Origin of the sequence: uncultured Parasphingorhabdus sp. (assembly GCF_963975735.1) — a bacterium.
Lineage (GTDB): Bacteria > Pseudomonadota > Alphaproteobacteria > Sphingomonadales > Sphingomonadaceae > Parasphingorhabdus.
In genome coordinates this window covers 169,943-227,613 of record NZ_CAXBIA010000003.1, presented here as the reverse complement: position 1 = coordinate 227,613, position 57,671 = coordinate 169,943, and the positions used below count along the sequence as shown (strand labels likewise).

General features: G+C 56.6%; 48 protein-coding genes and 1 riboswitch (1 of these 49 cut by a window edge). Of the genes, 17 read left to right on the top strand and 31 right to left on the bottom strand.

Translation table 11 applies throughout. The features are described from left to right. Positions 1–41: 41 nt before the first annotated feature. The gene (locus tag AACZ86_RS06945) at positions 42–206 is read left to right on the top strand and encodes a DUF1328 domain-containing protein (protein WP_339690713.1); all 165 of its coding nucleotides are present in this window, start codon (positions 42–44) and stop codon (positions 204–206) included. Positions 207–284: 78 nt separating this feature from the next. Then, a complete protein-coding gene (locus AACZ86_RS06940; protein WP_339690711.1) occupies positions 285–2,204 on the top strand; it encodes an AsmA family protein in 1,920 nt (639 codons plus the stop codon). 44 nt (positions 2,205–2,248) lie between these two features. Here AACZ86_RS06940 and putA read toward each other — a convergent pair whose 3' ends face one another. Continuing rightward, entirely contained in the window at positions 2,249–5,728 is a 3,480-nt protein-coding gene (putA, locus tag AACZ86_RS06935; RefSeq protein ID WP_339690710.1) for a bifunctional proline dehydrogenase/L-glutamate gamma-semialdehyde dehydrogenase PutA, read from the bottom strand. 303 nt (positions 5,729–6,031) lie between these two features. Between putA and AACZ86_RS06930 the strand changes: the two genes are divergently transcribed. Then, complete coding sequence (locus tag AACZ86_RS06930) at positions 6,032–7,156, top strand: TIGR03032 family protein (RefSeq protein WP_339690708.1); 1,125 nt, start codon at positions 6,032–6,034, stop codon at positions 7,154–7,156. A gap of 57 nt (positions 7,157–7,213) precedes the next feature. On the opposite strand, the gene AACZ86_RS06925 is transcribed toward AACZ86_RS06930, so the two are convergent. Then, entirely contained in the window at positions 7,214–7,561 is a 348-nt protein-coding gene (locus tag AACZ86_RS06925; RefSeq protein WP_339690705.1) for a hypothetical protein, read from the bottom strand. A 220-nt stretch (positions 7,562–7,781) separates the two neighbouring features. After that, positions 7,782–7,994, top strand: a riboswitch (cobalamin riboswitch). A 78-nt stretch (positions 7,995–8,072) separates the two neighbouring features. Between AACZ86_RS06925 and AACZ86_RS06920 the strand changes: the two genes are divergently transcribed. Then, entirely contained in the window at positions 8,073–9,965 is a 1,893-nt protein-coding gene (locus tag AACZ86_RS06920) for a TonB-dependent receptor (RefSeq protein ID WP_339690703.1), read from the top strand. Positions 9,966–9,994: 29 nt separating this feature from the next. Next, positions 9,995–10,540: a hypothetical protein gene (locus AACZ86_RS06915; protein ID WP_339690701.1), complete on the top strand. Its 546-nt coding sequence runs from the start codon at positions 9,995–9,997 to the stop codon at positions 10,538–10,540. A gap of 5 nt (positions 10,541–10,545) precedes the next feature. On the opposite strand, the gene AACZ86_RS06910 is transcribed toward AACZ86_RS06915, so the two are convergent. From AACZ86_RS06910 to AACZ86_RS06890, 5 genes are all read right to left on the bottom strand, one after another. Beyond that, complete coding sequence (locus AACZ86_RS06910) at positions 10,546–11,274, bottom strand: sulfotransferase (protein ID WP_339690699.1); 729 nt, start codon at positions 11,272–11,274, stop codon at positions 10,546–10,548. 215 nt (positions 11,275–11,489) lie between these two features. Beyond that, on the bottom strand, positions 11,490–12,404 hold the full coding sequence (locus AACZ86_RS06905) for an aminotransferase class IV (RefSeq protein ID WP_339690697.1): 915 nt from the start codon (positions 12,402–12,404) through the stop codon (positions 11,490–11,492). Between the two features lie 437 nt (positions 12,405–12,841). Continuing rightward, positions 12,842–14,254, bottom strand: a complete 1,413-nt coding sequence (lpdA, locus tag AACZ86_RS06900) for a dihydrolipoyl dehydrogenase (RefSeq protein WP_339690694.1) — start codon at positions 14,252–14,254, stop codon at positions 12,842–12,844. 21 nt (positions 14,255–14,275) lie between these two features. Beyond that, complete coding sequence (locus AACZ86_RS06895; protein WP_339690692.1) at positions 14,276–14,650, bottom strand: hotdog domain-containing protein; 375 nt, start codon at positions 14,648–14,650, stop codon at positions 14,276–14,278. Next, the gene (locus tag AACZ86_RS06890; RefSeq protein WP_339690689.1) at positions 14,647–15,948 is read right to left on the bottom strand and encodes a pyruvate dehydrogenase complex dihydrolipoamide acetyltransferase; all 1,302 of its coding nucleotides are present in this window, start codon (positions 15,946–15,948) and stop codon (positions 14,647–14,649) included. The genes AACZ86_RS06895 and AACZ86_RS06890 overlap by 4 nt, the downstream gene beginning before the upstream one ends. 136 nt (positions 15,949–16,084) lie before the next feature. Here AACZ86_RS06890 and AACZ86_RS06885 point away from each other — a divergent pair, with 136 nt between their 5' ends. Continuing rightward, entirely contained in the window at positions 16,085–16,540 is a 456-nt protein-coding gene (locus AACZ86_RS06885; RefSeq protein WP_339690687.1) for a universal stress protein, read from the top strand. Here AACZ86_RS06885 and AACZ86_RS06880 read toward each other — a convergent pair. The 16 genes from AACZ86_RS06880 to pgi form a co-directional block, all read right to left on the bottom strand. Next, a complete protein-coding gene (locus AACZ86_RS06880) occupies positions 16,537–17,067 on the bottom strand; it encodes a peroxiredoxin-like family protein (protein ID WP_339690684.1) in 531 nt (176 codons plus the stop codon). The two genes, AACZ86_RS06885 and AACZ86_RS06880, sit on opposite strands and share 4 nt — an antisense overlap. A 73-nt stretch (positions 17,068–17,140) precedes the next feature. Next, entirely contained in the window at positions 17,141–19,435 is a 2,295-nt protein-coding gene (gene rnr, locus AACZ86_RS06875) for a ribonuclease R (protein WP_339690681.1), read from the bottom strand. Next, a complete protein-coding gene (gene proS / locus AACZ86_RS06870) occupies positions 19,435–20,970 on the bottom strand; it encodes a proline--tRNA ligase (RefSeq protein WP_339690797.1) in 1,536 nt (511 codons plus the stop codon). Before proS ends, rnr begins: the two co-directional genes overlap by 1 nt. A 33-nt stretch (positions 20,971–21,003) precedes the next feature. Next, positions 21,004–21,621: a polyhydroxyalkanoate synthesis repressor PhaR gene (phaR, locus tag AACZ86_RS06865; RefSeq protein ID WP_339690679.1), complete on the bottom strand. Its 618-nt coding sequence runs from the start codon at positions 21,619–21,621 to the stop codon at positions 21,004–21,006. A gap of 179 nt (positions 21,622–21,800) precedes the next feature. Next, positions 21,801–22,856, bottom strand: coding sequence for an alanine racemase (gene alr / locus AACZ86_RS06860; protein ID WP_339690677.1), 1,056 nt, complete (start codon positions 22,854–22,856; stop codon positions 21,801–21,803). Between the two features lie 19 nt (positions 22,857–22,875). Next, on the bottom strand, positions 22,876–24,513 hold the full coding sequence (locus tag AACZ86_RS06855) for an MFS transporter (RefSeq protein WP_339690675.1): 1,638 nt from the start codon (positions 24,511–24,513) through the stop codon (positions 22,876–22,878). Between the two features lie 27 nt (positions 24,514–24,540). Then, a complete protein-coding gene (locus AACZ86_RS06850) occupies positions 24,541–26,511 on the bottom strand; it encodes an acetyl/propionyl/methylcrotonyl-CoA carboxylase subunit alpha (RefSeq protein WP_339690674.1) in 1,971 nt (656 codons plus the stop codon). Positions 26,512–26,514: 3 nt separating this feature from the next. After that, the gene (gene bioB, locus AACZ86_RS06845; protein ID WP_339690673.1) at positions 26,515–27,540 is read right to left on the bottom strand and encodes a biotin synthase BioB; all 1,026 of its coding nucleotides are present in this window, start codon (positions 27,538–27,540) and stop codon (positions 26,515–26,517) included. Next, the gene (gene scpA / locus AACZ86_RS06840; RefSeq protein WP_339690672.1) at positions 27,537–29,672 is read right to left on the bottom strand and encodes a methylmalonyl-CoA mutase; all 2,136 of its coding nucleotides are present in this window, start codon (positions 29,670–29,672) and stop codon (positions 27,537–27,539) included. The genes bioB and scpA overlap by 4 nt, the downstream gene beginning before the upstream one ends. A gap of 54 nt (positions 29,673–29,726) precedes the next feature. Next, positions 29,727–30,509, bottom strand: coding sequence for an enoyl-CoA hydratase-related protein (locus tag AACZ86_RS06835; RefSeq protein WP_339690671.1), 783 nt, complete (start codon positions 30,507–30,509; stop codon positions 29,727–29,729). An 88-nt stretch (positions 30,510–30,597) separates the two neighbouring features. Next, positions 30,598–31,032 carry a methylmalonyl-CoA epimerase gene (mce, locus tag AACZ86_RS06830; protein ID WP_339690670.1) on the bottom strand — a complete coding sequence of 145 codons (435 nt, stop codon included), beginning with the start codon at positions 31,030–31,032 and terminating at the stop codon, positions 30,598–30,600. Positions 31,033–31,158: 126 nt separating this feature from the next. Then, positions 31,159–32,103 (bottom strand): DUF808 domain-containing protein, encoded by a 945-nt coding sequence (locus AACZ86_RS06825; RefSeq protein ID WP_339690668.1) that lies wholly within the window; start codon positions 32,101–32,103, stop codon positions 31,159–31,161. Between the two features lie 46 nt (positions 32,104–32,149). Continuing rightward, the gene (locus AACZ86_RS06820) at positions 32,150–32,590 is read right to left on the bottom strand and encodes a hypothetical protein (RefSeq protein WP_123906332.1); all 441 of its coding nucleotides are present in this window, start codon (positions 32,588–32,590) and stop codon (positions 32,150–32,152) included. Positions 32,591–32,605: 15 nt separating this feature from the next. Further along, entirely contained in the window at positions 32,606–34,132 is a 1,527-nt protein-coding gene (locus AACZ86_RS06815) for an acyl-CoA carboxylase subunit beta (RefSeq protein ID WP_339690666.1), read from the bottom strand. A gap of 128 nt (positions 34,133–34,260) precedes the next feature. Continuing rightward, positions 34,261–35,610 carry a glutathione-disulfide reductase gene (gene gor / locus AACZ86_RS06810; RefSeq protein WP_339690663.1) on the bottom strand — a complete coding sequence of 450 codons (1,350 nt, stop codon included), beginning with the start codon at positions 35,608–35,610 and terminating at the stop codon, positions 34,261–34,263. A 10-nt stretch (positions 35,611–35,620) separates the two neighbouring features. Then, positions 35,621–37,126, bottom strand: coding sequence for a glucose-6-phosphate isomerase (pgi, locus tag AACZ86_RS06805; protein WP_339690662.1), 1,506 nt, complete (start codon positions 37,124–37,126; stop codon positions 35,621–35,623). 152 nt (positions 37,127–37,278) lie between these two features. Between pgi and lepB the strand changes: the two genes are divergently transcribed. The 4 genes from lepB to AACZ86_RS06785 all read left to right on the top strand — a co-directional run bounded on the left by lepB (position 37,279) and on the right by AACZ86_RS06785 (position 40,150). After that, entirely contained in the window at positions 37,279–38,082 is an 804-nt protein-coding gene (gene lepB / locus AACZ86_RS06800; RefSeq protein ID WP_339690660.1) for a signal peptidase I, read from the top strand. After that, positions 38,079–38,747, top strand: coding sequence for a ribonuclease III (gene rnc / locus AACZ86_RS06795; protein WP_339690659.1), 669 nt, complete (start codon positions 38,079–38,081; stop codon positions 38,745–38,747). Before lepB ends, rnc begins: the two co-directional genes overlap by 4 nt. Beyond that, positions 38,744–39,637, top strand: coding sequence for a GTPase Era (era, locus tag AACZ86_RS06790; protein WP_339690657.1), 894 nt, complete (start codon positions 38,744–38,746; stop codon positions 39,635–39,637). Before rnc ends, era begins: the two co-directional genes overlap by 4 nt. A gap of 264 nt (positions 39,638–39,901) precedes the next feature. Further along, positions 39,902–40,150, top strand: a complete 249-nt coding sequence (locus tag AACZ86_RS06785) for a DUF465 domain-containing protein (RefSeq protein WP_339690655.1) — start codon at positions 39,902–39,904, stop codon at positions 40,148–40,150. Between the two features lie 101 nt (positions 40,151–40,251). Here AACZ86_RS06785 and topA read toward each other — a convergent pair whose 3' ends face one another. From topA to plsY, 3 genes are all read right to left on the bottom strand, one after another. After that, positions 40,252–42,846, bottom strand: a complete 2,595-nt coding sequence (topA, locus tag AACZ86_RS06780; RefSeq protein ID WP_339690653.1) for a type I DNA topoisomerase — start codon at positions 42,844–42,846, stop codon at positions 40,252–40,254. Between the two features lie 123 nt (positions 42,847–42,969). Next, entirely contained in the window at positions 42,970–44,088 is a 1,119-nt protein-coding gene (dprA, locus tag AACZ86_RS06775; RefSeq protein ID WP_339690651.1) for a DNA-processing protein DprA, read from the bottom strand. A gap of 18 nt (positions 44,089–44,106) precedes the next feature. Further along, positions 44,107–44,700, bottom strand: coding sequence for a glycerol-3-phosphate 1-O-acyltransferase PlsY (plsY, locus tag AACZ86_RS06770; protein WP_339690649.1), 594 nt, complete (start codon positions 44,698–44,700; stop codon positions 44,107–44,109). 153 nt (positions 44,701–44,853) lie between these two features. Here plsY and murI point away from each other — a divergent pair, with 153 nt between their 5' ends. Both murI and hemA read left to right on the top strand, forming a co-directional pair. Next, on the top strand, positions 44,854–45,666 hold the full coding sequence (gene murI, locus AACZ86_RS06765) for a glutamate racemase (protein WP_339690647.1): 813 nt from the start codon (positions 44,854–44,856) through the stop codon (positions 45,664–45,666). Positions 45,667–45,783: 117 nt separating this feature from the next. After that, positions 45,784–47,004, top strand: a complete 1,221-nt coding sequence (hemA, locus tag AACZ86_RS06760) for a 5-aminolevulinate synthase (protein ID WP_339690646.1) — start codon at positions 45,784–45,786, stop codon at positions 47,002–47,004. Between the two features lie 342 nt (positions 47,005–47,346). On the opposite strand, the gene AACZ86_RS06755 is transcribed toward hemA, so the two are convergent. Next, positions 47,347–48,330, bottom strand: a complete 984-nt coding sequence (locus AACZ86_RS06755; RefSeq protein WP_339690643.1) for a threonine/serine dehydratase — start codon at positions 48,328–48,330, stop codon at positions 47,347–47,349. A gap of 53 nt (positions 48,331–48,383) precedes the next feature. On the opposite strand from AACZ86_RS06755, the gene AACZ86_RS06750 reads away from it, so the two are divergent. From AACZ86_RS06750 to AACZ86_RS06730, 5 genes are all read left to right on the top strand, one after another. Further along, positions 48,384–49,601 carry a saccharopine dehydrogenase family protein gene (locus AACZ86_RS06750; protein ID WP_339690642.1) on the top strand — a complete coding sequence of 406 codons (1,218 nt, stop codon included), beginning with the start codon at positions 48,384–48,386 and terminating at the stop codon, positions 49,599–49,601. A gap of 1 nt (position 49,602) precedes the next feature. Next, positions 49,603–50,772: a carboxynorspermidine decarboxylase gene (locus AACZ86_RS06745; protein ID WP_339690640.1), complete on the top strand. Its 1,170-nt coding sequence runs from the start codon at positions 49,603–49,605 to the stop codon at positions 50,770–50,772. A gap of 147 nt (positions 50,773–50,919) precedes the next feature. Then, positions 50,920–52,119: a type III PLP-dependent enzyme gene (locus tag AACZ86_RS06740; RefSeq protein ID WP_339690638.1), complete on the top strand. Its 1,200-nt coding sequence runs from the start codon at positions 50,920–50,922 to the stop codon at positions 52,117–52,119. Positions 52,120–52,195: 76 nt separating this feature from the next. Next, positions 52,196–52,627 (top strand): MAPEG family protein, encoded by a 432-nt coding sequence (locus tag AACZ86_RS06735; protein WP_339690636.1) that lies wholly within the window; start codon positions 52,196–52,198, stop codon positions 52,625–52,627. A gap of 30 nt (positions 52,628–52,657) precedes the next feature. Next, positions 52,658–53,089, top strand: a complete 432-nt coding sequence (locus AACZ86_RS06730) for an MAPEG family protein (protein ID WP_339690634.1) — start codon at positions 52,658–52,660, stop codon at positions 53,087–53,089. A gap of 42 nt (positions 53,090–53,131) precedes the next feature. Here AACZ86_RS06730 and AACZ86_RS06725 read toward each other — a convergent pair whose 3' ends face one another. The 4 genes in view from AACZ86_RS06725 to ilvD are tightly spaced (at most 29 nt apart) and all read right to left on the bottom strand, a layout consistent with a single transcriptional unit that may run on beyond the window. Beyond that, the gene (locus tag AACZ86_RS06725; RefSeq protein ID WP_339690632.1) at positions 53,132–54,340 is read right to left on the bottom strand and encodes a class I SAM-dependent RNA methyltransferase; all 1,209 of its coding nucleotides are present in this window, start codon (positions 54,338–54,340) and stop codon (positions 53,132–53,134) included. Then, entirely contained in the window at positions 54,337–55,719 is a 1,383-nt protein-coding gene (locus AACZ86_RS06720) for an NAD(P)H-hydrate dehydratase (RefSeq protein ID WP_339690631.1), read from the bottom strand. Before AACZ86_RS06720 ends, AACZ86_RS06725 begins: the two co-directional genes overlap by 4 nt. Before the next feature lie 29 nt (positions 55,720–55,748). Beyond that, positions 55,749–56,198, bottom strand: a complete 450-nt coding sequence (locus AACZ86_RS06715; protein WP_339690630.1) for a hypothetical protein — start codon at positions 56,196–56,198, stop codon at positions 55,749–55,751. Continuing rightward, positions 56,185–57,671, bottom strand: partial view of a dihydroxy-acid dehydratase gene (ilvD, locus tag AACZ86_RS06710; protein WP_339690628.1) — the 3' portion only. The gene runs 235 nt beyond the window's last position; the window shows 1,487 of its 1,722 coding nt (coding positions 236–1,722); its start codon lies off the right edge, out of view; it ends in the stop codon at positions 56,185–56,187. The genes AACZ86_RS06715 and ilvD overlap by 14 nt, the downstream gene beginning before the upstream one ends.

Genomic DNA, 57,671 nt, shown 5'->3' with positions numbered 1-57,671 from the left:
GGGGATGCGTAACATAGCAATCCAAAAGGTAGGAGTTTGAGATGTTACGCTACGCCATTATCTTTCTTGTAATCGCCGTCGTTGCTGCCCTTCTCGGTTTTGGCGGCATAGCCGGCGCGTCGGCCGGAATCGCAAAAATAATATTCTATATATTCCTGGTGCTATTCGTGGTCGGGATTGTCATGCATTTGATACGAAGGGTCTAGGGCCATTTCGGGGCCTTCCTATCTTCACATCGTTTTAAACAACTGCGGGGATGTTCCGTTGGACAATGTTCGTCCGACATGAACGCCACACGCCCGGCTTTTCTGAACAAGCGATGGCTCGCCATAACCGCCATGGCGGTTATGGCGTGTGGCCTTCTCGCCCTGTTAGCATTGGGAGCGGTTCCCGCCTCGATGATGCGGAGTATGATCGCAAGCGAGCTACGCGGGGCAGCCGACCGTCCGGTCGAAATCGGAGAGTTAAGCAGAGACAGTTTTTTCTCTTATTCGCCTGTTATCACAGTCCACGATCTGCGGATTGGACAGCCGGCATGGGCGGGGAAAAAGGATTTTGTGAAACTGGAGGCGATTTCGGCGCGGGTGAATATGTTCGATATAATCGCCGGTCAAAACAGTCTGGACAATGTCACGATAGACGGGCTGGACATATCTTTAGTCCGCGACAAGGATGGTCGTAAAAACTGGGAGCGCGGCGGTAAAGGCGACAATGGCTTGCAGTTTGCCGATCTGATTGTCAAAAACGCTCGTTTCAGCTTCAGGGACGAGAAGCGGGATCTCGCTCTCGCCGGCCCCATAATGGTCAATCCGAAAAAGGGAGTGCGGATAAATGCCAGCGGCACGTTCCTCGACAGCAAAGCCGACTTCCGGTTCGCCGGGCCCGCTGTTACGGGCAATAACCCGGATGCAAATTATCCTTTCACCTTCTCCCTCCGATCACCTGCCCTGCATTTAACCGCCACTGGAAAGATGGCGGGAGGCCTGAATCTAGACCGCTTCACCGCGTCGCTTTCCGCCCGCGCCCCCACGCTCAAGAATCTGGACAAAATGATAGAAGCGGGGCTTTTCGGCACACAGCCAATCGATCTCGACGCCACGATACGCCATCGGAACAAGGACTGGTACATCGATGGATTGAACGGTTCGGTCGGGCAATCCCGGCTTGCTGCCAAAGCAAGTATACTGAAGCGCAATGGTCGAACGAAGATTGATGCCACGGTCCATGCATCCCGGCTGGACTTCGACGATTTGGCCGACGATCAGGGCCTCGCACGGGCGGCCGCGGAGAACCAGCGAATAGGGCCGCGGGTTCTTCCAAATACCCAGATCAACCTGTCAAAAATGGGTCCGACGGACGGTCAAATTGACTTCACTATTGACCGGCTTGTCTCCCGCAGAGACAGTATCTTCCGCAGCCTGAAGGGCAAGCTGACGCTGGACCACCGGATCATCAACATTACCGATCTGGTCGCCGGAATGAAAAGCGGGCAATTAACAGGGAGTGTGCGACTGGATCACCGTAGTGGAGCGCCAAAACTATCGACCGACTTGACGCTCGCCGGTGCTTCAATTTCGGATCTGATCGGTGATGATGATATTATCTCCGCAAGAATGCGCGGCCGGATAAAATTGTCGGGCAGCGGTGACACTATCAGGACAGCGCTCGAAAAAGCAGATGGCAAGGCGACAATGGTTGCAAGCGGGGGCAGCGTGCGAGCGACCGCCGCCCATGTCCTTGGTCAAAATCTCGGCGGAACAATAGAAAAAATAATTGACGATCCAAAAGCGCGTGTTCCGCTACGCTGTCTGGTGGTCAATTTCAGTGCTAATAATGGTGTTTTGACGCCCTCCCCGGTCGCCGTCGACACCGCAGTTTCAATAGGGCGCGCCGAAGGCAATATAATGCTCGACGGTGAAAAGATTTCGCTGATCATGCGCGGTGGTGCAAAAGGCAAAAGCGCGCTGCATATCGTTGACCCGATCAGGATATCGGGCAGCCTGAACGCGCCATCCGTTTCCGTTGCGGGCCTGGGCCTCGCTCGGAAAGCGCAGAAGCCCTCGCTTGGCGATGTCATAACCGTCGCGGCCAAATCTGTTGGCAGCGCACTGGGGATCGGCAAGGATGACAAGCAGGACGCAGCCTTCATCCGGAAACCGAAATCACTGAATTGCGACGCCCTTATTGCCAACGCGATGCAATAACTCCCGGCACCGGCTCGGTATTCAGCCGGCGATGTCAAAGCCCGTTACGTCAGAAGCGAGACATTGCCACCTGCAGCAGTAGTATCGATGCAGACATGCCGTTCTACCAGACAGCGGTCGCCGAACTTCTCTTCTGTAATGATCGGGATCAACGCACCGTCGCGTTTGGCAAGCGCCGCACGGATGGCACGGATATCTTCGATTTCACTCCAGCAGACTACCGCATCTATTCCGGTCAGCGTGGCCAGAGCGTCTCGAGGCATGAATCCGTCGAGAGAATTTTCTCCGGCAGCACCGGGAACGCAGATCAATGATGCACAGCCTTGTTCTCGTGCAGTCTGTGCCTGTTTTGCAGCATCTTCCGGCGTCGGCCCGAGGCACAATATTGTTCCGCGCGCATAGGTGAACAGTTCGTTCGATTCCCCGGTTGGTCCGGGCATGATTTCATAGCTGCGCGGTCGCGCTTCAACAGCCGGGAGTTTATCGAGAGCCGTCTGAACCGTTTCGAGTCTCAATTCCTCGCCGGTATTGACCGGCGATACGGGCCTGGAACTTTGATAAAAGCGCGGCAGATAATGTGGCCCGCCGGCTTTCGGGCCCGTGCCGGAAAGCCCCTCTCCGCCAAAGGGTTGCGAACCGACAACGGCGCCGACCTGGTTCCGGTTGACGTAAATATTGCCGACTTTCATTGCGCTGGTCAGTTTGTCGATGCGGCGCTCGATCCGCGTCTGCAGTCCAAAGGTCAGCCCATATCCGCGGCCGTTTATATCGCTGATCACCTTGTCGAGCTCGCCGCTCCTGAATGTGGCGACATGCAGGGCCGGACCGAATATTTCTTCTTCCAGATCGTCAATTCCGTCGACCTTTATGACCGCCGGCCCGACAAAATAGCCATCATCAGAGTAGTGGAGTTGTTTCAGCAGCCTGCCCTCGACCTTTGCGGCGGCGATATGCTTGCTGATCTTGTCATGGGCCGCCTGATCGATGACAGGCCCGATATCGGTCGACAGCCACCACGGATTGCCCATCTCCGTCGCGTCCATCGCGCCGTAAAGCATATTGAGAAATGGCTCAGCGACATCCTCTTGCAAATAGAGCACCCGCAAAGCCGAGCAACGTTGCCCGGCGGACTGGAATGCAGAAGTGATAATGTCGCGAACCGATTGTTCCGGTAAAGCGGTCGAATCCACGATCATGCAGTTCAGACCACCGGTCTCGGCGATCAGAAGTGAATCAGCCTGACCATTTTCCGCGATATTCCGGTTTATCGTCTGCGCGGTAGCGGTCGAGCCTGTGAAGACTACGCCTTGAACACGCGCGTCTCCGCTGATCGTGGCCCCCACTGTCGCGCCAGCACCCGGCAGCAACTGGAGCGACTCCACGGGCACGCCGGCTTCGTGCAGCAAATTGGTCGCAAGAGCGGCAATAAGAGGTGTCTGGTCAGCCGGTTTCGCCAGTACCGCATTGCCCGCCGCAAGCGCCGCTGCCACTTGGCCGGTAAATATCGCCAGCGGGAAATTCCATGGCGAGATGCAGCTGATTATGCCGCGCGGCTTGCTCGCAGGGTGCTTCTCCGCTTCCTTGGCATAATAGCGCAAAAAGTCGACTGCCTCGCGCAATTCCGCAATCGTATCGAACTGGGTCTTCCCCGCTTCCCGCGCGAGCAACGCGAATATCTCGCCGTGATGATGCTCGTAGAGGTCGGCAGCTCGCCGCAGGATCCTGGCCCGTTCGGCTACGGGAACATCCCAGATGCGGGCATCTTCTATGGCTTCAAGGGCCTGACTCTCGTCCGCCTCAATCACTTCGCCGACCTGGCTATCCACACGTGCAGGATTGAATATCTTGCGGGTGGTTCCGCTGGTGACGGGCCGCACGGTAATCGCCGACGAACGCCACAGTTTTTCGGCAAAGGGCGCGCGCTCTGCGACATATTCATTCATGTCGTTGCGATTGGCCAGATCCCAACCGCGCGAGTTCACGCGTTCCGGCTGATACAGATCAGCGGGCCTGATGATCTTCGACTGGCTGGATTGCTGGTCCGCTTTCAGTGTCTCGAACGGATCGGTAGCGATCATTTCGGCGGCCACCGTATGATTGGCCAGCTGGTTGACAAAGGACGAGTTTGCGCCATTTTCGAGCAGGCGTCGGACCAGATAGGCAAGCAATTCGCGATGTTTGCCGACAGGCGCATAGATGCGTGACCGGACTTTTTCGTTGCGGAGCAAGGCATCATGCAATGTTTCGCCCATCCCGTGCAGCCTCTGGAATTCGAAATCCTGATTGTTGCCCGCCATTTCCAATATGGCGGCAACGCTGTGCGCATTATGGGTGGCAAATTGCGGATAGATGCGATCGGTCATTTTCAGCAGCTGCGACGCGCAGCAGATATAGCTGATATCGGTCGCCGATTTGGTCGTGAATACCGAAAAATCGGGTACGCCATCCATTTGCGCCCGCTTGATCTCGCTGTCCCAATAGGCACCTTTGACCAGGCGAACCATGATCTTTCTGTCGAGCTGGGTCGCCAGCGAATAGAGCCAGTCGAGGACAAAGCTCGCCCGCTTGCCAAAGGCCTGGACGACAACGCCGAAGCCGTCCCATCCGGCAAGCCGTGGATCGCTGAGTACCATCTCGATCATGTCGAGCGAAATGCCGAGACGATAGGCTTCCTCGGCATCGATGTTCAGCCCGACATTGGCGTCGCGGGCAGCGCGTGCCAGTTCACCGACACGGTCGGCAAGTGCGGGAACCGCCTTGGCCTGCTGGCTCATCTCGTAGCGCGGATAAAGCGCCGATAATTTGATCGAAAGACCGGGATTTTCCCGAAGGTCATCGGAAACGGCGACCTTCGCGATTTCCTTGATCGCGTCGGCGTAAGCGGCAAAATATTCATCCGCACCTTCCTGCGTAATCGCGGCCTCTCCCAGCATATCATAGGAATAGGTGGCGCCCTTGGCTTTCCACTTCTCCGCCCGCTTCAACGCAAGCTTCATATCTTCGCCGAGCACGAATTGATTGCCCAGTTCTTTCATCGCCTGTCGCACAGCCACCCGGATCACCGGCTCGCCCAGACGCTTGATCGCGCCTCGCAGAGCGTCCAGCGGCCCGCGGCTTTCCGGCTTGTTGATCACGCTGCGCGTCATCTCCAGGGCATAGGTCGACGCATTAACCAGCGAGCTTTCCGACTGCCCGATATGATCGCGCCAGTTGGACGGCCCGATCTTGTCCTCGATCAGTGCATCGATTGTCTGGTTATCCGGCACCCGTAACAGCGCCTCGGCCAGCGTCATCAACGCGAGCCCCTCGTCGGTAGACAGGCCATATTCGCCCAAAAAGCTCTCGGTCAGCGTCGGCCCGGAAGCGCTCCGCACGTCCCGGACAACCTGTATCGCCCGTTCCTGAATACGCTTACGTGTCTGCTCATCCGGACCGAAATTCGATATCAGATGTTCCAGAATCTCGGCTTCATCAGTGCGATGATGCGTGCGGATCTTTTCCCGGTAGTCCATCAGAGTATTCATTGGTCGAATATTTCCTGTCAAAATTTTGGCATGGTTGCCGGATTTGGAGAATTGGATATGATTGTGAGATAAGGCAATGATCGCAGGCTGCGCCGCGTGATGATTGTCTAAAAAATCCGACTATCGCATTTCCGGTTTCGAACGCAACCTTTGTCGCGTGTCCGGTGGCAATTTGCAGATGTTCCGAGATGCGTCATATCATCGATATCGTTGTCGCAGCGTTGTTAGTTAAGGGAAATTCGCCTTTTACCTTGTGGCCGGTTGCTGGTTTTGGCACATGCGTAAAAAACCATAGGGGTTGGTGTGACGGAGAAGAAACCGGCAAATGCTGGAAAGAGCGTAAAAGCGTTGCAGGAAAACACCAACAAACCAACGCAGGCGGCTCCTCCCACGCAGCCGGACACAGCCAAGATTGACATAGATTTCTCGCACGGCCTCGCCGCATTTCTTGCCGCGAACAGCATCTCGCTTGGCTTCACATCATACCAGACCGGACGCTTGTATCTGGTCGGCGCTGGTCAGGATGGAAAGCTCGCCCTGCACGAAGCCCAATATCCGCAGGCGATGGGCGTGGCGGGCGATAATGAGCGGATCTATCTGGGAACGCTGACCCAGGTCGTCCGGATGGAAAATGTGCTCACCCCCGGCCAGACTGCGAACAACGTGCATGACAAGGTCTATGTTCCACGCAACATGCAGACTACCGGCAATATCGACATTCACGAACTCGGAATCCGCAAGAACGGGCGACTGGTTTATATAAACACCAGATACAGCTGCCTGTGCGAACCCGATATCAAACATAGTTTCAAGCCAATCTGGAAACCGGAGTTTATCTCCAAGCTCGCGCCGGAGGACCGCTGTCATCTCAACGGGCTGGCGATGGTTGACGGCGAGCCGAAATATGTCACAGCCGTCTGTCGCAGCGATGTCGTTGATGGATGGCGAGACCGGCGGCACGATGGCGGGGTGATCATTGATATCGACACCAATGAAGTCATGGCAGAGGGCCTGTCGATGCCGCACAGTCCGCGCTGGTACGGCGGAAAATTATGGGTACTCAATTCCGGCAGCGGCGAACTCGGCTGGATCGATCCCAAGGACAAGAGTTTCCATCCGGTTGCATTCTTCCCCGGCTTCCTGCGCGGGCTTGCGTTTCACGGCAACTTCGCCGCCACAACTTTATCAAAGCCGCGCCACGGCCGTTTTGAAGGACTGGCGCTGGACGACAAGCTGAAGGAAAAGGACGCCGATGCCTGGTGCGGCATACAAATTCTGAATCTGGAAACTGGCAGCGTCGCTCATTGGCTACGCTTCGATGGCGCGATCACCGAATTGTTCGACATCTGCATATTGCCCGGAGTACGCAACCCGATCACCTTGGGACCGAATTCAGTAGAAATCAGGGATTTCATCACGTTTGAATGAAGGGCCGATATTCAAAGACCGGCTCATCAGGAGAATCGTTGCCCGGGAACGGCGTAATCAATCCTCTTTGACTGGTCGCGTGCTCGAACTCACATATCCTGCATAACCGTCGGTGAAGGCGAACAATACGCCATCGGCTTCTTCGGTCGCATAGCTCGTCGCTTCGCTTTGCGAACTGCCAAATTCCATTTCGTCCTTTTGTATCGCGGCGATCATAGCAGTGCGTTCGGCAGAACAAGCCGTCTGAGCGGCTTTCTTGAACGTTCCAGTACCGACTTTTTCGTCAAGCTGGGCGTTTGTAAACTCGACCAGGCAATTGGAATAGGCAACACGCGCGGTCCCTGCATCGGCGATATTGGTGGCGGATGCAGCGCTGAACAAGGCAATACTCAAAAATGCAAACATGACTCTCATTCCTCAAATAATGACTCGCTATAGCATATTTGAAATCGGCGAGCGAAGTAGATTCAACATCCATCTGACCAGATAATATCAATATATATCCGTAGGATAGCATGTGCACGCTGGATTTTCCGCTGCTCGCTCGTGAGAGATTTATGATATCCGTACCCGACTCACCTTCGAAAATGCAATTTTGGCTTGCAACCAAACCGGTTTTGAGAGAATGGGACGCCAGATATCGGGTTTCTCTTAATCGAGAATTCAATGGGAAATCGGTGAGGAAAGGGTTTGCGCCCGTTCCAAATCCGGTACTGCCCCCGCAACTGTAAGCGGCTAGCTGATATGCCAACGGCCACTGGATCTCCGGATCTGGGAAGGCGGCATGTTCAGCAGCGATCCGCAAGTCAGGAGACCTGCCCAATATCGTCGTTCTTCAGCCGGACGGGGTGTGTCGGGTGAACGGGGATTTCCCCTGCGTAGCGGCAATTTATGTCGTTAACCAAAGGGACTCCTAATGTATAAATTCCGAACCTTAGCCACGCTTCTGGCGTCTTCCGCCTATTGCCATGCCGCGCCAGCGCTGGCCGCTGACAATCGCGAAATCGTTGTCACCGCCACAGGTGTCCAGCAGGATATCGAAGACACCGGCACCGCCATATCTGTTGTCGATGCTGCAGACATCGCCGATCAGCAGATCATTTCGATAGCCGACATCCTGCAGGAACTTCCCGGGGTCAACGTTACCCAGAGCGGGGGATTGGGGTCGCAGACCTCGGTCCGCATCCGCGGGGCGGAAAGCGACCAGACGCTGGTTCTGATCAACGGTATCAGGGTCAATGACCCCTCCTCGCCCGACGGCGCATTCGATTTCGGCAATCTGCTCGCCGGCAACATAGAGCGCGTAGAGGTGCTGCGCGGTGCCAGTGGCGTTACATGGGGCAGCCAGGCCGTCGGCGGCGTGGTCAATATAACCACGAAGCGCCCTACGGAAGATCTCACTCTTTTTGCACAGGGGGAATATGGCGCCCATGATACGGTCCGGCTGGTCAGCAACGCCTCCGGCAAGATCGGGCCTGTTGGTCTGAGCATTGGTGGTGGCTATGTACGTACAGACGGAATCAGCGCCTATTCCGGAGGAACCGAACTGGATGGCTATCGCCAATATTCTGCATCAGGACAGTTGCAGGTCGAACTGACCGATGCGATCCGTTTTGAAGCGAGCGGCTATTATGCGGATAGTCGAGTCGACAATGATAGTGTCTTCCCGCCCTTTAGTTCGGACAATGACCAGTTTTCTCTCGCGGAGGAAATTTACGGCAATGCTGCCATAGTGGCGCAGGCATTTGACGGCCGGTTCCAGAACCGCTTTGCCTTCAGCATTTCCGACATAAACCGCGATATCATCAACCCCTTCTTCACCTCGCTGCCCAGAGGCCGGACAGAACGGTTCGAATATCGGGGCGATTTTGCCGTGGTCGAACAATTGCGTCTGGTTTTCGGGGCCGAGACAGAAGATAGCCGCTACGAAAATAGCGGCGTTACCGACTCCACCGGTATCGATTCCATCTTTTTCCAGGCTGTGGTCAAGCCGCTCGACGGACTGACCCTGACCGGCGGCGTCCGGCACGACGATCATGAAGATTTTGGCGGCAATACAAGCCTTTCCGGCAACTTGGCCTATCGCATCAGCGAAGACGGACCGACTATCCGTGCAAGCTATGCCGAAGGTTTTCGCGCGCCATCCCTGATTGATCTCGATGATCGCCCTTTTGGCTATGGCACGCCAGACCTCGTACCGGAGACAGCGAAATCTTATGAGATCGGTATTGATCAATCGCTTATCGGAAATGCGGTACAGGTATCGGTAACCCTGTTCCAGCGGGACACGAAAAACCAGATCGCCTTTGCCGCCTGCCCCGTAGCACCCGATCCTGCGCCAGAAGTCTGCACCAACGGCAGCCGCCCATTTGGTACGACGCTGAACATTGAGCGCAATCGCACAAAAGGCGTAGAGGCCATTTTGTCGATTACTCCGGTCGAAAAACTGCGGTTCGATGCGAATTACACCTGGCTTGATACCGAGAACCGGTCGACCGGCGCAAATTTTGGCAATGAACTGGCCCGCCGTCCGGCGAGCAGCCTCTATCTCAACGCCAGCTACCAGACGGACTTCGGTCTGAATCTGGGTGCCGACTTGCAGATGGTTGGAGACAGCTTCGACGATCTCGCCAACAACCGCCGCATCGACGGCTATATACTTGCCGGAGCACGCGCGAGCATCCCGGTCAGCGACGCGTTTGAAGTCTTTGGGCGTATCGACAATCTGTTCGATGTCACCTATGAAACAGCCACTGATTTTGGCTCTTCAGGGCGTTCTGCCTATATTGGCGCGCGCGCGCGCTTCTGATGTCCAATAGCAAAAGGGAATTTGATCACATGCAACTCCGTCAATCTTCATCGTCCGTCCAGAATATCTGGGCCGGTGTGCTGGCAACTTCGTCGGTTCTGGGCAGCCTTGCATTGGCCTGCATATTCCCTTTTGCCGCGATCGCGACCTTGCTGGCGGCAACTTTGCCGTTCCGCAAGGCAGCGGTCTGGATGGGCGCGGTCTGGTTTGCCAATCAGCTCGTCGGCTATCTGCTCCTAGGCTATCCGCAGACGGCCAACAGTTTCGGTCACGGCCTCGCCATGGGCGCGACCGCTATGGCAACCCTGTTCGTCGCGAAGACAGTTCTGGATATTCGGTCCGATCGTAATGTTCTTTCGCTCGGTCTCGCCTTTGTTGCAGCCTTTGCCGCTTATCAAGCGCTCTTGCTGGTTGCCGCGACATTCCTTGGCGGAGTACAGAATTTCGTGCCTTCCATTGTCTGGATGGTCGCGCAAAATGATATCCTGTGGTTTGCCGGTCTCGGCCTCCTTTACATCGTTCTCGACGGAACCGTATTCGGACGGATCGGAAAGCAGGCCAGCCCGCTAGGCTGATCGCGCTATAGCCTGATCCGCATTTCCGAAAGTTGTGCGTAGGCGTCGCGGCACTGGTCCGCGATCGCCTGCTCATTTTTCTCCAGCTTGGACATCGCGCTTTCCGCCTGTCCAAACCCTGTTGTCTGCAACACGCGGCCATACCAGTGTGATGCCCAGATCCCGTCGCTTTGACGAGGTCCGGCGTCCCATGTGAGCATTCCTTGATCCCACGGGATATCCAGCGCTGTGCATAACGCCCGCAAATGGGCTTCGGGCTCGCGCAATATATCGGCACTATCAAATATGATCGGTGGCTGGCCGCTGAGCTGGGCGGCCCTATCGACATATTCCAGTTGTCGGGCGTAGCCGAGATCATCAGCGGTCACCTCGACCCGTTTGACCGCATAGCTAGCAACCACGCGCTGTGGATCACGGATCAGAAAGGCGTGACGGTGGTCGGGGAAGTCGGCAATCGACACGTCGGCAACCATATGATGGGGCATATGCTTCTGGTACCAGACGGATTTCCCGTCCGGTATCGGCCCGCGCATAGTGTCCGCCACCGATTGCCATTCGCAATCCATCGAGGCGATGACTTCGTCCGCCATCGGCTGGCGCTGGCCTGTCGTTTTCAGAAAAGCTCCATAAAAGGGTTCGTCGCTGACGGCGCAATCGCTGCGCCCGCCAAAGCTGCGCATCATCGCGGTCGAGATATTCCGCGGCCCGGACCACATGGCGATACGGGTTGTCATGATTGTCTCACCTGTGACTCCTCGTTCGCCGCGAAGCGATTATATTCACAGATATTTTGGACTCGCACGAAGCCACGAAGGCGCAAAGATGTTGCCGTTCTGAGATCATTTTTCGTGCCTTTGTGTCGTCGTGCGAGCAAAATAAATAGAGGACCTGCGGTCGGCTTGGCATTGTACGTAACTGGTGCCGCCCAGACCGTTCGCATCGAGCGGAATCAGGAAACATCACGATCTATCAGTTCCTTGTACAACCCCTGCAGCCGTTCGACCATCGGGCCCCTGCCCCCGGTCAATATCCGGCCATCCACTTCGGTGGCTGGTACCACGCCGGCAAAGGTTCCGGTGACAAAGGCTTCGTCCGCGCCGTAGACGTCGGTGAGCGAGAAATTCTTCTCGAATACCGGGATGTCATTCTCCCGGCATATCCGGATGACATTGGCCCGGGTAATCCCGCCGAGGCAATAGTCGCCGCTCGACGTCCAGACCTCGCCTTTGCGGACGATGAAGAAATGGGTGCTGTTGCAGGTTGCGACAAAGCCCTGCGGGTCGAGCATCAACGCCTCGTCAGCACCCGCCTGGGTCGCCTGAATGCAGGCCGTGATGCAATTCAGCTTGCTGTGAGAATTGAGCTTCTGGTCCTGCACCGCCGGATCGCCGCGACGGACATGAACGGTGAACAGGCGGATGCCGTTCTCGACCGTGCTCGGCAAAGCTTCCTTATATTCGGGGATGATCACGATCGTCGCCGGCGAGATCACCACGCGCGGGTCCTGATAGGGCGTCGAGCGAATACCGCGCGTTACCATCAAGCGGATATGCACGCCTTCCTGATCGGTCATGCCATTGGCAGCGATGGTGTCATAGAGGCGTGCCACCAACGCGTCACGCGTGATGCCGATATCCATGGCAATCGCCTTGGCCCCTTCGAACAGCCGGTCGAGATGGGCGTCGAGAAAAGCGATCCTGCCCTTGTGCACCCGCAGTCCTTCCCAGACCCCGTCGCCAAGCATGAAACCGCTGTCGAAAACCGAAACCACAGCCTCGGCGCGCGGGGTCATCACTCCGTTGACGTTGATCAATATATTTGCGTTGCGCGGATCGGCGGTAAAATCATGCGTGCCTTTGGCCATGGAATCGAACCTTCTGATTTATGGAAAGCGTCTGGTGAGCTTTACGAACTTTACAGTGTTAAGGAAAAGAAACGGACTGCGAGGAAAAAGGCGCTTTTTCGCGGGTGGAAGGAGGTAGGAGACAAGATTGCTCATGGCGCCGAAGCTAGCGCAAACGGGGGCGTGTAGGAAAGCGATTTGTGCCCCGCCGGAGGGCGGGGTCCAGACGATCGGGCAGGACTGTTCTGGGCCCTGCCCTTCGGCAGGGCACATGAAGGTGATGTCCGTGATCCCTCTCCCTGAAGGGAGAGGGTTGCGCTGGCTTGGCAGCTTGCTGCCTGGCCGGAGCGGCGTGAGGGCGTAGTTTCGCTTCGGAGTGCAGAACGCCCTCATCCAACTGCGCCTAGCTTCGTCCCTCAGCAAGACTTCCTATCCTTCTCCCTGACGGGAGTAGAAAATCACATATGCAATACGCGTCCATAGGCATCGAGCACGCTCTCGTGCATCATCTCGCTGAGCGTCGGGTGCGGGAAGACGGTGTTCATCAGTTCCGCTTCGGTCGTCTCCAGCGTCTTGCCGATCGTATAGCCCTGGATCAGCTCGGTCACTTCCGCGCCGATCATATGCGCGCCGAGCAATTCGCCCGTCTTGGCGTCAAACACTGTTTTGATGAAACCCTCTGTCTCGCCGAGCGCAATCGCCTTACCGTTACCGATGAACGGGAATTTTCCGACCTTGACGTCATGACCCGCTTCTTTCGCCTTGGCTTCGGTCAGACCGACGCTGGCGATCTGCGGGTGGCAATAGGTGCAGCCGGGGATATTGTTGACGTCCATGGTGTGCGGATGACCGTCCTTGCCCATCGATTGGGCAATGGTCTCCGCCGCTATGACGCCCTCATGGCTCGCCTTGTGCGCCAGCCACGGGCCAGCGGTGCAATCACCGATGGCGTAAATGCCGTCAATATTGGTCCGGCAATATTCGTCGGTCTTGATATGATAGCGTTCGTCCGGCTGCACGCCCAGTTCGTCGAGGCCGATGGTCTCGATATTGGGCATGATGCCTACGGCGACGATGACGTGGCTGAAGTCATGGCTTTCCTTCTTGCCCTTGCTGTCCTCGATCTCCGCCTTGACGCCTTTGTCGCCGACATCGATGCTTTTTACGCCGACGCCGGTCATGATTGTCATGCCTTGTTTTTTCAAAGACTTCTCGAGGAACTTTGAGATTTCCTCATCTTCCACCGGCACGATCCGGTCTAGCATCTCGACGACCGTCACATCGACGCCGATATCATTGTAGAAACTGGCAAATTCGATGCCGATCGCGCCGGAGCCGATGACCAGCAATTTGGTCGGTTTTTCCGGTGGCGTCATCGCCGTGCGATAGGTCCAGATGCGTTTCCCGTCCGCTTTGGCAAAAGGCAGGTCACGGGCACGGGCACCAGTGGCGATGATGATATTTTTCGCCTCCAGTTCGACATCACCCTTATCGGTTTTGACGCTCAGTTTGCCCGGAGCGGTGATCGTGCCATCGCCCATGACGACATCAATCTTGTTTTTCTTCATCAGGCCGGTGACGCCCTGATTGAGCTGCTTGGCCACGCCGCGCGAGCGTTTGACAATGGCGTCGAGATCGGCGCTGATCTTCTCCGCGACCAAGCCGTAATCGGCGGCGTGTTTCATATTATTGAACACCTCCGCCGAACGCAGCAAAGCCTTGGTCGGGATACAACCCCAGTTGAGACAGATGCCACCAAGATTTTCGCGTTCCACGATCGCGGTTTTGAGGCCGAGTTGCGCGGCGCGGATTGCGGCTACATAACCGCCGGGGCCGGAACCGAGAACGATGAGGTCATATCCGTTTGCCATTTTATTCCTTTTCGACAATCTCTAATCTAAAGCGGGCACCTGCACCGGCTTGCCATCCTGGTCTACCGCCACAAATGTGTAGACGCCCGAAGCGGCTTCGGTCACCTCATCCTCGTGCCGGTCACGCCGGAAGGCGTTGACCTGAACCGTCATCGAGCTGCGCCCGATTTTTGAGAATTCGGCATAGACCGACAATTCGTCACCAATTTCGACCGGATGCCCGAAACGGACATCGTTCGCGCCAACCACAACCGATTGATGCTGGCTATGCTGAGCCGCCAGAGCGCCTCCGGCCTGTGCCATCAGCCAGCCACCAAACGCCACACCATAGGGATTGCCCTCCGTGGGCATGACGATGGTCCGGATCGCCGGGATTTTTCTGGCTGGCTCTATCAAGCGAGCATTCCCAATGGGTTTTCGCACAGTTCCTTGAAGACCTTCATCAATTGCGCGCCGTCCGCGCCGTCGATCGCGCGGTGATCGAAGCTGCCGGTGGCGCTCATGATTGTTGCGATCTGAAGGCTGTCATCGATGACATGGGGACGTTTCTGCCCTGCCCCGATTGCCATGATCATCGCTTGCGGCGGATTGATCACAGCATCGAAATTTTTGATCCCGAACATGCCCATATTGGAGATGCTGGCGGTGCCGCCCTGATATTCGTGCATCTTGAGCTTGCCGGCCTTGGCGCGATCGGCAAGGTCTTTCATTTCCGTGGAAATCGCGCTGAGCGATTTTGTGTCGGCGCTCTTGATGATCGGTGTGATCAGGCCGCCGGGGATGCTGACCGCGACCGAGATATCTGCGCGTTCGAATGTCTTGAGCTGGTCGCCTTCGATCGAGACATTACATTTCGGCACCTGCATCAGCGAGACCGCCAGCGCCTTGATCAGCAGATCATTGACCGACAGCTTGATGCCACGCGGTTCCAGCGAAGCGTTGAGTTCGCTGCGCAATTTGAGCAGTTTGTCGAGTTCGACATCCACGGTCAGGTAGATATGCGGAATCGTCTGCTTGGCTTCGGTCAGGCGACGCGCAATGGTCTTGCGCATGCCGGATAGTTTTTCGGTCGTGTGCGGAATATCGAAGTCGTTCGCCGGTGCTGATGTGGCAGCGGGCGCAGCGCTTGGCGCCGGGGCAGCCGCTTCGGCCTTGACCGGAGCCGTGCCGCCTTCCGCCGCATCGATATCGGCCTTGATGATCCGTCCACCAGGGCCGGAGCCCGACACGGCGGTCAGGTCGACGCCTTTCTGATCGGCCAGACGACGGGCAAGCGGGCTGACCTTGAGGCGGTCATCGCCGGAACCCGATGCGGCCTTTGGCGCAGGGGCGGGGCTCGCTTTTGGTGCAGGCGCAGGAGCAGGTTCTTCCGCCTTGGCGGCAGGCTCTGCTGCCTCTTTCGCTTTTGGCGCGGGAGCGGCTTTCGCATCGCCGACATCTTCGCCATCTTCGCCATCTTCGGCAATAATCGCGATGACCGCGCCGACTTTCACATTTTCAGTGCCTTCGGGAACGACGATCTTCGCAATCACGCCCTCGTCAATCGCTTCGAACTCCATCGTCGCCTTGTCGGTCTCGATCTCGGCCAACAAATCACCGGAAGAAACGTTGTCCCCTTCCTTCACCAACCATTTGGCAAGCGTCCCTTCTTCCATCGTCGGGGAGAGCGCAGGCATTTGGAGATTGATGGGCATGGCCGGTTATCTTTCCTGATTTAGTCCAGTTATCACACAAAGCTGTCTAACATTGCGCCAATGGCGTCAAGGGCGCTTGCTTGCCTTGCGGCCATTTTTATCGCAACAGGTGTTTCTGACAGGGCGAGGAGGGCTCATGCGTACATATCTGGTGGTAATCGACGAGACCGACGAGGCGAGCATCGCGCTGCGCTTTGCTTCTCGACGGGCAATGAAAACAAACAGCGCCCTGCATATTCTTGCTCTCGTAGAAAGCGAGGGCTTTGTCGCCTGGGGCGGGGTTCAGGCAACGCTCGAGGAAGAATCGAAAAGCCGGGCCGAAGCGCTTGTATCGAGCGCTGCCGGAACTTTATTTGACGAAACAGGCATAAGGCCTTCGATAACCGTCAAACAGGGCAAAGGACCAAAGGTCGTTCGCGAGATGATGGACGAAGTCGACGGTCTTGCCGCGCTGGTGCTGGGAGCAGCAGCAACCGGATCACCCGGGCCGCTGGTGAGCCATTTTGCCGCCACCGAGGCAGGGTCACTGCCCTGCCCGGTGATGGTTGTTCCCGGGTCCTTGACCAAGGAAGAGATTGACCGGCTAAGCTAGCGCTTTTTCGCCAGTTCGCCACGGGCCGGATAATCATTTTCCAGCGCGAAATCGATTCCCTGAAGCAGTTGATCGAGGGACGGTCGGGTAAACGGCATGCTCTGGATGCTCGCGAAATAGAGAGTCTGGTCTGGCTTGACCAACAACAGCGCAGGCTCTGAGAAAATCTCGGGCTCCGCACTGTCAGGACGGCCCGACGAAATATAGAGATCGAAGTCGCGAGCCTGGTCCTCGTTCAGCCCATAGCCGAGCAGAAGGTTGTCTATTCCCCATTCGTCGACCGATTTCTGGGCCCGTTCCTTGCTGTCCATGCTGATCGCGACAACCGTTATTCCGCGTTTGTCGAAATCATCCAGCTTACGCTGCAGTTCGCGGAGTTGCATCTTGCAGATCGGGCAATGGACGCCGCGATAAAACAGCAACAGCGTGAAATTATCGCCGAGCCTCTGGCTCAGTTGAAACTTGCCCCCGTCGATCAGCGGGACGGTAAAATCGGGTACGGCATGGGTTGGTAGAATATTGGGCATCGGGGGAGTTCCTTTTTCTTGTTCAGTCTAGAACCCTACCCAAGGCGAATGGTTGCCCTGTTTCAACCAACTATTACTTTCGGCGTGCCTTGCCCATCTTTCCACGAACATTCGCGGGGCGGCCTGTTTTACCCTTGCGATGGGGCTTTCCCTTGCCAGCGCGAGAGGGGGCCGGACGACCCGGCATATGATTGGCACCTTCTGCCAGTTCGAACAACAAGCTGCCGGTGGCGGCATTGGCCTCGACCAGACGCAATTCGATTTTCTGGCCGATATTATAGGTCGTGCCGCTATCCATACCCGTCAGCTGCTGCTTGGCCTCGTCATAATCAAAACGTTCGGCGCCCAGCGTTCTCACCGGAACGAGCCCGTCGCCGCCCAGTTCATCCACAGTAGCAAAAAATCCGAAATTCTGGACGCCGGTGATCCGGCATTTCACCACTTCGCCAATCCGCTCCGCCAGATGCGCAGAGATATAGCGGTCGATGGTTTCCCATTCGGCCTTCATCGCACGGCGCTCGAGCTTGGAGATTTTCTCCGAGATTATTTCGAGACGGTCTGCCTCTTCCTTGTTCAGTCCTGAAAATTCCGGAATGGCGCTGTTTTCGGGTGCCGGTTGTTCCAGCTTGCAGGCGCTGACGAGAGCGCGGTGGACGATCAGATCGGCATAACGACGGATCGGGCTGGTGAAATGGGCATAGCTTCCCAGCGAAAGGCCGAAATGGCCCATATTGGTATGGCCGTAATAAGCCTGGGTCTGGCTCCGCAATATCTGTTCCATCACCAAAGGCAGCAGCAATTCGTCGTCAACCTGTTCGATCAGATTATTGAAGACCGCAGGTTTGATCACCTGCCCCATGGCAAAGCTCATATCGAAGGTCTTGAGGTAATCTTTCAGCGCGATCAGCTTCTCTCGCGACGGGGTCTCGTGAACGCGGTAGATCACCGGCGATTCTTTCGACTCCAGCATCTTCGCGGCTGCGACATTGGCAACGATCATATAATCCTCGACCACACGGTGCGCGTCGAGACGCTCTCGGATGGCAATTTCAACAATCTTGCCCTGGTCATCCAGCACCACCCGCTTTTCGGGCAGATCAAGATTGAGCGGTTCGCGGGCATCGCGTGCCTTGGCCAGCAGTTTCCAGCAAGCCCATAGAGGCTCCAGCGCGCTGCTCTTCAGTTCATGGTCGAGTTTTCCGTCCATCGCTGCCTGTGCGTCTTCATAAGCGATATTTCCGGCCAGCTTGACGATCGCGCGGGTGAAGCGAGAAGCGATGACCTGACCCTTGGCATCTATCGTCACGTGACAGACCAAGGCTGCGCGGTCGACGCCCTGTTTCAACGAGCAGACGTCGGTGGACAAAGCTTCCGGCAGCATCGGCACAACCCGGTCGGGGAAATAGACGCTGTTACCGCGCTTATAGGCTTCGCGGTCAAGCTTGCTGCCCGAGCGGACATAATAGGAAACGTCAGCAATCGCGATGAGCGCCTTAAAGCCACCCTTGTTATCCGGACTGTCATCCGGCGCGGCCCAGATAGCATCATCATGGTCGCGGGCATCGGCGGGGTCGATGGCGACAATCGGAAGGTGGCGCAGATCCTCGCGCTTCTCTTTCAAGATTTCGAGCTTGGTTGCCTGCTCGGCTTCCTCGACTACGGCATCGGGAAAATGCAGTGGAATTTCAAATTTGTGGATCGCGATCAGGCTGAAGGATTTGGCAGCGAACGGATCGCCCAATATTTCCTTCACCCGCGCCTTGACCTCTGAGCCACGCTTGATCGGTTCGGCCAGCACCAGATTGCCCGGCTTTGCCTCGCCCAATTCGATGATCGGCGTGCTGCGCCGGATCTTGCGATCCACCGGCTTCAGCCAATAGCGGTCGCGTTCGTCCTTCTCGACGATACCCAGCAGCATTTCGTTGCTCTGGGCGAGTTTCTTCATCAGAAAGGCGACATGGCCCTGCCCGCGTTCTTCGGTTCGTGCCAGTATCCGGTCGCCAATCGCCAGCGCGGCGCGGCGCCCCTTTTCCTTGACCCTGATCTTGGGCGCGGGTCCGCCTTCGTCTTCCCAGCGTTCGGGAATGCCGATCGCTTCATTGCCGTCAATCTCGACAATCTTGAGCACGGTCACCTTCGGCAGGCCGCCCACCTTATGCAAAGCCCGCCCCAAATCGCCGGCGAGCAAACCTTCTTTGGTCATGTCCTTTAGCAAAGCCTTGAGCGCGATCTTGTCCGGTCCCCGCAATCCAAAGGCTTTTGATATCTCTCGCCGTCCCGCAGGTCGCTCCGATTGCTCGATAAAATCCAGTATCTGCTGGCGAGTGGGAACCTGTTTCGGTTTGTGAGATTTTTTGGGACCTGCCATTAATAAGCTTTACCTATGATTATGCGCTCGACCGCCGGTTTGCCGGTAAAGATACATTTGCCATCTGCGACTGCGGCATCAACCGGAACGTTACGGAAGGTCAGCTTCAGTTTTTTGAGCCGCTCTTCGATTGCTTCCAGTTCCTCACCGGTCGCCTTGCACCATTGCACTTCCAGCCAGCCTGGATGTTTCTTTTTCGCCGCGTAGAAACGTTCAACGTCCGACCAATATTCAACACCCCGCTTGACGTTGCCATTGAGGCGCTCTTTGGCTTCTTCGTGCAACGAGGACTGGATCTCGGACAATAAGGTCGGAATTTCCGGGAGGAATTCTGCCTTGGCGAGAAATTTCGTGTCCAGTTTTCCGCTGTCCTGATAAAGCGCATCGCGACGGATCATCGCGACTTTGTCGTCGGCCATGTCACGCGGTCCGATTTCGAGAATGATCGGCGCGCCCTTCTTGATCCATGACCAGCGTTTAGTCTGCGTTTTGGCGCCGCTTACATCCAGCTTCACCCGGACCGGTTCGTCAAAGGCTCTCAGCCGGGCGATATCCTTTGCCAGCGCTTTGCAATAATCCAGCACTGCTTCATCTTCCGGCTTGTCGCGCAGCATCGGCACGATCACCACCTGATAAGGCGCAATCAGCGGTGGCACACGCATGCCGTCGTCATCGCCATGGGTCATGATGACGCCCCCGATCATACGGGTCGAAGTGCCCCAGCTGGTGGTATAGGCAAACTGGAATTCACCATCCTTGTCCTGGAAGCGAATATTCTGCGCCTTGCTGAAGGTCTGGCCGAGGAAGTGGCTGGTGCCGGCCTGCAAAGCCTTGCCATCCTGCATCATCGCTTCGATCGAATATGTCGCATCAGCGCCAGGGAAACGTTCATTCTCCGGCTTCTCTCCGGCGATGACCGGCATCGCCAGCACATTTTCCGAAAACTCGCGATACATTTCCAGAGCGTTGAGCGTCTCTTCCATCGCCTCGGCTTTGGTGGCGTGGGCCGTATGGCCCTCCTGCCAGAGAAATTCGGTGGTCCGCAGAAACATTCTGGTGCGCATTTCCCAGCGCACGACATTCGCCCACTGGTTGATCATCACCGGGAGATCGCGCCAGCTTTGCACCCAGCGGGCAAAGGCGGTGCCGATCACGGTTTCGGAGGTCGGGCGCACGACCAAAGGCTCTTCCAGTTTTGCGTCCGGATCAACAACCAGTCCGCCATCTTCGCCCTTGATCAGCCTGTGATGGGTGACCACGGCCATTTCCTTGGCAAATCCGTCGACATGCTCGGCCTCTTTCGAGAAATAGCTGAGCGGAATGAACAAGGGGAAATAACAATTTTCATGGCCCGATGCCTTGATCCGCTGGTCCATCAGATATTGCACCCGTTCCCAGATACCATAGCCCCAGGGCCGCATGATCATCGAGCCACGTACGCCGGATTCTTCGGCCATGTCGGCTTCAGCAATTACTTGCTGGTACCATCCCGCGAAATCATCTTCGCGGGTGATTGTAAGAGCATTTTTCTTCACTTGGTTTTCCTGCGGCTTATAGTTTTCCGACAATCAGATATCGAGTTTGTCAATCTTGGACTGGATATCTGCGAGTTGCTTTTTCAGCTCCGTGATCTCGATATCTTTTGCGGATGGTTTTTCTTGTGGTTCGTTTTCGGTTTCATCCCGACCATTTTGGCCAAGGCTTAGCGCCTTTTCAAAAACGCCGGCCAAAGGGCTTGCCTTCAGGGCATTTTCAACCGCTTCCTGAAACTGCTTCTGGTTCTTGACGGCCATCTGGCCCAGCGGATTCTTGTTGAGGGCGCCTTCAACCGCTTCCTGAAACTGTTTCTGGTTCTTACGGAAATTTTCCATCGATGCTTCCAGATAGGAGGGCATCAAGGACTGCATACTGTTGCCATACATGGAGATCAGCTGGCGCAAAAAATTGACCGGCAGCATATGCTTGCCGTTGCTTTCCTCGTCCACGATGATCTGGGTCAGCACATTATGGGTAATATCTTCTCCGGACTTGGCATCGACGACGACAAAATCCTCGTCATTGCGGGTCATCTCGGCGAGAAAATCGAGGGTGATATAATTGGATGTCTGGGTATTATAGAGACGCCGATTGGCATATTTTTTTATGATGATCGGACCGTCTTGGATCTTCTTTTTCGACTTGGCCATATAAGCTCCCGATCGGTTAGAAACACTGAAGGCTGTCGGGATTTCTAACCGTCCTTTATTTGCATGTTGCACCAGCACTAAACCTATTTGTGCATTGCCGCAACTTCTGTTGTTATCCAGCATTTTTGTGCAGCATTTTCCATTTGTGCAACTGCGTCCGGGTGTGGAGCCTTACAACTTTACGTCCACTGTCTCGCCAACCGGTTGCCGAGGCCCGTGATCAGTTCATATTGCGACAGACCGGATTGTGAGGAAGCGGCTCTCAGATCATATTCGCAATCGACCCAGTCCCCTTCTTTGAGATGGGTGGCATTAGAAAGGTCGATGGCGATCAGGTCCATCGAAACGCGGCCGAGCACCGGTAGTATCTGCCCTTGATGCATGAACAGCCCGCTATTGGAAAAGCCGCGCAAATATCCGTCGGCATAGCCCATCGCCAATATGCCGACATCATGCGAACGATCTGCAACATATTGCGCATTATAACCGAGCTTGTCACCGGGCTGCAGCGAACGAACCTGAATGATTTCCGCCTGCGGGACGGCCACCTGAGCAATGATATCTTCCAAAACCGGGCGTTGAATACCGCCGTAGAGCGACAGACCCGGGCGCGTTAGATCGAAATGATATTGGCTACCCAGTGCGATTCCGGCGCTGTTGGCCAGGCTCGTCCGTTTGCGCGGTACGACTTCCAGGGCGGCCTGATATTGCGCCAGCTGCTCGCTGTTCTGTGGCCCGTCCTCGTCGGCAGAAGCGAGATGGCTCATCGCGACATCGATCGCCATTCCATCAAAAAGCCCGGCCTTGAGATCTTCGACGTTGATCCCGAGACGGTTCATCCCGCTGTTGATCATCATGTCGCAAGGCTTGCCCGATGTCTTCCAGCGCGCAAGCTGCTCGAGACTGTTGATCACGGGCTTGGCGGGAGATTGCATGGCAAAGGCCATGTCGGCCTCTCGAACGCCATTGAGTACGGACACCGACGCCTCGCCCGCCGTCAGGTCTTCGATCTCCTGCGCTTCCTGCCAGTTGGCGACGAAGAAATCGGTACAACCCGCTGCGAGGAGCTTTTGCACAACAGCGCGCACGCCAAGGCCATAGGCGTTGGCCTTTACCGCGGCTCCGGCCCTGGCTTGCCCGGACAGCCGGTCGAGGTTGCGCCAGTTGGCGACCAGCGCATCGGAATCGAGCCGGATTGTCGCCGTCGGCGCTATTATCGGTTTGTCGTCACTCATTGACGGAGCGATACGGCCTTCATGGCGCTTCGTCGAGTGCCGCTTCGGGGTCATTGGGTATGCCCCACCACGCAACGATGACACCAAATGCAACGACTACCCATGTGTACCAGAGACCGGCATATATATCTCCGGATCGGGCCACGATATATCCGGCAATCAGCGGCAGGAATCCACCCAGATAACCAGCCCCGATATGATAGGGTATCGACATCGAACTATACCGGATTTTGGCCGGGAACATCTCCGAGAGCAATGCCGCAACCGAACCGTAGGTCAAGGCGCTCAGGGCACCCAGGACCAGCAATATCGCGACGATTCCCAATATGCTGATCATATCCGGCTGCTGTTTGGCAAAGTCATATCCGTGCTCGGTAAGCGCGCCGCGAATGCCACTGCTGCGCGCAGCACCATCTTCCATCCATGCCGGATCAATTGCGATCGCGTTGTTACCGGCACTCAGGCTCAATTCGCTGGCGTCGGTAAGCGTATAGGAGACGCCAGCAGATGTCAGCGTTTCCAGAACCTTGCCGCAATCACTCTGCTCGCGGCTGAACAATTCTGCAAAAGGATCCGCGCTACAGGCACTGCCCTCGACCCGCACGGGGTTCGCTTCGGCTGCTTCGGTCAATCCGGGATTGGCAAAATAGCCCAGTCCCCAGAATGCAGGAAATAGAAGTAGCAACGAGAGGAGAGCGCCAACGATGATCGGTTTCTTGCGTCCGACCTTGTCCGACCATTTGCCGACGACAAGATAGAAGGACATGGCAATAAGACCAGAAACGAACAATATGATGTCTACGGTCTGCGCCTCCATATTCATCGGCCCACGCAGGAACGACATGCCGGAGAAAAAGGCGGTGTACCAGATCGTGGTCAGAACGCCCGTAATCCCGAACAGAGCGACAAAGATGCGTTTCTTGTTGCCGGGATAGGTGAAGCTTTCGACAAAGGGATTGCCCGCAGTTTCACCCGCCGCTTTCATCGCCTGGAAGACCGGGCTTTCATTGAGCTTCAGCCGCATCCAGAGCGATATGGCGAGCAGGATGATCGAAAGCAGGAACGGTACCCGCCAGCCCCAGTCGTTGAATTCCTGTTCCGGGATCAGGAAGCGGCAGGCCAGTATGACGCCGATCGACAGGACAAATCCACCAGCGACGCTGGCCTGGATATAGCTTGTGTAATAGCCGCGCTTTTCGGTGGGCGCATGTTCCGCGACATAGATTGCCGCTCCGCCATATTCGCCGCCGAGGGCAAGACCCTGCAATATCCGCAGGAATATCACGATCAGCGGGGCAGCCAGCCCGATCGTCTCCGCGCTCGGAATGAAACCGACGCCGGCGGTCGCAATGCCCATCAGGGTCACTGTGACGAGGAACGTATATTTGCGACCCAGCTTGTCGCCGAGGAAACCGAAGAGAATTGCACCAACCGGACGGAAGCCGAAGCCGATGGCAAAGGTCGCCCATACCATCAATATCTCAAGCGTCGGATTGCCGCTGGGGAAGAAGGTCGGCCCGATGATATAGAATAATGTGCCGTAAATGAAGAAGTCATACCATTCGAAGATGGTCCCGGCAGAGGACGCCGCTATGACCAGGCGGATTTCTTTTTGCGTCGGTTCGCGTTGCCCCGCCATTGCTACTTCACTGGCCATATTTTTGCCCTCCCCAAGGCGTTCGTTCTATTCCAGCTCGAGTATCACGGCATCGACGGCAAGGCTATCGCCTTGCGCGGCCTCAACCGATTTCACCACGCCATTTTTCTCCGCGCGAAGAATATTCTCCATCTTCATCGCCTCGACCACAGCCAGAGGCTGGCCTTCGACAACGGCATCGCCTTCGGCAACGTGCAGCGCGACCAGCAGGCCGGGCATCGGGCAAAGCAGATATTTCGACAGATCGGGCGGAATTTTCTCGATCATATGGACGGCATGCTGCGCAACATGAGCAGGCAGCACACGAGCCTTGTGAGTGGCGCCATGACTGTTGAGTGCGAAGCCATTGGCGGTCTTTGCGATCTTCACTGACAGAGGTTTGCCCGCCACCTCAGCGAGGATCAGGCTATCGCCCGGTGTATATTCCATAGACAAATCGACATCGGTACCGTCGACGATGATTTCTTCTTCGGAGATCGAGACCTCCATGATCTTGTCACCGATCTTGACCTGCCATTCCGATGGCGGATCGAGCCGTTTTCCGAGCTGGCTGTCAATCCGGCGGGCTCGGTCGGCATGGGCCGTTGCGGCGAATGCGCCGATGGCGGCGAGATTGCGTAGCAATTCGGCGGACGCTGGAGCGCCCTGAAAACCGTCGGGATATTCCTCGGCGATGAAATTGGTGGTGATATTGCCTTCGCGGAAACGTTCGTGCTGCATCAGTGCCGAGAGGAAATCGATATTGTGGCCGGGGCCAACCAGCTCGAACCGGTTGAGCGCATCGATCTGGCGGTCAATTGCCTCGATGCGGGTTTCGCCATAAGTGATCAGCTTGGCAATCATCGGATCGTAGAAGATCGAGACTTCGCCACCTTCAGCTACGCCATCGTCGACGCGAATGCCTTCTTCGGCAGCCGGTGGCCGATATTTGACCAGACGTCCGGTGGACGGCAGGAAGCCGCGATAGGGATCTTCTGCATAGACGCGGTTTTCGACCGCCCAGCCGGTCAGCGTGACCTCGTCCTGGGTCAGCGGCAGTTTCTCGCCATAGGCGACGCGGATCATCTGTTCGACGAGATCAAGACCGGTGATATATTCGGTAACCGGATGCTCGACCTGCAGACGGGTGTTCATTTCGAGAAAATAGAAGCTCTTGTCGGCGCCGACAATCAGTTCGACCGTACCGGCGCTATAATAGCCCACGGCCTGCGATAATGCGACGGCCTGTTCGCCCATTTTCTTGCGCATTTCGGGATCGACGAAAGGCGATGGCGCTTCTTCGACGACCTTCTGGTGGCGGCGCTGGATCGAACATTCGCGTTCGCCGAGATAGATGACATTGCCATGCTTGTCGCCGAGCACCTGGATTTCGATATGGCGCGGCTGTTCGATGAATTTCTCGATAAACACGCGGTCGTCGCCAAAACTGGCGAGCCCTTCGCGCTTGGTTGCTTCAAAGCCTTCGCGGACGTCTTTCTCGTTCCACGCAAGCCGCATGCCCTTGCCGCCGCCACCGGCGCTGGCCTTCATCATCACCGGATAGCCGATTTCCGAAGAAATGCGCACGGCATGTTCGGTATCGTCAATCTCGCCGATATGACCCGGAACAACGCTGACCCCTGCCTTCTCGGCCAGTTTCTTAGACTCAATCTTGTCGCCCATTGCAGCAATTGCGTTGATTGGCGGTCCGATGAAAGCAATGTCATTGTCGTCAAGTTGCTGGGCAAAGCTGGTCCGCTCGGACAGGAAACCATAGCCGGGATGCACGGCTTCCGCGCCGGTTTCCTTGCAGGCCGCGATGATCTTGTCCGCAATCAGATAGGATTCACCCGCTGGCGACGGTCCGATATGCACGGCTTCGTCCGCCATTTTGACATGCGGCGAGCGTGCATCGGCGTCGGAATAGACCGCAACCGTCTTGATACCCATTTTCTGGGCAGTACGAATGACGCGGCAGGCGATTTCGCCCCGGTTGGCGATCAGGATTTTCTTGAACATAGTTTATTCGGCTGCCTCTAGTTGAATGTCTCTCGGCTCGGCTTCCATCGGAACCAGCCCCAGTTTCGCAAATAATGTTTCGTCCGCATCGTCGCCCGCATTGCCGGTGGTCAGCAATTTGTCGCCGGTGAAGATGCTGTTGGCACCAGCGAGAAAACACAAAGCCTGCGTGCTTTCGCTCATGCTCTCGCGGCCAGCGGACAGGCGGACCATCGAGGCGGGCATGGTGATCCGTGCCACCGCGATCGTGCGGACAAATTCGATATCGTCAATCTTCGCCAGCGGCGTATCGGCCAGCATATCGCCGAGCACCGTGCCTTTGACCGGAACCAGCGCATTTACCGGAACGCTTTCCGGATGCCTCGGCAAAGTCGCCAGAGCGTGGATGAAACCGACCCGGTCTTCGCGGGTCTCGCCCATGCCGACGATGCCGCCGGAACAGACGTTGATGCCGCTATTCCGCACATTTTCCAGCGTTTCGAGACGGTCGCCAAAGGTGCGCGTCGTGATAACCTTCTCATAATGTTCCGGCGAGGTATCGATATTGTGGTTGTAATAATCGAGGCCTGCTTCGGACAGCATTTCGGACTGTTCCTTGGTCAGCATGCCAAGCGTCATACAGGTTTCCATGCCCATCTGCCGGACGCCCTTGATCATCTCGATGATCGCCGGCATGTCGCGATTTTTGGGGTTGCGCCATGCCGCGCCCATGCAGAAGCGCGAAGAACCGCGGTCCTTGGCCTGTGCTGCGGTTTGCAACACGGTGCGCACGTCGAGCAGTTTCTCTGCCTTCAGCCCGGATTTCGCGCCGGCAGACTGGTTGCAATAGCCGCAATCTTCGGGGCAGCCGCCGGTCTTGATCGACAGCAGGGTTGAAAGCTGAACCTCACCGGGCTTGTGGTTGGCGCGGTGGACGGTTGCTGCCTGAAAAACCAGTTCGTCGAACGGCAGGTCGAACAGGGCCGCGATTTCCTCTCGGGTCCAGTCGTTACGCACGTCGGTATCTTCAATTTCTGTCACGATAGTCATTCCGCAGCTTCCTCTTCGGGGGGCATATTATGGCCCAGCAATCTCAATATGTCGGCGGCACATTCCACAATATTGCTGCCCGGTCCATAGATTCCGACCACGCCACTCTTACGCAGGAATTCGTAATCCTTTGCCGGGATAACACCGCCCGCGAAAATCTTGATATCGCCGCGGCCTGCTTCTTTCAGCAGGTTGATCAGTTCGGGGATCAGTGTTTTGTGGCCCGCCGCCAGGCTGGACGCGCCGACCGCGTCGACATTTTCCGCCAGAGCGAGATCACGGGTTTCGCCGGGCGTCTGGAACAACGGACCGGAGATCACGTCAAAACCCATATCGGTAAAGGCACTGGAGACAACATTGGCGCCGCGGTCATGGCCGTCCTGCCCCATTTTCGCGACCAGGATTTTCGGCTTTCGACCAAGCCGTTGCGACACGGCATCCACGCCTTCGATGACCATCGCGTAGCGGGCATTGCCTTCATAGGCCTTGCCGTAAATGCCTTTTACCGGCGTTGGTTGGGTTTCATAGCGGCCAAAGACCGCTTCCATCGCGTCGGATATTTCGCCAAGCGAAGCACGTTTGCGCGCCGCGTCGACTGCGAGAGCCAACACATTACCGCTCGCCTTCGCGCCTTCGGTCAGCGCCTTGAGCGCTGCCTGACAGGCTGCTTCGTCGCGATCGGCCCGCATTTTCTCAAGCCGCTTGATCTGACCGTCGCGAACCATTGCATTGTCAATGTCGAGCGTTTCCATCGCGTCTTCTTCGGCAAGACGATATTTGTTCACCCCGACGATCACTGCATCGCCCTTGTCGACAGCAGCCTGGCGACCGGCAGCGGCTTCCTCGATCATCGCCTTGGGCCAGCCATCGGCAACCGCCTTGGCCATGCCGCCCTCGGCATCGACGCGTTCGATAATTTCCCAGGCTTTCTCGACCAATTCGCTGGTCAGCGCCTCGACATAATAGCTGCCGCCAAGCGGATCGACGACCTTGGTAATGCCAGCCTCTTCCTGCAACACGATCTGGGTGTTACGCGCAATGCGCGCGGAAAAGTCCGTCGGCAGCGCGATCGCTTCGTCGAGGGCGTTGGTATGCAGCGACTGGGTCCCGCCCAGGGTCGCGGCCATTGCCTCGATCGTCGTCCGGATCACGTTGTTATACGGATCCTGCTCGGTCAGCGACACGCCCGAAGTCTGGCAATGGGTGCGCAGCATTTTCGACCGTTCGGATTGTGCGCCGAGATCGGTCATCACGCGGTGCCACAAGGTCCGCGCGGCGCGCAGCTTGGACACTTCCATGAAGAAGTTCATGCCGATGCCGAAGAAGAAGCTCAGTCGGCCGGCGAACGCATCGACGTCAAGACCGGTCGCCATCGCCTGCTTGGCGTACTCGCGGCCGTCGGCGATAGTGAATGCCAGTTCCTGCACTGCTGTCGCACCGGCTTCATGCATATGATAGCCGGAGATCGAGATGCTGTTGAATTTCGGCATATGCTCGGACGTGTAGCCGATGATGTCGGAAATGATCCGCATCGAGGGCGCCGGCGGATAGATATAGGTATTCCGCACCATGAACTCTTTGAGAATGTCATTCTGGATTGTGCCGGAAAGTTTGTCCTGAGAAACCCCCTGCTCTTCCGCCGCGATGATATAGAAAGCGAGACACGGGATGACCGCCCCGTTCATTGTCATCGACACCGACATTTCGTCGAGCGGAATCTGGTCGAACAAGATTTTCATATCCTCGACGCTGTCGATCGCGACGCCGGCCTTGCCGACATCGCCGACCACGCGCGGATGGTCGCTATCATAGCCGCGGTGCGTGGCAAGATCGAAGGCTACCGAAAGACCCTTTTGCCCCGCCGCAAGATTGCGCCGATAGAAGGCGTTCGATTCCTCGGCGGTCGAGAAACCGGCATATTGGCGGATTGTCCAGGGACGTCCGGCATACATGCTGGCCTTGACGCCGCGGGTGAACGGACCAAAGCCGGGCAATCCCGGATCACCGGCATCTTCTGCGGTGTAAAGCGGTTTGACAGCGATACCCTCGGGGGTTTCCCAAGTAAGATCGCGGCCCTTCACTTCCTTATTGGCCAGTTCCTGCCAGTCTTTGATCGTCGGTTTATCGGTCATTCGATCTCTCTAATAGGTGGTTCCGGCGGCAGCCGGGATGTCGATCATTCGGGCCTACTCGCCTTTGAAATCCGTCTTGCGCTTTTGCAGGAACGCAATCGCCCCTTCGCGCGCATCCTTGCTGTCGCCGGCAATCCGCTGGCCTTCGGCTTCCCGCACCAGCGCCGAAGCATAGTCGCTTTCGAGCGCCGCTGCCAGATTCTGACGCATCACGCCCAAAGCTACGGTGGGGCCATTAGCCAAGCGTTTAGCCAGCATGCCCGCTTCATCCATCATCGCAGCATCTTCGACACATTTGTAGATCAGACCCCAGTCTGCGGCTTTTTCGCCGTGGATTTTTTCGCCGAGCAGCATCATTTCTGTTGCGCGAGCCTTGCCGACCAGGCGAGTCAGCATCCACGATGCGCCGCCGTCGGGTACAAGACCGATATTGACGAAGGCCTGCAGGAAATAAGCTGATTTCCCGGCAATCGCAAAGTCACTCGCCAGCGCAATGGAACAACCGACGCCTGCTGCCGGTCCGTTCACCGCGGTGATCGTCGGAATGTCTAGCTTTGCCAGCTTCAGCATCAACGGATTGTAATGCTGGAGCAGCGCGGCGTAGCTGCCCTGCCCGCCCGACAAGGCGCTGTCGTTCTTCGCCTGCAAATCGGCGCCAGCACAGAAGGCACGGCCTTCACCGGTAATCACCAAAGCGCGTGCATCTTCCAGCTTGTCCAGCGCGATGAAGATATCATCCGCCATGCCCAGTGAACAGGCGTTGAGCCGCTCCGGCTTGTTCAGCGTGATCGTAGCCACCTGATCGGTGATATCCAGCTTGATGTTTTCGAATTCCATGTGCGGTCCTTTTGAATATTTCGTCATCCTGAACTTGTTTCAGGATCTCGCAGGGTCCTGAAACAAGTTCAGGATGACGATTGTATAATTAATGCCCCTTGGGCGTTTCCATGATCTCGGTTAGCATCCCGCCCATATCCTTGGGATGCACAAAAAAGATAAGCGTGCCGTGCGCGCCGATGCGCGGTTCGCCGAGCACGCGCTTGCCCATCGCTTCAAATTCCGCCTTGGCGGCGTGAATGTCCTGCACTTCGAAACAGATATGATGCTGGCCGCCGAGCGGGTTTTTCTCCAGCCATTTGCCCACCGCGCTATCGCGCTCTGTGGGTTGCAGCAATTCGATCTGGGTTCCGGCGGTACTACCTTCGCCAGGAGTGTTCACGAAGCATACCCGCACTTGTTGGGAATCCAGGACGAATGGTTCTGTTATGTCCGTCGCGCCCATCACGTCGCGGTAGAAGGTGATCGAGGCGTCAAGATCAGGCGTCGCGACGCCGACATGGTTTAGTCTACCCAGCTTCATTTCAATTTCCTATTTCGTCATTCCAGCGAAGGCTGGAACCCAATCCAATCTCCGCATCACTCTCAATATTGGTGTAGACCCCAGCCTTCGCTGGGGCGACAGTAAAGCCGAATGAGCGCGCAGCGATCAATGTCCTTCTCCGTGCGGAATGAATTTATGGACCAGCGGCGCGATGCCAGCGCCGACGAGAACGCCCAATATGCCCGACAAGAGCGCAAAGGCGATTCCGCCGACCATCATCTTTGCCGAGGCCGGGAACAGGCCGACCAGCGGATGCGAAATGATATCGATCAGATGTTCGGGACCATGCCAGCCAACCGCGGCAATATTGTGGACCAGCAGGCCCCCACCGACCCAGGCCATGGCTAGGGTGCCGATGATCGAAAGCGCAGCAAGCAGCTTCGGCATCAACCGGACAAGACTGCAGCCAAAGGAGCGCAACGCGCCCTCATTATTTTGCGCGATGTGCAGGCCGATATCGTCCATCTTCACTATCAGCGCGACCGCGCCATAGACCGCCACGGTAATCGCTATGCCGATGATTGCGAGAATGATCGCCTGTTCCCACCAGACCTGGTCGGTCAGTTCGGACAGAGCAATTGCCATGATCTCGCCGGACAGAATCAGGTCGGTGCGGATCGCGCCGGAGACCATCTCCTTCTCGCGCCCTGGCCCCTCGATAATCGCGGGCTGTTCATGCTTCGTGGATTCGTCGACGTGGAAAAATTCCAGCACCTTCTCGGCGGCTTCATAACAGAGGAACAATCCGCCGAAAATCAGGATGATCGGTATCAAAAAGGGCGCAAATTGTCCCAAAAGGACCGCTGCCGGTAGCAAAAAGACCAGTTTGTTCTTGAACGATCCCTTGGTGATTTTCCAGATCATCGGCAATTCGCGCGACGGATCAAAACCGGTGACATAAGTCGGCGTAACCGCCGCATCGTCTATCACCACGCCAGCAGATTTGGTCCCGGCACGCGCCGCGGCAGCCCCGATATCGTCAACCGACGCGGCGGCAACTTTCGCAATGGCTGCGACGTCGTCGAGTAGGGCTACTAGTCCTGTTGGCATTCTATCTCCGGGAACTCACTTGACAAGCAGATAAGGCAGTTGAATTTCACGTCTCAATGTCACCAATATATTTTGCATTTGGGCGAAACTGACTAGTAAATTCCCCTTTATCTCCGACGTACCAGCTTCCAATTTGCCATTCTTTTGGAAAATTCGGGAAACTGTCATGGACACTAGGATCCGCCTCGACGACCCATTGCCCATTAAATTCCGACGTGCCCTTAATACATTCTAACATATAATTTTGAGGTTGACGTTTCGCAGAAACAATAGCGCGGTAATTATCATTTTCGTGAAAAACTCCCGTCAAGTTTCCTGCATCATCTACCTCATAGGCCCCGACTATGGCTTCAGGCGGCACCTTTTGGTCGTCGGGATAGTCCCAGTCGATTTTGTAAACGTTCCCGCCTGGATTTTTCTTTGCTTCAGCAATCATCTCCGGGGTAAATTCAGCTGACTTATCTCGTTCTTTTTTTAACCAACCCATGATGCTTATCCAATCCTACAACGGAATATTATCATGTTTCTTCCACGGGTTCTCGAGCTGCTTGTTCCGCAATTTCCGTAACCCTAGAGCCACCCGACGCCGAGTTGCATGCGGCTTGATTACTTCATCGATAAAGCCTTTTTGCGCCGCGATAAACGGGTTGGCGAAGCGGGCTTCATATTCGGCGGTATGCTCTGCGATTTCTTCCGGAGTCTTGCCGCGAAAAATGATCTCGACAGCGCCTTTTGCGCCCATCACGGCGATTTCCGCGGTCGGCCAGGCATAGTTGAGATCGCCGCGCAGATGTTTGGAGGCCATCACGTCATAAGCGCCACCATAGGCCTTGCGGGTGATGATGGTGATTTTCGGGACTGTTGCTTCGGCATAAGCGAAGAGCAGTTTGGCACCATGCTTGATGATGCCGTTATGCTCTTGTGAAGTGCCGGGCAGAAAGCCGGGCACGTCGACCAGAGTGATGATCGGAATATTGAACGCATCGCAATAGCGGACAAAGCGGGCCGCTTTCTTGGAGGCATTGATGTCGAGGCATCCGGCGAGCACCATCGGCTGGTTGGCGACGACACCGACGGTGGAGCCTTCCATCCGGCCAAAGCCGCAGATGATATTGCCGGCATGAGCGGGCTGGACTTCAAAGAAATCGCCTTCGTCGACCATCTTGCGGATGACTTCGTGCATGTCATAAGGCTGATTGGCGTTATCCGGGATCAGCGTATCGAGGCTTTCTTCCAGACGGTCCCACGGATCAGCGGTGGGCCGTTCGGGCACTTCTTCGCGGTTGGAAAGCGGCATGAAATCGATGAAATCGCGCGCTGCGAGCAGTGCTTCAATGTCATTTTCATAGGCTACATCGGCGACGCTGGTCTTGGTCGTGTGCGTAACCGCCCCGCCCAGTTCTTCCTGCGTCACAATCTCGTTGGTCACGGTCTTGACCACGTCGGGGCCGGTGACGAACATATAGCTGCTGTCCTTCACCATGAAGATGAAGTCGGTCATGGCTGGCGAATAGACCGCACCGCCTGCGCAGGGCCCCATGATCAGGCTGAGTTGCGGAATGACGCCACTGGCCAGCACGTTCTTCTGGAACACGTCGGCATAGCCGCCTAGCGATGCCACGCCTTCCTGAATACGCGCGCCACCACTGTCATTGATGCCGATGACCGGAGCACCAACCTTCATCGCGTTATCGAGAACCTTGCAGATTTTCTCGGCATGGCGTTCGGAGAGAGAGCCGCCGAAAACGGTGAAGTCCTGAGAGAAGACGAAGACCAAGCGGCCGTTGATCGTGCCGGAGCCGGTGACCACACCATCGCCGGGAATATGCTGCTCATCCATGCCGAAATCGACGCAATTATGTTCGACATACATGTCGATTTCTTCAAACGAGCCGTCGTCGAGCAATATCTCGAGCCGTTCCCGCGCCGTCAGCTTGCCCTTGGCATGCTGGCTATCAATCCGCTTCTGTCCGCCACCGAGCATGGCTTCGGCGCGCTTGGCTTCCAATTGTGCGATAATGTCTGACATTAAACCCCCGGCTGTGAATCACTTGGTGCGGTAGGCCCTAGCCAATGCACAGCCGGTTAGGCAATCGTCAATAGTAATTAATCACGCGATTAAACCTGACCTTTTCGCTACGGTTGCCGTAACGTTATCTATTTAAACAGGACCAGTTCCTCGGCCATGCTCGGGTGCAAAGCCACTGTATCGTCAAATGCCTGTTTGGTTAGGCCAGCTTTCACTGCAATAGCAGCCGCCTGCAAAATTTCCGGCGCATCGGGTCCGATCATGTGCAGGCCGAGTATTTTCTCGGTCGGATGTTCGACGATCATCTTGTAGAGGCTGCGTTCTGCCCGGTCCGCAAACACATTACGCATAGCGCGGAAATCGGACGAATAGACCTTGATATTACCATATCGCTCGCGCGCTTCGCCTTCGGTCAGGCCAACCGATGCAATCGGTGGTTGGGAGAAGACCGCCGATGGAATATTATCATAATCTACCGTGCGCGGATTGTCGCCAAAGACGGTATCGGCAAACGCCTGCCCTTCGCGAATGGCAATCGGGGTCAACTGAACCCTGTCGGTCACATCACCGACGGCATAGATATTCTCGACATTGGTCCGGCTATACTCGTCGACGATGATTGCACTCTTGTCGTTGATTTCAACGCCGGCATTTTCGAGACCGAGGCCGTCGATCTTGGGGCGGCGGCCGGTTGCCGCCAGAACCACGTCGGCGCGAACCGGCGCGCTCTTGCCATCCATATAGACGTCCAGAGCACCGTCTTCCCGCTTTTCGATCCTGTCGAATGTGCAGTTGAACTTGAAGCTGATGCCCTTGGCGAGCGAGATCTGGATCAGACGGTCCCGCACACTTTCATCATAGCCACGCAGGATGATGTCGGACCGGTTGACAACGGTGACGTCGCTGCCCAGTCCGTTGAAAATACCGGCAAATTCATTGGCAATATAACCACCGCCCGCGATAATCATATTCTCGGGCAGCTTCTCCAGATGAAACATGTCGTTCGATGTGGACATAAGCTCGCTACCGGGAAAATCAGCCACGGCAGGCCATGCACCAACCGCGATCAGGATATATTTGGCAGTCACAGTCTTGCCGCTAGCCAATTTAATCTCATGCGGTCCGGTCAGCTCGGCGCGTTCGAGAATGATCTCGACGCCGTGATTTTTCAGCGTGTCGGTATAGGCATTGTTCAGCCGGTCAACGTCCTTGAGAACATGGTCGCGCATCGTTGGCCAGTCGAACTTGGCATTTTCCCAGGTCCAGCCAAAATTCTTGCCATCTTCCAGTTCTTCGGAAAAATGGGAGCCGTAAACCAGCAGCTTTTTCGGTACACAGCCACGGATTACACAGGTGCCGCCAACGCGATATTCCTCGGCCACCGCAACTTTCGCGCCATAGGATGCCGAAACCCGCGCAGCCCGCGTTCCCCCGGAACCTGCGCCGATAACGAACAGGTCATAATCATATTCTGCCATGTAAATTTCCTTATTGCCCGGGTCCGAAGGCCCGCTTTTTCAGTTCTTCGGTCGAAGCGTCCAATTGGTTACCATCGTCAGCGGCCAGCGCGTTTGCCATCTGCTTTCCAAGCTCCACGCCAAACTGATCGAACGGATTGATATTCAGTAAAACCGCGTTCACGAAAGTGCGATGCTCGTAAAAAGCGAGCAGCGCACCCAGCGTCCGCGCATCCAGGCTTTCCAGTAATAGGGTCACCGATGGCCTGTCACCCTGATAATTTCGATGACTGTCATCGGATTTTTTGCCCGCCATCAGTGCAGCGCCCTGCGCGAAGCAGTTTAACAGCAGCCCTTGATGGTGGGCGGGATGCAGTGAATCGCCCGGTTCGATGACCGCGAGAAACTCGACCGGCACCAGATGGGTCCCCTGATGGAGCAGCTGGAATACGGCATGTTGCGCATCGGTACCGACACCGCCCCAGACGATCGGACTCGAGTGGAGTTCCAGCGGTTCGCCATCCAGCGTCACCGATTTTCCGTTGCTCTCCATTTCAAGTTGCTGAAGATAATCGGGAAGCAGGCCCAGGCGCTCGTCATAGGCAAACACCGCCCGCGTCTCGCATCCCCGTACCTGAGTATAATATTGATCGGCAAAAGCCGCCATAACCGGAATATTCTGGCCCCAGGGGGTGTCCTGAAAATGCTGGTCCATCATGGCGGCGCCGGCCAGCAGGTCTTCGAAAACTTCATATCCGAGCGCAAGAGCGACGCTGAACCCGATCGACGACCACAAGGAATAGCGTCCGCCAACGCTTTCCGAAAAGGGAAGAACGCGCGTTTCATCAACGCCCCATTCAACCGCCTGATCGGGAGCAGCGGTCAAAGCCACGACCTGCCCCAGCGGATCGGTGATGCCGTCTTCGCGCATCCAGTCCAGCACAGCATTGGCGTTGAGCAGTGTCTCTGCGGTTGTGAAAGTCTTGGACGCAATCACCAGAAGCGTCTTGCCGGCGGTAAATCGCTCGAGCACCGGTTCAAGCGCGGCGCCGTCGATATTGGAGACGACGGCGAGTTCATATTTCTCGTCGCCGAGCTTGAGCGCCTGATGGAGCATTTTGGGACCCAGCGCAGAGCCGCCAATGCCAAGATGGATAATCTGGGTAAAATCGCCCAGAACACCGGTTTCAATGACTTCGATCAGGCTTTTCATCCGCTGGTGCAGCATGTGGGCATTGTCGACACTAGCCGGGTTCCCCGTTCCGCGTTCCGCGCTATGTTCCGCCGCCCGACCTTCGCTGATGTTAATCGGTTCTCCCGTCAGCAAAGCGGCCACTTTCGCGGACAGGTCCATTTCATCGGCGAGTTCCTGAAAGGCCTGAATGGCATTATCGTCAAGATGGGTTTTCGATAGATCAAAATAGATACCAGCCTGTTCCAGGCCGAGATTCGCTACCCGATTGGTGTCCTTTTCGAAGAGACTGGTCAGCGGGATTTGCGGGAGCGCTTTGATCGCCTGCCAATGGTCTGAAGTCATTTAATCATCCGATCTTTAAATCATAAAATTGCACGCGTCCCCGGAACTGCTTTGCCCTATCTGTCTGGCAGGCCGGTCTCAAGTTGAAAATAGCACCCGTCGGAGAATGCAAGAAATCTTGACGCCAACGCCAATGTCGGCGAAGGGGCGCCATGGCGCGAGATAAAGCAGAACGATCCGAAACGCGGGACTTTGTCGCGTTCCTTGTAAAACTTGCACTGTTCATCCTGATCTTGCGCAGTTTCATCATCTCGCCGTTCAATATACCGTCGGAATCTATGCAACCGCGTCTGGTTGTAGGTGACTATCTGCTGGTTGCAAAATGGCCTTATGGTTTCTCCAAATATAGCCTGCCATTCAGCGTAGCCCTGTTTCCCGGGCGTGTATTGCCGCATTCACCGGAACCGGGCGATGTGGTCGTGTTCAAGGCACCGCCAAACGCGCACGATGATTATATCAAACGGGTGATCGCCTTATCCGGTGACATCGTACAGGTGACCGATGGTGTGGTCTCGATCAACGGCACAGACGTTGAGCGGAAAAGAATCGAGGATTTCGAGCATCCGGTCACGCCCAACAGTCCCTGTTACCGTGAAGAATTTGAATCGGCCGCAGGAAATAGCGAGGCGATCTGCCGCTATCCGCAGTTTCAGGAGACTCTACCCAACGGAGTGACCTATCGCATTCTCGATATTTACGAAAATTCGGAAGGCGACAATACACAGGCCTTTGTTGTGCCGGAAGGTCATATGTTCTTGATGGGCGACAATCGCGACCGTAGCGCCGACAGCCGGTTTCCCGCGGTGGAAGGCCAGGCTATCGGGATGGTCCCGCAAGAAAATCTTGTCGGTCGCGCTTTGGTCTCGGTCTTTTCGACCGACGGATCGGCTGAATGGATCAAGCCGTGGACATGGTTCACCGCTGCACGCTGGGAACGTATCGGAGAAGGATTTTGAACCGCCCGGACTTTCGCGACTGGATTGTCGAGATCACTGGCGAACAGCCATTGTCACCAGAGCTATACGTAAGGGCCGCAACCCACGGCAGCCACGGCGAGAAAGACTATCAACGGCTGGAATTCCTGGGTGACCGGGTACTCGGGCTGGTCATAGCGGATCATCTCTATCAGAAATTTCCGGAAGAGCCGGAAGGGCAATTGTCACAGCGTCTCAACGGACTGGTATCAGGCCCTGTCTGCGGCGCTGTCGCAAAGCATATCGGCGTTGGCGATCATATCCTGCTCGGCAAACAGGCCCGGGACGACGGCGCGCGGCAAAGCGTCAAGGTCTTGGGCGACGTCATGGAATCGCTCATCGGTGCGGTTTATCTCGATCATGGCATGGAGGCCGCGCGAAGCTTCATATTGCGCCACTGGGACAGCCGGGTCACGGCAACCGTTGCTGATGTCAGACATCCCAAATCTGCGTTGCAGGAATGGGCAGCCGCCAATAATCGCAAGATTCCGGAATATGAACTGGTCGACAAGAGCGGCCCCCATCACGATTTAAAATTCACCATACGGTTGAGCGTTCGCAACATTGGCGAGGTCGAGGCGACCGCTTCTGCTATTCAGGCTGCCGAGACAGCAGCCGCAAAGAAATTTCTGGAAAAATTCACATGACACAAAAATGCGGCGTAGTGGCATTGATTGGCGCGCCCAATGCCGGAAAATCGACCCTGATCAACGCTTTGGTCGGACAGAAAGTGGCGATTACCAGTTCCAAGCCGCAGACCACGCGGACACGGCTATTGGGCATTGCTCTCGAGGAAGATACTCAGCTTTTGCTGGTCGATACCCCGGGCATCTTTGAACCGCACCGGCGCCTCGACCGCGCAATGGTCTCCGCTGCATGGGAAGGCGCCGAAGACGCTGATATCATCGTCATGCTGGTAGATTCTCGTGCCGGGCTCGGGACAAAAGTCACCTCGATCGTTGAGCGGATCAAGCACCGGTCGGAAAAGACCATATTGGTCATGAACAAGGTCGATATTGCCGCCAAAGACAAGATGCTAGGCCATGTCGTCAAGCTTCACGAACTGGCCGACTTCGACGAGACATTTTTTGTCAGTGCCAAAACCGGTGACGGACTGGAGGAGCTACGGGCCTATCTGGTCAAAGCCATGCCCGAAGGCCCATGGCATTTCCCCGCCGATCAGGTTTCGGACGCCAGCGAACGCATCCTCGCTGCGGAAATCACCCGCGAGCAGGTTTTCCGGCAGCTACACGCGGAACTGCCTTACGCCACCGCCATTGCGATGGAACAATATAAGGAGCGGCCGGATGGCTCGCTGGAAATTCACCAGCAGATCCTGGTCGAGAAGGCCAGCCAGAAGGCCATCATCCTCGGCAAAGGCGGTCACCAGATCAAGGAAATCGGCGCGAAAGCGCGTGCTGAGCTGTCCGGCATATTGGGCAAGCCCGTCCATCTTTATCTCCACGTCAAGGTAAGCGCGAACTGGGACGAAGATAAAAGCCTCTATCAGGATATGGGGCTGGATTGGGTCAAGTAGCTTCAGTGCTATCCTGATCCGAAAATCAGCCACTCCGCGCTTGATTGAGAACCACAATCCTTATTGTCTGCCTCCATCCCAGCGGCGAAAAATCTATAGATTAAAGTCAGGTAATACCTTCCGCGCCTGCTGTAGGTAGATTTCCTGATATCCGAAAAGCCGCGTTGCTAATATTCGAAGACGGGAAAGAAGGGTGCTGTTTTGGCGCCCCGAAAAGTCCGCTTTCATTCGAGAGACCATTTCAGTCGCAGCAAAGGAATATATATGAGCCACGTATCGCATGATCTCCACGCCGAATTCCCGAATGACGAGAAGATACTTCACGAACTGAAAGTGTCAGACGCACATTTCAAAACAGTTTCCGAACGCTATCACGACATCAACAAAGAAATCCATCGCATCGAATCCGAAATAGAAGCCGCCTCTGACGAGCGCAGCGAAGAGCTGAAAAAACAGCGTCTGCTGATTCTGGATGAAGTTGCCACCATGATTTCAAAAGCCAAAGCGGCCTGATGGCAAAATGGCGCATGTAGCACTATAATGAGCTACCTGCGCCATGATTGCAAAAACCGATAGTTTCGACGAACCCATCCCGGGGCCTTCCAAAGTCAATTCTATACTTCTTTGGCCTTAGCCGGAGCTTTCTTGGCGGCAGGCTTCTTTTTTGCTGCCGGCTTTTTCTTCGCAGCGGGCTTTTTCTTGGCGGCCGGCTTCTTCTTCGGTGCCGCCTTCTTTGCCCGTTTTTTGGCGGGGCCCTTGGCGGCACGATCGTCAATCAGCTGCGCTGCTTCTTCCAGCGTCAACTGATCCTTGTCGACCGTCTTGGGCAAGGACGCGTTGGTCGTACCATCAGTGACATAAGGACCAAAGCGGCCGTCCATCAGTTTGATCTCTTCCTCGGTGCGCGGATGCTTGCCCATGATCTTGAGCGGCTCCATCTTGCCGCGACCGCGACCACCGCCGTTTTTCGCGGCGTCCGCCAATTTGGCGACGGCAGCGTTCATACCGATTTCAAATACTTCCACCGTATTCTCGAGCCGCGCCGATTTACCATTGTGGCTCAGATAGGGACCATAGCGCCCTATTTGTGCTGTCACCGGCTCGCTGGTTTCGGGATGGATACCGACTTCGCGCGGCAGCGACAGAAGCTTGACCGCCCATTCAAGCCCGAAATCTTCCGCCGGGATATCCTTGGGAATAGACGAGCGCTTGGCTTCCTTGCCCTCGCCTTTTTCGACATAGGGTCCGAAACGGCCTACCTTTCTGGTGATCTTTTCATCGCTGTCGGGATCAACGCCCAGTTCCTGCGGCCCTTCATCCTCGTCGGCATTGGCGCCGCCACCCTGCGCAAAACGCCGGGTGAACTTGCACTCGGGATAGTTGGAGCAGGCGACAAAAGCGCCGAACCTGCCACCGCGCAAGGCCAGCTTGCCTTCGTTACAGCGCGGGCATAGCCGGGGATCGCTGCCATCTTCCTTTTCCGGGAAAAGATAATCCCCCAGGAACGTGTCCAGCTCTGCCGTCACTTCCGACGGCAATTTTTCCATTACTTCGACGGTCTTTGGTTTGAAGTCATGCCAGAACGCTTCGAGAATGGCTTGCCATTGCGCGCGACCGCCGCTGACTTCATCCAGCTCGTCTTCAAGCGCGGAGGTGTAATCATAGGCTACGTAGCGATCAAAAAACCGCTCGAGAAATCCGGTCAGCAAGCGTCCGCTTTCCTCCGCAAAGAAACGGTTTTTCTCGATCCGGACATAGGCACGGTCTTTTAGTGTCTTGATGATCGAGGCATAGGTCGATGGTCGGCCGATGCCCAGTTCTTCCATCTTCTTGACCAGACTGGCTTCGCTGTAGCGCGGCGGCGGCTGGGTAAAATGCTGGGACGCATCGACGGATTTTTTCGCCGGACTGTCACCCTTGGACATTGCTGGCAACAAGCCACCATCTTCATCCTTGTCGTCGTCGCGACCTTCTTCGTAAAGCGCAAGAAAGCCGGGAAATTTCACGACCTGCCCGTTCGCTCTCAGACCGGTTTTACCGGTTCCGTCGAGCATCTCGACGGTGGTCCGTTCGAGCCGGGCGGAAGCCATCTGGCTGGCCATCGCTCGCTTCAGAATGAGATCGTAGAGCTTCGCGTGGTCGCCGCTGCCGACGGTTTTCTTGGTAAAGCTGGTAGGACGGATGGCTTCATGCGCTTCCTGCGCATTTTTTGCCTTGGACTTGTAGATACGCGGGCTGTCCGGAACATAGCTTGCGTCATAGCGATCCGAGATTGCCTTGCGCGCTTCCGAAATGGCACTGCCGTCCATCTGCACACCATCGGTACGCATATAGGTGATTGCGCCATCTTCATAAAGTTGCTGGGCAATCCGCATGGTATGACTGGCTGAATAACCGAGTTTACGAGCTGCTTCCTGCTGCAGGGTCGACGTCGTGAACGGCGGCGGCGGGTTGCGGGTCAGCGGCTTGGTTTCGATCGTTTCAATGGTGAACAAGCCGTTTTCGACTGCGGTCTTGGCCAGCATCGCCTGACCTTCGTTGGCCAGATCCATCTTGCCGAGCTTCTTGCCGTCATGGATTGTCAGCCGGGCTTCAAAAGCCTGACCGCCCTGCTCCATTTGTGCAGTGACCGACCAATATTCCTGCGGTTTGAATATCTCGATTTCGCGTTCCCGCTCGACGATAAGGCGGAGCGAGACGGATTGTACCCGGCCCGCGGATTTCGCGCCCGGAAGCTTGCGCCACAAGACCGGTGACAGGGTGAAGCCGACCAGATAATCCAGGGCGCGGCGTGCGCGATAGGCGTCGATCAGATCCTCGTCCAATGCCCGCGGATGAGCCATGGCTTCGGTCACGGCAGCCTTGGTGATGGCATTGAAGGTCACACGATCGACCTTTTCCGGAAGCGCCTTTTTGTTACGCAATACCTCCTGAACATGCCAGCTAATCGCTTCCCCTTCGCGGTCAGGGTCGGTTGCGAGAATTAATCGCGTCGCTTTTTTCGACTCGGCGGTAATCTCTTTGAGCTGCTTGGCTTTGTCGGGATAGTTCTGCCAGGTCATGGAGAAGCCATCGTCCGGATCGACCGAACCATCTTTGGGCGGAAGGTCACGAATATGGCCGTAGGAAGCCAATACCTTGAAATCCGATCCCAGATATTTCTCAATGGTTTTGGCTTTGGCGGGGGACTCGACAATTACTAGCTGCATATGTTCCGATTTTCTTTGTTCTCACGTATACGCGCGAGGCTGTGACAGGGATTAGGCTTAGGTCAAGGCCCTGATTGAAGTTTTTTGTCAATGGCGATGAAAATTTAGCGCGGCGGACTGCAGCTAGCTCGACAGGCTTACACGGGCGCCGGCATGGCGTGCCAGGCGGCCAGCAAGTTCCAGTTCCAGCAACGCGAATTGTACCGAAGACGGGGACATTCCGGATTGCCGGACGAGCTCGTCAACGGCCACCGGAGTCACGCTGAGCAAGGGCAATAGTGAGGTACCGTCCAGGCTTTGAGCATCAGAAAGATCGGCTGCGTCGATATTTGAAAATTTACAATTGCGCGAAATTTCATCGCAGCGGACGTTGGATTCCGCCCGTTCATCGAAATGGCGGACCAATTCCAGGACATCATTGGCTGACTGGACCAGATTAGCTCCATCGCGGATCAGCATGTTGCAGCCCCTCGACCTGGGATCGAGCGGAGAACCGGGAATCGCCATGACCTGTCGTCCCGCCTCGGCCGCCAGTCTTGCCGTAATCAGCGAACCGGAACGCGGCGCGGCCTCGACAACCACGGTGCCTCTGGCCAGCCCGGCAATGATCCGGTTGCGATAGGGAAAATGTCTGGCGCGCGGTTCAGTGCCCGGTGGCTGTTCGGCCAATAGCAGCCCGTGTTCGGCAATCGACCGCTGCAGATCCATATTTTCCGGAGGATAGAATATGTCCAAACCGCCAGCAATAATCCCGATTGTCGCCTTCCCGAGCGAGCCTTGATGGGCTGCGGTATCGATGCCCTTGGCCAATCCGGATACAATCGCGACACCCGCCTCGACCAGACTATTGGCAAGGTCCCGGGCAAAGCGGCACGCGGCCGCAGAGGCGTTTCGTGCGCCGACCATGGCTACGATCGGACGGTCCAGAAGCTCCCGCCGCCCGCGCCAGATCAATGCCGGTGGTGGATTGGCCAGTTCAGCCAGAAGGGACGGATAGGCATCATCGCCAAGAAAGAGAAACCGGGCGCCCAGTTTGTGCACCGCTTTTATTTCGGAGGTGATATGCTTCTCGTCAGCAATCCGTGGCGGTCGTCCGCCGCCCCGTGCAGCCAGATCGGGAATGGCCTCCAGCGCGCGCGCTGCGGAACCGTATCTTCTGATCAATTGCTGATAGGTAACGGGTCCGACATTTTCGGATCGGATAAGCCGGAGCCGGTCAAACGCTTCCTGGCTTTCTCCCATTGTCTTCAAGCCTTTTATTCATGCCTTTTTAGACGCTCCGATTTTCGGCTCTTCGCCGGCGATCAAACGTTCGATATTGGAGCGATGCTTCCACAACACCAGCAGGGCCAGACCAATGAACATGGGAATCATACCTGATTCTCCCAAGACGAAGGCCGCGATCGGCACAGATATGGCGGCGAGCATTCCTCCCACCGACGAATAGCGCCACAGCGCAACCGAGCCAAGCCATGTGACCGCAAATATCAACCCTGCAGAAGGGATCAGGGCGGTTACGACACCAAGCAGGGTCGCAACCCCCTTGCCGCCGCTAAACCTCAGCCAGACGGGGTAAAGATGGCCGAGAAAAGCGCCAAGCCCGGCCAGCACGCCCAGTCCGTCGGAAAGCTGCATGGCCAGATAGACCGCTGCATATCCCTTGCCGATATCGAGCAACAGGGTCAGGGCCGCCAGCGCCTTGTTACCCGAGCGCAATACATTGGTCGCGCCGATATTACCCGACCCCGTTTGGCGCAAATCACCGCCGCCGGTCAGGCGTGTCAACACAAGTCCAAAGGGAATCGAGCCCAGCAAATAGCCGAACAACAACGCCAATATTGGTTCTACCCACATAGACTGCACTGAAATTACCCCTTGTTGTGTTCGCGCTATATTCACAGCCGATATTGGGCAAGCATTTCGTCACGAAAAACGGTCAAGGCCAAACATCTGTCAGACGAACCGAAGCAGTTGCCGTCCCCGTGCAATTCTGGCTATGGACAAAGAATGACAGAAGCACAGATTGCCGAATGCCCTCCCCTGTTATTTTTCGACACTGGCGTCGGGGGATTGTCGGTGTTGCGCGAAACGATCAAGCTGCTGCCGCATGCGCCGATTGTCTATGCCGCGGACTATGCCGGCCTGCCCTATGGCATGAAGTCGGAAGCGGAACTGGCCGCGCGGGTTCCGGCACTTCTGGGTCGACTCGTCGAGCGCTATAAGCCGATATTGGCGACGATAGCCTGCAACACTGCCTCGACCATCGCGCTGGATCATGTCCGGTCGGCTTTGAATATTCCGGTCGTCGGGACTGTACCCGCGATCAAACCCGCCAGCATGTTGACCAAAACCGGCGTTATCGGCCTGCTGGGAACCCGCGCCACTATCCGGCAACCTTATGTAGACAGGCTTGCCGCCGATTTCGCATCCGACAAGATATTGCTTCGCCATGCTGCTCCCGATCTCGTCTATGCCGCAGAAGCCAAGCTGCGCGGAGAAACACCGGATCCGCGGGTAATCAGGGAGGCCATGGAGGGGTTGACGGACCAGCCGGACGGCGCGCAGATCGATACCGTCATTCTCGCCTGCACCCATTTTCCGCTATTGCGCGACGAATTGTCCGAGGCCGCCAAGCGGCCGATCCAGTTCATCGATGGCGCGGAGGGAATTGCCCGGCGTATCGCCTATCTTACCAAAGAGATAGATTGGCCGGCTGCTGGTCGGGAAGGAATATTTGTTACGACCGGAGCGCTGAACGATATAGAAGCCTATCGGCCGACTATTGCTCAATATGGCATCCAGCGGTTCGAAACCCTCTAACACTATGGCAGGCAACTCTTATTGCGAGTGGTTCGCGCTGGAAATTCCGCGGAAAGGCCGCTAAGGGCCATTTCAAGACAACCGCAAAAACAGATTTGACGCAGGATTTGGTATACAGTGGATTACGACAAGATTTTTTCGCAAGCGATTGACCGGCTGCACGCCGAAGGACGCTATCGGGTATTCATCGACATTTTGCGCAACAAGGGTTCGTTCCCGAACGCCCGCTGTTTCGCGCATCACAACGGACCGCAACCGGTCACCGTCTGGTGCTCCAATGATTATCTGGCGATGGGCCAGCATCCCGATGTTATCGTTGCAATGGAAGAAGCTTTGCACAATGTCGGCGCCGGTTCTGGCGGCACCCGCAATATCGGCGGCAACACACATTATCATATCCAGCTCGAGCGGGAACTGGCCGACTGGCATAATAAATCCGGCGCGCTGCTCTTCACCTCCGGCTATGTATCCAACGAAGCGACGCTGTCGACGCTTACCAAAATCCTGCCGGGCTGCATCATCTTTTCCGACGAGCTGAATCATGCCTCGATGATCGCGGGAATCAAGAACAGCGGCTGCGAGAAACGGGTTTTCCGGCACAATGACCTCGAGCATCTTGAAGAATTGCTGGCCGCAGAAGATCCGGAAGCGCCCAAGCTGATCGCCTTTGAAAGCATTTATTCGATGGACGGCGATATTGCGCCATTGCACGCGATCTGCGATCTGGCTGACAAATATAATGCGCTCACCTATTGCGATGAAGTGCATGCTGTCGGCATGTACGGCGAACGCGGTGGCGGTATTTCGGAACGCGACAAGGCCGCCGACCGCATTACGATCATCGAAGGCACGCTGGCCAAGGCCGTTGGCGTCATGGGCGGCTATATCACCGCTGACCAGAAGATTGTCGACGTGATCCGTTCCTATGCCCCCGGGTTCATCTTCACCACCAGCCTGTCTCCGGTGCTTGTAGCGGGCGCTCTGGCCAGTATCCGTCACCTCAAACAGTCGAGCGCGGAACGCGATGGCCAACAGGCCGCTGCGCAGAAGCTCAAGGACCTGTTTGCCGAGGCGGGCCTGCCGGTGATGGACTCAACCACGCATATCGTTCCACTGCTGGTCGGAGATCCGGTCAAGGCCAAGAAAATCAGCGATATATTGCTCGCGGAATATGGCGTCTATGTTCAGCCGATCAACTATCCCACCGTACCGCGCGGCCTCGAACGCCTGCGGTTTACACCCGGTCCGGCCCATAGCGAGGCGATGATGGTTGATCTGACCAAGGCGCTGGTCGAAATCTGGAGCCGGATGGATCTCGAACGGGCGATCGCCGCCTAGTTTTCGGATCAGGATTCCCGCATTATAGTGAAATTATCGGGCCAATTTCCCGATTGAAGTTCGCTGCTTTCGCCGCGCGATAAAAATCCGCAGGAACTTTACACAGGCGCGCGTTTTTCTTTTCTGTAATCTTTGGCTCCAGCACGCAGAATTCCGGCCATTTTCGTTCCGACGCTTGTCGGCGCGTGTCATCTTCCGAACCAGCGTCAAAATCCGGAGGGTTTCGCGCTCGGACGGGCGGTGGCGCTATCGTGGATCCAAAATGTCAAAGAGCCTGAATCAAAACCGCCATAGGATAGGCGGTCAGGGCCGGTGTAGGAAAGAATTATCAGGCCCTAGGCCCTAGCCACCCGCGATGATTTCCGCGAACCGCTGACGATCTACATTGCCACCGGACAGGGTGATGGCCGTCCGGTCGGTCAGCCCGACCTTGCCGGCAAGAATTGCGGCCAGCGCAACGGCACCGCCCGGTTCAACGACCAGGCGCAATTTCCCGAATGCGACCCGCATCGCGTGATGCACTTCAGCGGTGGAAACGGCGATCCCTGTCGCGTTGCGATCTTTCAGAATATTGAACGTGATTGGCGCAACGCTGAGCGTTTGCAGTGCGTCACAATCGGTGGGGGGCGGGTTATCCCCTACCGGCACGATCGCTCCGCCTTCCAGCGACCGTTTCATGTCATCCCAGCCTTCCGGCTCGACAACCAGAATTTTGGCATCGGGATTGGCCAGAGCCGTGCCGCTGGCGAGGCCACCACCGCCGCAACAGATGACCAGCTGATCCGGCTGATACCCGGTTCGTGCCAGCATCTGCTCGCGTATCTCGATACCGCAACTGCCCTGCCCCTCGACGATCCACGGGTCATCAAAGCTGGGCACCACGATGGCGCCGGTTTCCTGCGCCAGATCAGCCGCCAATTGCACCCGGTCACCGCTCATCCGGTCGTAGGTGATGACCTTGGACCCCATTGCTCTGGTGTTCTCCAGTTTCGCTTTGGGTGCATCCTCTGGCATGATGATCGTTGCCGATATATCCAGTTCCCGGGCAGCCCATGCCACGCCCTGCGCGTGATTGCCGCTGGAGAATCCGATGACACCTCGCTTTTTTTGGTGGTCGTCAAGGTCGGTCAGCCTGTGCCAGCCACCGCGGATCTTGAACGCGCCGATCGGTTGGAGACTTTCCGCCTTGCACCAGATCGTTGTGCCGTCGACTTCGAGCGGCAATAGGGGTGTGGGCGGCAATATCGCGGCGATTTTCTGTGCAGCTCGCTCCACCCCCGCCAGAGTGGGTTGCCGTTGCGGGTCCATCAGGTCTTGCTCTGTCATAGTCTCTCCCTATATGCGGGTTTCTCGTTTCTCCAGCATTTAGAGTGAAAATCATGGGTAAAATTTTGGTGATCGGCGCCGGCGGCGTCAGTTCGGTAGCAGTGCATAAGATGGCTCAGCTGATTGCGGCGGGCGATGGCCCCTTTAGCGAGATCATCTTGGCCAGCCGAACCTTGTCGAAATGCGACGCGATTGCCGAGTCGGTCAAGCAGCGCACCGGCGTGGCGATTTCCACTTCCCAGATTGATGCCGACGATGTTCCGGCGCTGACCGCGCTGATCGAGCAGGAAAAGCCCGATCTGGTGGTCAATCTGGCGCTGCCCTATCAGGATCTGCCGATCATGGATGCGTGCCTTGCGACCAGGACCGACTATCTCGACACCGCCAATTACGAACCGCGCGATGAAGCGAAATTCGAATATAAGTGGCAGTGGGATTATCAGGACCGGTTCAAGGAGGCGGGTATCATGGCGCTGCTCGGCTCCGGCTTTGATCCGGGTGTGACCAGCATATTCACCTGCTGGCTGAAGAAGCATCATTTCGACCGGATCGACACGCTCGATATTCTCGATTGTAATGGTGGCGATCATGGCCAGCATTTCGCGACCAATTTCAATCCCGAGATCAATATCCGCGAAGTTACCGCCAATTCGCGGCATTGGGAAAATGGCCAGTGGGTCGAAGGCCCGCCGCTGACGCAGAAACAGGAATTCGATTTCGAGGCCGTTGGCCCGAAGAATATGTATCTGATGTATCACGAGGAAATCGAATCGCTCAAGACGCATCTCCCGGAAATCCAGCGGATCCGCTTCTGGATGACTTTTGGCGACGCTTATCTGACCCATCTCGAAGTGCTGCAAAATGTCGGCATGACGCGGATTGATCCGGTGATGTATGAAGGACGCGAGATTATTCCGCTGCAGTTTCTGAAAGCGGTATTGCCGGAACCGGCGAGCCTCGGCGAGACGACCAAGGGAAATACCAATATCGGTGTGATTGCGACCGGCGTGAAAGACGGCGTTCAAAAGACGCTCTACGTCAAGAATATCTGCAGCCATGAAGCGGCATTCGAGGAAACCGGCAATCAGGGTGTCAGCTACACCACCGGCGTCCCGGCGATGATCGGCGCGGCGATGATGTTGTCCGGCCAGTGGAAGGGCGACGGCGTTTTCAACATGGAAGAATTCGATCCGGACCCGTTCATGGCAATGCTGAACCAGCATGGTCTGCCGTGGACATTGGAAGAATTGGAAGCACCTTTGGCGTTCTAGGATGGAGACCAAGGCTGGCGATCCCGGCGCTTTTGCGCATTTTGATTTGGCACGAGTGCCCTCGCCTGCCTTTGTCGTCGACGAAGTCGCGGTGCGGCGGAATTTGGAAATTCTGGCTGATATCAGGGGGCGCTCCGGCGCCAAGGTCCTGCTGGCGCTCAAGGCTTTTTCTATGTGGTCACTGGCCCCATTGATCGACGAATATCTCGATGGCTATTGCGCTTCCGGCCTGTGGGAGGCGCGGCTTGCCAAGGAGCATTTTAACGGGCCGATCAGCACTTATTCGCCTGCCTATAAGGCAGAGGATTTGGCCGAACTATGCGGGATTTCCGAGCATATCACCTTCAACAATCCGGCGCAGATCGAGCGGTGGAAAAATACTTTTAATCAGAGTCTTGAACTTGATAGTTCAGAAATTGGCTTAAGAATTAATCCGCAAATCCCACTGGGCGAGACGGAGAAATATGATCCGAGCCAGCCGCATAGCCGGCTGGGCTTCCCGATCAGCCAGTTGCAGCCCGACCATTTCCAGCATCTCTCTGGCATCCACTTCCACAATCTCTGCGAACAGGGTTTCGATGCTCTGCAGAGGACCTGGGAGAAAATCGAGCCGATTATCGCGCCACATTTCGGCACGCTGAAGTGGATCAATCTTGGCGGCGGTCATCATATTACGCGCGACGATTATGACCGGGACGCGCTGGTCGGCTTCCTGAAGGACCTAAAAGCCAGATCCGGCTGTGCCATCTATCTCGAGCCGGGCGAAGCCGTGGCGCTGGATGCCGGCATATTGGTCGGCGAGATTCTGGATGTGTTCGACAACGGCATGCCAGTCGGGATCACCGATATTTCGGCCACCTGCCATATGCCGGACGTTATCGAGGCACCCTATCGCCCTGCCATGCTCGGAGAACGCTTGGAAGGCCCAGCTATTCGACTCGGTGGGCCGAGCTGCCTCGCCGGGGATATCATTGGCGATTACATCCTCCCCGAAGAGCCGCATATCGGGCAGCGGATCGCGTTTCTCGACCAGGCGCATTATTCGATGGTCAAGACCAACACGTTCAACGGCGTTCCGCTGCCGTCTATCTGGCTGTGGAACAGCGAAAAAGATGAACTGAAAAGCGTAAAAAGCTTCGACTGGACGACATTTCAGGACCGTTTGAGTTAGAAAATTGACCGATCGCTGCATTTTCTCTAAATGCAGGTCTTTACAGATTAATAATGCGGCCATATAGCCGCGCCTTGCTGCCCCATGGCCGCTTGCGTATCCGCAAGGCAGCTCAATCGATCTTAGCCTATAAGGGGGTCCCTTGAGTTGCACATTTTCCATGACGCTGAGGAGCTGACGAAGGCTCTAAGCCCAGATATTCCAGTTTTGTTGAATCGGCCGCACGCAGCGCGTCGTGCCGCGCGCTATTTTGTCGATCAGTTTCCCGGCAAATCGCTCTACGCGGTCAAGGCCAATCCCTCCCCCGCCTTGCTGAAATTGCTGTGGGAAGAAGGGGTGACCCATTTCGACGTGGCTTCGATCGACGAAGTCCGTATCGCTCGCGCAGCTTTGCCCGATGCGACGCTCTGCTATATGAATCCGGTCAAGCAGCTCGCTTCGGTGCGCGAAGCCTATCGCGATCATGGCGTGCGGATTTTCTCGCTCGACAGTCTCGAAGAGCTGGAAAAAATCGAACTGGGAACCGAGCTTGCTGACGATCTGACGCTTTGCGTCCGGATCCGGGTTGCTTCCGAATTTGCTGAAATCAGCCTTGCTTCCAAATTCGGTGTCGATGTCGATGAATCGGCCGAATTGCTCCAGCGCGCGCGGCAGCGGGCCGATTGCCTCGGCATTTGTTTCCACGTCGGCAGCCAGGCGATGACGCCTCTCGCCTATGTCCATGCCCTGGAACGGGTGCGCACCGCCATTGTCGGCGCTTCGGTAACCGTCGACATCGTCAATGTCGGCGGCGGGTTTCCGTCGATCTATCCTGATCTTGAGCCGGTTTCGCTCAACCATTATTTCTCCGCGATCGACCGCACGTTCGAGGATTTGCCGATCAGCTATTCCGCCGAACTGTGGTGCGAGCCGGGCCGCGCGCTGTCAGCCGAATATAGCTCGCTGGTGGTCAAGGTCGAACGGCGCCGCGGCAACGAGCTGTTTATCAACGACGGAGCCTATGGCACCTTGTTTGACGCAGCCCATATCGGCTGGCGTTTTCCGGTTCGCCAGGTTGGCGCGGATGCAGAAAACGGCTCAACCACCGGGTTCAGCTTCTATGGTCCGACCTGTGACGACATGGATTTCATGGCCGGCCCCTTTGTCCTGCCCGATGACATCAAGGCCGGAGATTATATCGAGATCGGCATGATCGGCGCCTATGGATCGGCGATGCGGACCAAGTTCAACGGCTATGGCAGCAGCGAAGAACATGATGTCACCGACGAACCGATGGCCAGCCTCTATGTCGGCGATAATCTGGACCGGTCCGATCGCGACAATGTGGTGTCTTTCCCGACCGCCTGATCTCCAAACTAGGTTGCAATTGACAATCCTTTGCAATTGAAGCAGTTTCTCCCCCGGCTTTGGGAGATTGAGAATCATGGATATCGCTATTTTGACACCCGCTGCGGTATTGGTTCTGTGGTCACTGATCATGTTGTTGTGGATGGCGGGCACGCGATTCCCGGCGATGGCGAAATCGGGGGCGGATCTGACCAAGGCCCCGCCTGGCGGCCGGGGAAGTGATCTGGAAGGGGTGATCCCGGACAAGGTGAACTGGAAATCCCACAACTACACCCATCTGATGGAACAGCCGACGCTGTTTTACGCTACGGTGGTGATCCTTGCGATTGCCGGCGCGGGCCACGGGATGAATCTCTATCTCGCCTGGGCCTATGTCATCGTCAGGATCATCCACAGCATCTGGCAGGCGACCGTCAATCTGGTGAAGGTCCGCTTCATGCTCTTCGTGCTGTCGACGATCTGCCTGCTTGTCATGGCGATCAACGCGCTGTGGGCCACGCTCGTCTAGAGTAATGATATTAAAATAGGGGAGGAATTTATGGAGAATAGCCTGTTGCTGCAACCGATGGTTGCGCTCATTTTATGGACCATGCTGATCTGGCTGTGGATGTATGTCACGCGGATACCGGCGATGAACAAGGCCAAGATCGACACCGCCAATCTGGTCGGCGGCAATGGTGGTGATCTAGATGAACTGCTGCCACCGGAAGTACAGTGGAAGGCGCACAATTATAACCATTTGCTGACAGAACCGACGCTTTTTTACGCGATTTGTGTCGTTTTGATCCTTTCCGGACAGGATTATGGCCTTAATCTGACCATCGCCTGGATCTATGTCGGCTTGCGCGTTCTGCACAGCCTGATCCAGGTCACGGTCAACCGGGTGATATTGCGCTTTTCAGCTTTCGCGCTGTCCAGCCTGTGCATCATCGCCCTCGCCATTCACGCGGCTATCGCGGTATTCCACTAGCTCCGGTATTCCTGCGGAGGCCATTGCTTTCGCAGGAGCCCGCTAGCGGCTGAAGCTGGACACGATCTCGACATGGGTCGACCATAGAAACTGCCCGACCGGCCATACCTGGCGGAGCTTGTATCCGGCATCGCAAAGCTGCTTCGCATCTCTGGCGAAGCTGGCCGGATTGCAGCTGATATAGCAGATTTTCTCGACTTCTGATTGCGCCAGTTGCAAAATCTGTTCGCGCGCACCGGCTCTCGGCGGATCGAGAATGACTGCATCAAAGCGGTTGAGCTCTTCGGCGCTGAGCGGCCGGCGAAACAGGTCGCGATGCTCGCAGAAAATCTGACGGGAGGAATGGTTGGCCACCATTTTGAGCGCGCCCATCGTGTCGCGGGAGCCTTCGGCAGCATAGACTTTCTTGTCGTCACCGAGAGCCAGAGTGAATGTGCCCAGTCCGGCGAAGAGGTCGGCGACAAGCCGCGCGTCACCAACGGCCTCGAGCATCGCCGAAACCAGCATCTGCTGGCCATCGCGGGTGGGCTGCAAGAAAGCGCTATGCGGGAAGCTGACGGCCATTCCGCCCAAGGTGATCGTCACCGGTTCCGGCTCCCACTGGGTTTCCGGCCCATAGCCGCCATCGACGGACAGGCGCGCAAGTCCATTGGCTTTGGCGAAGTCCGATAGGGCTTCACGCTGCTCCAGACCCTCTGGCTCGTAATTGCTGATCAGCAGGTCGATCCCCTGATCGACCAGCGTCATCTCGATATTCATATCATGTTTGCGGCGCGACGCGTTTTTGAGAAACGTCCGCAGAGGCGCGAGAAGCGCGAACAGTTCGGGTGCCATGATCTCGCATTGCTGCAGATCGACGATCCGGTGGCTGCCGGCGCCGCTGAACCCTAGCTTGAACTGGTCGCCTAGCTTGGCAGCGCGGAGGCTGGCGCGGATTCTGGTTTTTGGCTCGGACACTTGTGGCGGGTGCAGGATTTCTGCCGCCAGTCCCTGACCTTCCAGTGCGTAGGCCACGCGCTCGGTGAGGAAGCGGGTGTAGCTCTCCTCATCCAGATGCTGCAGGTTGCAGCCGCCACAAGTCTGGAAATGCTGGCACGGAGGCTCGACATGATGTGGCCCCTTGATCAGGCCGCCATCTTCATTCAAGCGATCCAGCGGGGCGGAAAAGGCGACATGGCGGCCATCGGCGGTAACGCCATCACCCTTTGCGGCAACACGAAGAATCAGGTCGGGATCGGGAGTCGCGGTCATAAGCATTCCTGCAGAGTGGCGGGGAGTTGGTCGATGAGCATTTCCGGCGTGAAAGCGGGGCCAGCCAATTGTCCTGCCCTGCTGTGCAGCCATTGGCCCTCGCAGGCCGCCTTATAACCACTGATGCCCGTTGCCAAGCGACTTGCGATAATCCCGGACAACACGTCACCGCTACCCGCTGTCGACAGCCATGGACAGGATTGCGCCGATATCGATGCTTTGCCGTCCGGGCTGACGATCACGGTATCGGAGCCTTTCAGCAAAATGGAACATCCGGCTTGCCCTGCAAGTTTGCGGCTATCCTCGAGTTTGTGGTGCAAAGCATCCGGCATCAGACCGGAAAATTCTCCCGCATGGGGTGTTGCGATCGTCTCGGCAGAGCGGCCCTTCACCAGATCGGTAAATTGCGACCCGGCAACGGTGAGCGCATCGGCGTCCAGAAGCAGCGGAGCATTTGCGGCAAGCGCGGTCGTCAATAATTCCCTCGCCCGGTCATCCCTGCCCAGACCGGGCCCCAGGACAATGGCGGAGATTCGCTTGTCGGAAAGCTTGTGTTGAAGTTCGGCCATGTCCTGCACCGTCTCGACCACAATGCTGGGATGCGGCGCAACAAAGCCGGCAGGTGCAAAGATTTTGACATAGCCTGCCCCCGATTTCTGGGCGGCCATCGCCGTGAGTTGGGCTGCGCCAGGCATGGCACCAGCGACGATAGCCACCAGACCGCGGCTATATTTTTGCTCCTGCGAAGTCGGCGTGGAAATCCGGGGTTTGGTCAAAAGACCGAGATCGCTCTCTGCTGTGATGGCAATATCGATCCCGACCAGATCGCCCATTTTTGATCGCGCCGGTTCGAGAAAATGTGAGGGCTTGTATGCGCCGAGGGCGATGCATGTATCAAATGCCGGAATATCATTGAGCAGCTCGCCATGATCGGATTCGACCCCACTGGGCAGATCGATCGCAATCCGTCGCTTTGCGCCTGCAAACAGGCGTGAGAAATGGGTGAACCATTGGTCGCCGACTGCGCGAGTGAGTCCGGTGCCGAAGAGACAATCGACAAATTGCGCTGCCGGCTGCGCATCTGCGAGTATAACAGTCTTGCCTCGCCACTGCGATTTCGCATGTTGCGCTGCTTCCGTTGTCGGTTCGAGCGGCGCGGCAATGCTGACATCGACGCGTTTTTCGAGCAGCCATTGCGCGATGACATAGCCGTCTCCGCCATTATTGCCCGGACCGCACAGCACCAAAGTCGGCATATCGGCAGCAATCCGCCAGATCATTTGCGCGGCGCCCTGACCGGCCCGGCGCATCAGTTCCTGTACCGAAACACCGCTGTCGATCAACAGCTGCTCCGCCAGCTTCATTTCAGCGGCGGTCAATATATTCCCGTGGTTGAGCAAAAATGCCTCTAGTTTCCGGCTTGTGCCGGATCTTTGCTAGTCTCTGGCGCGTTCGCGGGCAAGGCTCCGGATTTTGCAGCGGACTTGATTTGCGCCGGCAGCAGATATTTGTCGGGCCCGACGCTGACCAATATCTTGCCGTCCTCGACAATCGAAATCTGGGCCTTGTCGAAACCGTCGGCGGCTTCGAGGCCGTGGCCATCGGTCAGGACGTTGAAACGACGGAAACCGCCATCGGGATGGCGGATGATCATGGTGACGCCGCCCTCACCGCTCAACCGTTCGGTAAAACAGTCTCGGGTATAGTCGCTAGCGCCATCAATCGCGCATTCGATTTTACCGTCATCACCGGCCTGATCCGCTGCCCGCTGTTCCGCGTCCGCAAGCACGGCATTGTCTGGCCGATTCTCGCAGGCGGTCAGCAACAGGGTCAGGCCGACAATATTAGATATCCGCATAGACATGTTTTTCTGCCTTGGCTCCAGGATGGGTCACCGCCCCCTGATAGGCCGGTCCCACATTTTGCGCATAACGCCACAATGCTCCTGAACCATAATCGGTTTCGCGTCGTGTAAATTTTTCTTTACGCTCCGCCAATATTGCCTCGTCGACTTCCAGATCGATGATACCCTTTTCGGCATCGATATTGATCATGTCGCCTTCCTCGATCAGACCGATAGGCCCGCCGTCGGCTGCTTCCGGACCAACGTGACCGATACAGAATCCGCGGGTTGCGCCGGAGAAACGGCCATCGGTGATCAGTGCAACCTTCTCGCCCATGCCCTGGCCGTATAGCGCAGCGGTGGTGGCCAGCATTTCGCGCATGCCGGGACCGCCTTTCGGCCCTTCGTTGCGAATGACGACAACCGCGCCTTCCTTGATCTCGCGTTTTTCGACGCAAGCGAAGGCGTCTTCCTCGCATTCGAACACCTGGGCCGGACCACGGAATTGCAGACGCGCCATGCCGGCGACTTTGACGATAGCACCTTCTGGCGCCAGCGAGCCGCGCAGGCCGACTACGCCGCCGGTGGCGGTGATCGCGTGCTGGACGTCATAGATAACCTTCTGGTCGGGGTTCCAGACTATTTCCTCGATATTCTCGCCCAGGGTCTTGCCGGTGACGGTAATACAATCGCCGTTGATCAGGCCGTTATCCATCATCGTCTTCATCAGCATGTAGACGCCGCCGGCATCATGCATGTCCTTGGCGACATATTTGCCGCCCGGCTTCAGGTCTGCCAGATAAGGCGTGGTCTTGAAGATTTCAGCAACGTCGAACAGGTCAAAGTCGATTCCCGCTTCGCAGGCCATCGCCGGCAGATGCAAGGCGGCGTTGGTCGAACCACCGGTGGCGGCGACCACGCGGGCGGCGTTGATGAAAGCGTCCCTGGTGCAGATATCGCGCGGCCGCAGGTTTAGCTCGATCAGGTTCATGATCTGGCGGCCCGCTGCCCGCGCCATATCGTCGCGGGTTTCATAAGGTGCTGGCGCCATATTGCTGTTCGGCAGCGACAGGCCGATCGCCTCGGCGACGCAGGCCATGGTGTTGGCGGTAAACTGGCCACCGCAAGCGCCGTGACCCGGACAAGCGACTTTTTCGAGTTCGATCAGCTCCTGCAACGGGCAATTGCCGGCGCTATGCTGACCGACGGCTTCGAATACATCGACGACGGTTACGTCCTTGTCATGGAAACGGCCCGGAAGGATCGAGCCGCCATAGACGAAGATCGACGGGACATTGAGCCGCAGCATCGCCATCATCATGCCCGGCAGGCTCTTGTCACAACCGGCATATCCGATAACCGCGTCATAGCAGTGGCCGCGGACGCTCAACTCGACGCTGTCGGCGATGACTTCGCGCGACACCAGCGAGGCTTTCATGCCCTGATGACCCATGGCAATGCCGTCAGTGACGGTGATCGTGTTGAACC

Bases quoted from the DNA above. Each gene is read 5' to 3' on its own strand.
- AACZ86_RS06945 (WP_339690713.1), top strand. From the start codon at position 42: ATGTTACGCTACGCCATTATCTTTCTTGTAATCGCCGTCGTTGCTGCC.
- AACZ86_RS06940 (WP_339690711.1), top strand. From the start codon at position 285: ATGAACGCCACACGCCCGGCTTTTCTGAACAAGCGATGGCTCGCCATA.
- putA (WP_339690710.1), bottom strand. From the start codon at position 5,728: ATGAATACTCTGATGGACTACCGGGAAAAGATCCGCACGCATCATCGC.
- AACZ86_RS06925 (WP_339690705.1), bottom strand. From the start codon at position 7,561: ATGTTTGCATTTTTGAGTATTGCCTTGTTCAGCGCTGCATCCGCCACC.
- AACZ86_RS06920 (WP_339690703.1), top strand. From the start codon at position 8,073: ATGTATAAATTCCGAACCTTAGCCACGCTTCTGGCGTCTTCCGCCTAT.
- AACZ86_RS06915 (WP_339690701.1), top strand. From the start codon at position 9,995: ATGCAACTCCGTCAATCTTCATCGTCCGTCCAGAATATCTGGGCCGGT.
- AACZ86_RS06910 (WP_339690699.1), bottom strand. From the start codon at position 11,274: ATGACAACCCGTATCGCCATGTGGTCCGGGCCGCGGAATATCTCGACC.
- AACZ86_RS06905 (WP_339690697.1), bottom strand. From the start codon at position 12,404: ATGGCCAAAGGCACGCATGATTTTACCGCCGATCCGCGCAACGCAAAT.
- lpdA (WP_339690694.1), bottom strand. From the start codon at position 14,254: ATGGCAAACGGATATGACCTCATCGTTCTCGGTTCCGGCCCCGGCGGT.
- AACZ86_RS06890 (WP_339690689.1), bottom strand. From the start codon at position 15,948: ATGCCCATCAATCTCCAAATGCCTGCGCTCTCCCCGACGATGGAAGAA.
- AACZ86_RS06885 (WP_339690687.1), top strand. From the start codon at position 16,085: ATGCGTACATATCTGGTGGTAATCGACGAGACCGACGAGGCGAGCATC.
- AACZ86_RS06880 (WP_339690684.1), bottom strand. From the start codon at position 17,067: ATGCCCAATATTCTACCAACCCATGCCGTACCCGATTTTACCGTCCCG.
- rnr (WP_339690681.1), bottom strand. From the start codon at position 19,435: ATGGCAGGTCCCAAAAAATCTCACAAACCGAAACAGGTTCCCACTCGC.
- phaR (WP_339690679.1), bottom strand. From the start codon at position 21,621: ATGGCCAAGTCGAAAAAGAAGATCCAAGACGGTCCGATCATCATAAAA.
- alr (WP_339690677.1), bottom strand. From the start codon at position 22,856: ATGAGTGACGACAAACCGATAATAGCGCCGACGGCGACAATCCGGCTC.
- AACZ86_RS06855 (WP_339690675.1), bottom strand. From the start codon at position 24,513: ATGGCCAGTGAAGTAGCAATGGCGGGGCAACGCGAACCGACGCAAAAA.
- AACZ86_RS06850 (WP_339690674.1), bottom strand. From the start codon at position 26,511: ATGTTCAAGAAAATCCTGATCGCCAACCGGGGCGAAATCGCCTGCCGC.
- bioB (WP_339690673.1), bottom strand. From the start codon at position 27,540: ATGACTATCGTGACAGAAATTGAAGATACCGACGTGCGTAACGACTGG.
- scpA (WP_339690672.1), bottom strand. From the start codon at position 29,672: ATGACCGATAAACCGACGATCAAAGACTGGCAGGAACTGGCCAATAAG.
- AACZ86_RS06835 (WP_339690671.1), bottom strand. From the start codon at position 30,509: ATGGAATTCGAAAACATCAAGCTGGATATCACCGATCAGGTGGCTACG.
- mce (WP_339690670.1), bottom strand. From the start codon at position 31,032: ATGAAGCTGGGTAGACTAAACCATGTCGGCGTCGCGACGCCTGATCTT.
- AACZ86_RS06825 (WP_339690668.1), bottom strand. From the start codon at position 32,103: ATGCCAACAGGACTAGTAGCCCTACTCGACGACGTCGCAGCCATTGCG.
- AACZ86_RS06820 (WP_123906332.1), bottom strand. From the start codon at position 32,590: ATGGGTTGGTTAAAAAAAGAACGAGATAAGTCAGCTGAATTTACCCCG.
- AACZ86_RS06815 (WP_339690666.1), bottom strand. From the start codon at position 34,132: ATGTCAGACATTATCGCACAATTGGAAGCCAAGCGCGCCGAAGCCATG.
- gor (WP_339690663.1), bottom strand. From the start codon at position 35,610: ATGGCAGAATATGATTATGACCTGTTCGTTATCGGCGCAGGTTCCGGG.
- pgi (WP_339690662.1), bottom strand. From the start codon at position 37,126: ATGACTTCAGACCATTGGCAGGCGATCAAAGCGCTCCCGCAAATCCCG.
- lepB (WP_339690660.1), top strand. From the start codon at position 37,279: ATGGCGCGAGATAAAGCAGAACGATCCGAAACGCGGGACTTTGTCGCG.
- era (WP_339690657.1), top strand. From the start codon at position 38,744: ATGACACAAAAATGCGGCGTAGTGGCATTGATTGGCGCGCCCAATGCC.
- AACZ86_RS06785 (WP_339690655.1), top strand. From the start codon at position 39,902: ATGAGCCACGTATCGCATGATCTCCACGCCGAATTCCCGAATGACGAG.
- topA (WP_339690653.1), bottom strand. From the start codon at position 42,846: ATGCAGCTAGTAATTGTCGAGTCCCCCGCCAAAGCCAAAACCATTGAG.
- dprA (WP_339690651.1), bottom strand. From the start codon at position 44,088: ATGGGAGAAAGCCAGGAAGCGTTTGACCGGCTCCGGCTTATCCGATCC.
- plsY (WP_339690649.1), bottom strand. From the start codon at position 44,700: ATGTGGGTAGAACCAATATTGGCGTTGTTGTTCGGCTATTTGCTGGGC.
- murI (WP_339690647.1), top strand. From the start codon at position 44,854: ATGACAGAAGCACAGATTGCCGAATGCCCTCCCCTGTTATTTTTCGAC.
- AACZ86_RS06755 (WP_339690643.1), bottom strand. From the start codon at position 48,330: ATGACAGAGCAAGACCTGATGGACCCGCAACGGCAACCCACTCTGGCG.
- AACZ86_RS06750 (WP_339690642.1), top strand. From the start codon at position 48,384: ATGGGTAAAATTTTGGTGATCGGCGCCGGCGGCGTCAGTTCGGTAGCA.
- AACZ86_RS06745 (WP_339690640.1), top strand. From the start codon at position 49,603: ATGGAGACCAAGGCTGGCGATCCCGGCGCTTTTGCGCATTTTGATTTG.
- AACZ86_RS06735 (WP_339690636.1), top strand. From the start codon at position 52,196: ATGGATATCGCTATTTTGACACCCGCTGCGGTATTGGTTCTGTGGTCA.
- AACZ86_RS06730 (WP_339690634.1), top strand. From the start codon at position 52,658: ATGGAGAATAGCCTGTTGCTGCAACCGATGGTTGCGCTCATTTTATGG.
- AACZ86_RS06725 (WP_339690632.1), bottom strand. From the start codon at position 54,340: ATGACCGCGACTCCCGATCCCGACCTGATTCTTCGTGTTGCCGCAAAG.
- AACZ86_RS06715 (WP_339690630.1), bottom strand. From the start codon at position 56,198: ATGCGGATATCTAATATTGTCGGCCTGACCCTGTTGCTGACCGCCTGC.